The sequence below is a fragment of the Pyrococcus kukulkanii genome, from assembly GCF_041647995.1.
GTDB lineage: Archaea > Methanobacteriota_B > Thermococci > Thermococcales > Thermococcaceae > Pyrococcus.
This window is the reverse complement of record NZ_JARRIB010000004.1, coordinates 1-57671: the sequence shown is the minus strand read 5'-3', so window position 1 is coordinate 57671 and position 57671 is coordinate 1. Positions and strand designations below refer to the sequence as shown.

The following is a 57671-nucleotide window of genomic DNA, read 5'->3' as shown; positions in this document are numbered from 1 at the left end:
AGTTCCCCGAGAGCTACGCTGTGCTAACAGACTATGATAAGTTTACTAGTTACCTAAGGAGCATTAAAGATGTTCTCAAAAGACTGAACGTTAGAGTGGAGGGAATCGAAACTCACAAATAGGGGTTTCGTGAAGGGGATTTCATGCTGTACGAGGAAACCGTGCAGAGTAGGACATTCAACTTATTCTTGGCGATAATATTTGTCCCAATCCTGATAGTCCTCTTTGCCGTTAGAAACAACCCGCCAGCGGTTAGGATAGTGGGGATTGAGGCTATAATAGTGTTCGCGATAATATGGGATGTTTCAGCTCTCAACATCAGGATAACCCAGGAAGAGATAAAGATAAGGGGAAGGCTCGGCCTTCTAGTCAGGAAGACAATCAAAATAGAGGATATAGAGAGCTACTCCGTAAAGGAAGGCTGGGCCAGCTGTTTTGCTTTACTCCACTTCACGCTTCCGGCCAAGGCGTGTGTACTCATAACGAGGAAGAAGGGAATATCGGTATCTTTCTCGACCAACAGGCCGGAGGAGATAGCTTACGTCTTCTCGACCCTTAATATACCCAGGGCACCATAATACCTTGTTATAACAATGTTTTTATAATATAAAACTAAGTTTTTGCAGGGGTGCCTATGCTGAGGGATGTAACTATTAGCAGGGCTATAATCGAGAGTTACTTCAAGGATCTACTCAACAACCTCGAGCTTGACGTTGCCATAGTTGGTGCTGGGCCTTCAGGGATGGTTGCCGCATATTACTTAGCGAAGGGAGGGGCCAAGGTAGCGATCTTCGAGAAGAAGCTCTCAATAGGCGGAGGGATTTGGGGAGGTGCAATGGGCTTCAACAAGATCGTGGTTCAGGAAGAAGCTAAAGAGATCCTTGACGAATTTGGAATAAGGTACGAGAAGTTTGAAGAAGGCTACTACGTGGCTGACGCTATTGAAGTGGCAACAACCATAGCCAGCAAAGTTGTGAAGGCTGGGGTTAAGATATTCAACATGATCGAAGTTGAGGATCTGGTTGTGAAGAACAATAGAGTCTCGGGAATAGTGATTAACTGGACCCCAGTCAACATGACGGGGCTTCACGTCGATCCTTTAACTGTCGAGGCAAAGTACGTAATAGATTCAACTGGACATGGAGCCCAAGTGACTCAGTTCCTCCTCAAGAGGGGATTGATAGAGAGGATCCCTGGGGAAGGCCCAATGTGGGCAGACCAGGGTGAGAGGCTAACGGTGGAGAACACCAGAGAGGTGTACCCAGGACTGTACGTTACCGGAATGGCAGCCAATGCCGTGAGCGGAGCCCCAAGGATGGGTCCAATCTTCGGTGGAATGTTCTTAAGCGGCAGAAAAGCTGCCCAGGAGATACTTTCCAAGCTCTAACCCTCTTCTTTTTAATTTAATTAGTCACCCAAAGTGTTAACGGTAACCCTTATATGCAAGTTTTAACTTGATATAAATTGAAAAGCTTAGACTTGAGGTGATCCGTATGGACAAGCTGAAGGTAATCATGGAGAAGGGAACTGAGAGGCTGAAGAGGGGTTTCGCAAAGATGGTTAAGGGCGGAGTTATCATGGATGTTACAAATGCAGAACAGGCAAGAATAGCTGAGGAGGCTGGTGCCGTTTCAGTCATGGCCCTCCACAAGGTTCCCGCAGATATAAGAAAGGCCGGCGGAGTAGCGAGGATGGCCCCTGTTGAGAAGATTCAGGAGATAATGGATGCCGTGACAATTCCAGTAATGGCCAAGGTCAGGATAGGGCATGAAGCAGAGGCAAGGATCCTTGAAGCGTTGGGAGTTGACATGATTGATGAGAGCGAAGTCTTAACTCCAGCAGACCCGTTCTTCCACATCTACAAGAAGAAGTTCACTGTCCCCTTTGTTTGCGGTGCGAGGAACCTTGGTGAGGCCGTAAGAAGGATTTGGGAAGGAGCTGCGATGATAAGAACCAAGGGAGAGGCGGGAACTGGAAACATAATCGAGGCTGTAAGGCACGTAAGGCTGGTGAACGAGAACATAAGGCTCATTCAGAGGATGACTGATGAAGAAATTTACGGAGTCGCCGAGAAGTTCGCCGAGCCCTACCTGAGGCTTGCGTTTAGCGTCAAGGAGATAAGCGGTCTTCCAAAGAGGGTTCTAGAGAACGAGCCAATTTACGAGGGCTTCACGTACAGGGAGATCGTTGAAGGACTTTATAAGATCCTCCTCGAGATCAAGAAACTTGGCAGGTTACCAGTCGTTAACTTCGCCGCCGGTGGAGTTGCAACTCCAGCGGATGCAGCCTTGATGATGGCAATGGGAATGGACGGAGTGTTCGTAGGTTCAGGAATCTTCAAGAGCTCAAACCCACCGGCGATGGCGAGGGCGATAGTTGAAGCCGTTAACCACTGGGACGAGCCAGATGTCCTTGCGGAGATAAGCAGAGAGATAGGAGAGCCAATGAGAGGTCAGGACATAGCGGAGCTCGAGGTAAGGATGGAGGAGAGGGGCGTTTAATCCCCTTTTTCTTTTAGGAGGTTTTAGAATGAAGGTAGGGGTTATTGGAGTGCAGGGTGATGTCAGCGAGCATATTGATGCCACAAAGAGAGCTATGAAAAACCTCGGGGTGTCCGGAGAGCCAATTTGGCTCAGGAAACCAGAACAGCTTAAAGAGATAAGCGCGATAATAATCCCTGGGGGAGAGAGCACTACAATTTCAAGGCTTATGCAGAGGACAGGATTATTTGAGCCTGTGAAAAAGCTTATTGAGGATGGGCTGCCAGTGATGGGAACATGCGCGGGATTGATAATGTTATCCAAGGAGGTAATTGGAGCAACTCCAGAACAGAAATTTCTAAAGATCCTTGACGTGAAAGTTAATAGGAACGCCTACGGAAGGCAGGTAGACAGCTTTGAGGCACCCGTGAAGCTTTCCTTTGATGATGAGCCATTTATAGGAGTCTTTATAAGGGCTCCCAGGATACTTGAGTTACTTAGTGACAAGGTGAAACCCTTAGCATGGCTCGAGGACAGGGTTGTGGGTGTTGAGCAGGACAATATCATAGGGCTAGAATTCCACCCCGAGCTTACTGACGATACGAGGATCCATGAGTACTTTTTGGAAAAACTTCTCTAATGCTCCCTTCCTCATCTTTAAGTATGAATTTCTGGAACTTCGTAACTCCTACTCACGATTTTCTCCCCTGAAGCCTCGAGACCTCTGTAATATGGGTACATAAAGGGACCGGTCCCCAAAGGATAACACTTTCATCAACCCAATTAACTTCTGTAAGCCCTTTGGGCTCCCCATGCTTCACTATTTCTTCCCAAAAATGCTTATTTATTATACATCCTGGGTCATCTCCTTTCAAGTCAAGAGTGTAATGATAGGCCCTTGCGCAAGAAAACAGGCGGGGGTATCCTCCCAAACAGGAGGTATGTTGATGGAATGGCAAAACTCATTTATTCAACACTTCAGTCAGCAAAAAAGCTTGGGGTGGACATTCAAAAGCTCGAGCTTTCGGACTGGCTTTTATTCCAGTGCGAGGGTGAGAAGGACAAGAAGGGGAATCAAAACATTCGCCTCTACAAGGACAAGGTGGAAGTGCTCACTTTTGATTACTCCAAGAATTCTGAGAGGATAAAGCTTGACGTGAAGTTTTCGAGAGGGTATAGGAAGGTTCTTGATAGGATTGTTGAGCTTTCGGTGAGTGGAAAGTTCGCGTACCCGGCAAGGGTCATTGTGAAAGAAGCGAACTTCTACCCTCACAGCATGCACGTTTTTGGAGAAATTCAAGTCATGACTCGCCTTGACTTTACCATGAAGTTATGAAGCGATTTGAGAGCCCTTTGGGTGATAATATTGGTGGAATTGATGTAAACTCTGACAGGGTAAATCTCGCAATCGTGAACAGGAGTGGTGAACTCCTCGACAAAGTGCTTGGCTACCTGAAGTATTACTGGATCAGGAATGGTGGGAGGTACGGGGGGAATTACAATTACAAGGTTGCCACGTTCAGGAATTCGGTGATTGAGAGAATCGCGTATAAGGCTCCACTTTACGGACTTAGGGTGGTTTTCGTAAACCCCGCCAGAACTTCTACCGGCACGGAAGAACTGCAGAGAAAGTTAGGGTTAGACAGGCATGCAGCATCCGCCTACATAATAGCCCTCAAAGCACTAAAAAGAACAAAATGATACACAAAGACACTAATAACGGAAACAGCCCCCTCCTAACTATCACTATCGCGAAGGATATTGAATATCTTGTTGTTTTCCCATATCTTCATTGAATGATCTATTTCTGACATTTCCAATTGGTAATGGAAGGAAAACACAAGGAACTACGGTTCCATCTGGCTCTATATCAGCGTGATCTGTCCCGCCCTTAAGGGCGGGGCTTCGTGAGACTTCACCGGGAGTACCCTCACTCTCAACGGCTATCCTTCCGGAATCGTCGGCTACCTTCCTCAAAATTATGGTGAGGTATTTAACTTCGATCTTAGAGTGTCTGCATCCCCGCCCTAAACGGCGAAGTTTTCGGGAGAAATAAAGCACGAAAAGCTTGGCGAGCAAGTTTACCTCCCAAACCATGTGTTCTCTGAGGTTTATGGCTTTTGTACTATCTCCTAGCACGGTAATTTTCTTCAGGCCCAAAAGAAGGGGAAGCAGTGAAAACTAAGGATCCATTAATTGAAGGAATAGTGGGTTTCCTTGGCAATCCTCTCGGCGTCAGTAAATGAGGTATAATCAGCCATGCTCTTATAATGCTCGGCTACGAACCAAAAAGGTCGCCGCAATGACGGCATTGCCCGTGTTCTTCCCGTTCCTCAGCGATTTTCTAACCTACTGGAGAGTGAAGACGCTGGATTGGAAACTGTTCCTCTGGGTTTCAATTTACCATAGCTGGGGGCTGGTTTGGAACTCATCTGATGACTTCAAAATAAGTTCAGAACAGGTAAAAAAGATAATAGGGGGTCATAATGGACCTTATAACCCTAGATGATTGTAATTATAGGTTAAAGACCCTTCTACCCAGGTTTTCCATTATTTCCTACCTTAGAGAGCTAGTGATTTGGTAGAGAGAATTCCCCCATTCCCTGTTAACTAGGGCACGATATCCCCTCATCCCTCTGGAGTGCTCTTGATTTCTTCTTCGCTTAGGTGATTCTTGGGCATTATGGAATCAACGATTTCAAAGGCTTTTTTAACCACCTTCGCTTTTGCTACCCATTTCCTCACATAGGCTTTATCGGGGAATTCTATGGCATCACAGGGACAGAGCATGGCGCAGGTGCTACATCCAACCATACAGTTGTAGGGCCTCGCAACAACTGGTTTCCCCTTCTCCTTATCCCAGTCGAATACCCTTCTTCCACATGTTACAAAGCAAAGACCGCATCCCGCACATCTGTCGTAGTTTATCCTCGGATACCACTCTATCTTCTTCCTATCAACTCCCCACCATGGGATAACGCTTAAATCTTTAACTGGCCTCCCAAGTGCATCTTTCCCGATGATGGGAGCCTCCTCACTGGACATTGTTATCACCTCAAGGAAAAGATACCGACATTAATTTAAAATATTTTTCATATGTCATTGTTTTCAACCAAAAGTTTTGGTCAATCCTGGGCAGAAAATTTTAAGTTAATTTCAAATGAAATTCTGGGGATGAAAATGCTCTGCCTAAGGAACGTTGAATACTCAAGGGATGGTAGAAAAATTCTCCACTCAATAAACATGACCTTCAGAGAGGGGATAAGCTACTCAATACTTGGGCCGAATGGCGCAGGGAAATCCACCGTAGCACGCATTTTAATTGGAGAGCTTAGACCCACATCTGGCCATGTTCTCCTCGACGGCGAGGACATAACAGAACTGAGCGTTACAGAAAGGGCAAGACGGGGAATAAGCATGGCCTGGCAGGAGCCGGCTCGGTATGAGGGCATAACCGTGAGGGACTATCTTACCCTCGGTGGGAAGCTCAGAATAGAGGAAGATGAAATACGGGAAGTCCTTGAACTTGTAGGCTTGCCCTACGAGCTTTATGCTCGCCGCTTTGTGGATAAAAGCTTGAGCGGCGGTGAGAGGAAGAGAATAGAGCTCGCATCGCTTCTTCTCCTTAAACCGAGGTATGCAATTCTCGATGAGCCTGACTCGGGCCTCGACATAACGGCCAAAGAACTCATAGAGCGGGTTCTCAACTATTTCCAGAAGTACGGTACCACCGTGATACTCATCACCCACCACGAGGAGATAGCAGCCAAAACAGACTTCTCATACTTCATCTGCGCAGGCAGATTGGTGAAGAAAGGCTTTTCACATGAGGTCGTTGACTACTATCGGAAGACCTGTAGAAGATGCTCCTTCCCGGAGGGCTGAGGATGACGATAAAGATTGATCTCACTAGAGAATACGAGGCGTTAGTTGAGGCCTATCAGCGAGAAGGTCTTGACACCTCCCTTTTTGAGGGCAGAATAGCAGCGATAATCATCAGCGGAGACAAAATCATCGGGCTCAACAATGTTCCAGGGGTTGAGATAAAGGGGGAGGAGATTGAGAACGGGGTTAAAGCTGAAGTTAAAATCGCGGACAACGTTGAGCTTCCCTTTCCCGTTCACCTTTGCACTGGTTATTTGAAAAGCGAGGGGTACCAGAGGGTTGTCTTTGACATAAATGTCGGCAAAAACTCGAAGGTTAAATTCATATCCCATTGCATCTTTCCCTACGCAAAGAACTTCGCCCACGAGGCGGTGACAAGGATAAAAATTGGAGAAGGTTCAAGCGTGCTCTACGACGATGAACACGTGCACGGCGAGGGTGTAAGGATGATCGGCAAGACAGAGGTGGATGTGGGCAGGGGTGCCCGCTACACGGGGAGGTTCTCTCTAACGAAGCACAGGGCAAAGAAGCTGAAGCTTGAGATGATCGCGAGACTCGATGAGAGGGCTGTTCTTGAGCTTGAGTCGAAGGTGAAGGCAGTTAAAGATGATTCAGTTGAGATAAAGGAAGTCGCCTATCTGGAGGGGGCACACTCAAGGGCAAAACTAAGGAGCACGGTTATAGCCTTTGACAGGGCAAGAGCTAACGTCATAAACGAGGCCTACGGCCTCGGTGACTATGCAAAGGGCCACGTTGAGTGCCACGAGATTGTTAAAGGTGATGCTGACGTTCAGACCGTTCCTCTCCTAAGGGTAAAGAACGACAAGGCCGAGCTCACGCACGAGGCATCCATAGGAAGGATAAACGAAGCCCAGCTCATTCAGCTCATGGCTAAGGGTCTAACAGAGGATGAAGCGGCTGAGCTCATTATAAAGGGTCTCTTGGGAGAATGATAGTTTAAATCTAACAATCAATAAAAAGTTAAAAATCATTCGAGAAGCACGTGCTTTACAGTTTTTACACCCGTGATCAGCCACATCGCCAGTAGAAGCCAGTAAAGAACAAAGCCAAAGCTGTCTATAATTCCTATACCAAAGGCTGTACCAACGTTGTGCGTTGCCCCCACGTAGGCTCCGAGTGGGAAGATGAAGGCCCACCAAGCCAGACTATAGGGTAAGTTGAGTTTTCTGATGTAGTAGATGGTCATCATGATGGCCATCACCAGCCACCAGACGCCAAAGCCCCAGAATATTAAACCGAACGCCAGGAAAGGCTCTTTAACTGTTAGGAACTCACTGGCTTTGACGAGTGCGTAGAGAGCTGAAGTTCCTGCTCCAATGGGTCCGAGGTTTATCCATACAGCTGGAGCCATACCACAGGGCATCGGTTCGTGTCTTATGAAGCGGAAAAACACTATCGCGAACAGGCCCAAATAAAGGAAGAAGCCAGCCCCCCAGGCGAAGTAGTTAACCGCATAGGCGATCTCCCGGGCAGTTCCAGAGAAGCTTGAGATTAGGCCCGCACCTCCCATGGGAATCACGATAAGCCCCACGGGGGGAATGAACCAGGCTGGGGTAACGGACTTGAGGTCTATCTCCTTCTCCACGAACATCAAATAGGGTATTAGCAGAGCAAAGAATATCGTTAGAACTGTCCCAGGGATCCAGAATGCCTTCGCGATGGTGGTCTTTTTGAGTATGACCAGATAATCGGCCGAGAGGACGAGCATGGCCACTGCTATCGTCCCGTAAAAGTGGCTCACCATCGGATGTTTTAGGTCTTCTAAGGCGTTTTCCGTGTACTTCACCCATCTGAGAAGCCATGGAATTAGAAGGATGAAGAATAGGAGGGTGTTGAGGTAGACGAGGAACTTCGCAAATCCAGCTAAGGCTGGAAGCCTCGATGAGTACGCTTTGCTCGTCAAAGCTAAAGCTCCTGTTCCCATAACGCTCGCGAACCAGCTAGGAGCAAAGTCCTTTATACTTATCCTCATTTACTTCACCAGAAGATTGCACCATATGAAAAATTTTAAAGATTTTTTGAACCCCTCGTTAGAAACCATCTCACTGCCCGGGCTTTTCGCATCCCTCCCTTTCCTTTTCGCGCTCTATCTTCTCCTTCCAGTGAGGATCTAACTCCAGAACCTGATGTATAAAGGCCTCAACCACGTCTCTTATTCTTCCATAGGCCCCAGTAACGACTTCTATGCCGAGCTCGTTGAAGAATGAAATCGCTTTATGCCCCATTCCATAAGCAAGGACGACTTCTCCTCCGTGCTCCTTGACGAACCTTGGAAGATCCCCTGGTCCATGCTCCTCGAAAGGAACCTCAACGACCTCCGCACCTTTAATTTCGTTGTTCTCAACGTCAACAAATACAAAGTACCTTGCCCTGCCAAAGTGTCTACTCACTTCGCTTTCTAAGCCTTTATCATCAACGGCTGGAACAGCTATCCTCATGTTACATCACCCGTTTAATTGAAATTTTTTTCTCATATAAGCTTTGTGCATAGGCACAAAAGATTGAGATGCTTCTTCTGCCAATATTGAGTGACTCTTTTTCAAGCCTTGTCCGTTAGGGCGGGATCCAACTACCCAATTGGTCTTTAACTGTCGAAGCCCTATTGGAATGTAGGCTTGGGGAGGTTACCAAGGAACTTCAAGTCAAAGGGTAATAGGACCAAAATCGAGCCTGCGGGCTGGAGCTGGAACTAGCAACGGAAGCAAGTGACGAGTCCATAAACCTTCCCGCCTTAGCTTGGGTATTACACAAAAAACTGTTAAAGGTGACTCTCCCACCGTGAAGAGAGCGTTTTCTGGCTAATAATGAAAAGGTCTAACTCATAATGAAAGGTCCTTTGGAGTATTAGTCAAGTTTGCTAAACATTTTGACGTGTGAAAACGAAGGTTAATTTGAGGAAAGCCACGCCAACGGTGATAATTGAGGGATCAAAAGCCGATGTAGAAACTAAGAGGGAGTTAATAAAGAGGGTGGATGGAAAGCTTCTATCAGATATAATACCCATATTCTATTTATTTCACCTCAAAGCTCGTCTTAGTGCCCTTATTCTTACTCTTCCCCAGGTGAAGCCCATAACAGCTGCCACCATGTTCCCGACAACTATCCCCAGCCAAACTCCCCTAAGGCCGAGCCCCAGGTTCACGAAGGTATAAGCGAAGCCAACCTGCATGACCAAAGTTCTGAATATCGTTAAAATCAGAGACTTCTCTCCTTCACCTATGCCTTGGAACATTGCGGAGGTCATCATGCCGAAGGGTGTTAGGAGTAAAAATATTGGAAGGGTTCTGAGGGCGGAGATGAGTTCCTGCTTTATCACCTGTGCTATCTCGGAGTACGTGAAAAGATAGGCCACTTGAGGAGCGAAGGCCATTATGAAGGAGACTACGCCAAGCTCTATCATGAATGCTATCTTTATTGCGTAGAGGTAGGCAGCTTCCAACTTTTCAGTGTTTCTCTCCCCGTAAGCGGCTCCAGTTACTGCAGTTGTTGCAGCAGCCATACCAAGTATTGGTACTATTCCGAGCATCGTAACACGCCAAGCACTGGTAAAGACGGCAACACCATTTTCCCCGCCCGCCATTATCGCAACGCGGTTGAGGAAGAACATCGCTATAGACATGGAGAGCTGAGAGAGTGAGGCAGGAAGACCAACACGCAATATGTCCTTAAGGATTTCCCAGCTCGGCGAGAAGTCTCTGAGGGTAATCTCAACGTAAGTGTCCCTCTTGATGAAGAGCCAGTAAGCAATGAAAAGTGAAGTGATTGTCATGGAGAGCAAGGTTGCGTAAGCGGCACCAACGATTCCAAAGTTTAGGGTATAAATAAATATTGGGTCAAGAACTATGTTGAGTCCTGAACCAAGCACCATTGCAAGCATTGCCCTGTTTGCATCTCCTTCTCCCCTTAGGATACCGTTTCCGACGTTGTTGAAGACGGCCATAAAAGCCCCAATAAGGAGCACCCTCGCGTAGGCTGTGGCCAGCTCAACGACATCCTCTTTGGCGCCCATTAACCTGAAGAACGAATCTATCGTGGGGAGCATGACAACCGGTATAGCTACACCCAAGAGGAGCGAGAGAATGATGGCGTGCACGGCAACGTTGTCGACTCCTTTCTTGTTTCTGGCTCCAATCCTCCTCGCTATCGCGGAGCTCGCGCCCACACCAAGACCTGCGGCGAGTGCTATGATCCCCGTGAAAATCGGGAAGAAAAGTCCAACGGCGGCCAGAGCGTCCGGGCCGAGGCCAGAGACCCATATTCCGTCGGCGAGGTTATATATTGTCTGCACCAACATGCCTATCATCATCGGGATTGAGAGCTTTATTATGGCCTTTTTCGGGTCGCCCCTTAAAATCTGGACACCCTTTGTCATCTTTCCACTCATCTGTTTCCCTCCAGACCATTTATCGCTTTTTTAAGGAGAGACAGAAATTCAGATTTTTCTTTGCGAGCCATCCGGGAGAACATCTTTTCCTCAAGCTCCATTCCAGCCTTCTCGATGGCCTTTAGCATCTCAAGGCCCTTGTCGGTTAGTTCAATAGTATACGCCCTCCCTCTGCGCTCCCTTTTTACAATCCCCTTTCTCTCAAGGGAGGAGAGCACTTTTGAGGCCGTTGATTTGGAAACGCCCATTTCTCTCAGGAGGTCTCCCTGGGTCTCTGTACTCTTCAGGTGCATCAGGGCTTTGAACTCAAGAAAAGTAATCCCCAGTTCCTCAAGCCTATCTTCAAAGATCTTCCTCATGGCCCAGTAAAGCTCCGATATAAGGTCGCATGCCTTTTCTTCTTCTGCGGGCATAGTTTCAATTGAAACTTTTGGGTTTAAAAGCATTCTTGGAAACTCATATTAACCTCAACAGGGAATTTAGTCAGGGATGCCCATGAAAACACTCATTGTCTTCTACTCACGGAGCAGAACTACAAAACGAATCGCCCAGGAGGTGGCTAAGGCCCTTAACGCCGATATTGACGAGATCATTGACAAAAAGCCCAGGAAGGGAATTCTTGGCTTCCTCATAGCCGGTTATGACGCAACGATGGGTAAAACTACAGAGATAGAGTTTGAGAAAGACCCTCTCAGCTATGACCTCGTGGTCATTGGCACACCTGTCTGGAACGGTTGCGTGACTCCTGCCATAAGGACCTACCTACTCCAGAACCGGGGGAAGATTAGGAACGCCGCCTTTTTCTGCACGTGCGCAGGAAGGCCCGGAAAGTGCCTCGAGCAGATGGAGGAAATCCTTGGCAAGAGGCCCGTCCTCAGGAAGATCCTGGTGAGAAAAAGGCTAGAGGAAGGGATAAAGGAATTTGTTGAGGAGTTGAAGACCCTAAGTGGTTCTTGAGCTGTGCTGGAGAGTTTGATAAGGAGTTGAGCTGTAGGAACCCACTAAAATCTTGAAGCTAGTCCCGTCCGACAAGTGGTTTGGAATGGCCAAACTCACGGCTGAGAAGACATAAATATAGGTTCAAATTGGTTTGAAGCTTTCAGAATCCTCTTACGTTTTTAAGGCGAGAATAGACTGGTGAGATGTTATGAGAAAATTGTTTTCTGTGCATTTATAGTTTGACCTCTCGAGAAAGCAGTAAATTCTGAGAGAACCGTTAAAAGACTCCTTGAAATCTCCCACATCAGTGTCTAAGAAGATCCCTCACACCCAGCGAGTTTACTTGTACGCAGTCTGTGAGGAGGATCTTGTGAGGAGGCTATCTTGGTAGTAAAGAAAGCGCAGGGCTAGAAGCTGGCGAGCACAGAGTACTCCCCCGGAAGAGAGCTTATTCTCAAAGCTCACCGGAAAATAGCTTGATACACTGCTCCCGACATACAAGAGTTGCTACTTCGACAATCTAAGGAGGATTACTCTAAGGGAGCTCGCCGGGATACTGAACCTCCAGCCCTTCAACTGTAAAGGAGCATTTAAGAAAGGCACAGAAAAAAATCCTTGGAGAGCTTGTAGGATGTCCTCTCCGAGTGCCATTTGGGTGTTTTATCTTCTGCTAGCCTAATTATATGAGCGAAGGCACCATCTCAGACGAATTGGTTGTTGCTGAACATGTGCAACCGCCCATGTGCGGGGTAAATATAACTGTGTGGAAATGTGCTCGAGTGTTGATGCGTTCAGAATTCTCTTGATTGTTCAAAAGGAGGGTGATTTAGTTGAGAACATGGAAAGGAGAGCCAGGAAAGGAAAGAAGCCCTATTAAGCTTCTTGTGACAGAATTACCAGTTGTAGCATTTAATTTCCGCCCGTGATCCTTTTCCCAAGCTCTACTATTTAAGTGGTAGCTGGTAACGATTATGGTAGCTTCCCCAAGACAGAAAGACAGAGACAATTAGAATGGGTGGGCTCTGAGGTTCCTTTTTTAGACTCATTCCCTGAATATCTCTCCAGTAACGAGATCTATCCCTATTTTTCTGATCTTAAGCTTCCAGAGCTTCTCGGGTGCCCCTCCCCCCTCCTCTCGATAGCCAGCCATCTCAATTATTCCCATATCTTCGAGGGCCGAGAGGTGGTAGTAGAGCGTTGAGCGGGGCATGTTAAAGCCCCTCTCCTGTAGGGCTTGATATATCTCATTAGTCCCCTTAACACCTTCTCCAAGGATTTTTATAATGCTTCGCCTCGGTTCGGCCATCAAAGGTTTGAGCATCATCATCAGGTTCTTAAGACTAGCCATGTTGCCCATCATCCATCTTGGCACTCCCACCACCGTTGATTATTACTCCCCCATCTTTATAAAATTACCGCTTTCGGGCAAGTTTAGCTCGAATATTATAGAAAACTTTATAAAGACTTTTGTGATATTACAAAACAGGAAACATGGAGGGATGAAAAGATGTTGGGAATGGTGGTACTCACCTACATCCTCGCGAGTGTATTCGCGATAGCTGGAATGGGAGCGGCAGGGGTGCTCATACCCAACTACATAGCTATAGGATTGAGCGTTCACGCGGCCATGCTACTCGGGCTGGCCCAAAACACCGCGGAGCTGACCGTTGCAACTGCCATGAACTGGAAGAAGGGCCTCATAGAATGGAGAAATGTTGCAAGGGTATTCGTTCCCGCGGCGCTCTTCGTGCCTTTAGGGGCGTACGTGAATGTCCACACCCCAAGGATCCTCGTACTCGTCGCCCTTGCATTGTTCTTCCTCTTTGCTATCTACCGCATGGTTACCGGTGGAGTAGCAGAGAGCAAAGATGGATGGAAGACATACTTACTGGGAGCCATTCAGGGCTTCACCGCGGGGCTCATAGGTGTGGACGCATCGCCAATAGCAATCATAGCTTTCTCATACCTCTTCAGAAACCCGAAGAAGGTCTCGGCGAACACTGCGGCAACTGCACTCGGAGTTTCGGGCGTTACCCTCCTGACGTACGCTCTCTTGCTCCCAAGGATACCTATAGCCACGGAAACTCTCGTGGCAGTGGCGACTGCGGGCTTCCTCGGTGGGGTAACGGGTACACTCCTGATGCACAGGGTGAAACCACTCTACGTCCGCTATACAACAATGGCATTGCTCTCGCTTGCAACCGTTGAGATAACGGCGAAGATACTCACGGCGAACGTGCCCGAGACACTCCACATACTCAGCGTGGGGGTAGTTGTGAGCGGCTTCCTGGCCTTCCTGTGCGGAATGGGGAGACACATGGCGAGAAGGCCCTTCCCCTCCCCGTGACCCTTTCGTTGTTTGAGCAAAAAGTAGGAGGTAGTTGAGATGCCGTTCGGTGTTCCCGGATGGAAGTGGAAGGTTGGAAGGTTTGGCTACGTGATGGAAAAGGAGCCGAGCTACGAGGAGATTAAGGCAAAGGCGAAGGCACTGCTCGAGAAGGCCACGAAAGGGCCCGCGTGGCACTGCCGCTGCGGAACCTTCCACGTCCCCCTGCTCGTTGAGGGGGAGATAGTTGGAGAGCTCTGGGAGGACGTTGAGCCGAGAGAACTCGAAGTCGGCGCTTACTGGCACGGAAAGTGGGGAACGAAGGTCCAGCTCGTGAAGAATGGAAGGGTGGTGGGCCTTCTCTGGCTCGCCTGAGCTTTTATTTTTCCAATAGAAGGTGGTCGGGATGAAAGTTGTGAAGTTCCTGAAGGATAGGATGATTTACATCGTCTTCACGCTCATAATCTTATCGAGTTACGCTGGCATCTATCACAGGGAGGTGTTTCTATCTCTCAAATGGACGCTGCCAATTGCGCTCTTTATGATGCTCTTCCAGCCGATGGTTTTCATGGACATAAGAAAAGCTTTCACGACGAGAACCGAGATAAAGACGAAGTACCTCGTAGCATTGACAGCCTTCTATGTCCTCCTCTTTCCAGCACTAACGTGGCTCCTCCTCAAGTTCTGGCTTGCGGTAATGCCGAACACTGACCCGAGGTTGCTCGCGGGGATTGTGCTGATAAGCCTCGCTCCACTCCCAAGCTCTGCTCCAGCATTCACGAACCTCGCGGGTGGAAAGTTCCAGCTGACGCTCGTCGGCGTCGTGTGGACGTTCATCCTCTCGCTCTTTGTCATGCCTGTTTACGCCAAGCTGCTCCTCCACACGCTCATAAAAGTCCCCATGTGGCTACTCCTCAAGTCGCTCGTCCTCTACATCATAGTGCCCCTCGTGGCAGGCCAGCTAACGAAGTACGCGGTTGTGAGGTGGAAGGGAAAAGAAACCCTCATGAAGCTCAAGGAACCCCTTGTGGGCCTCTCGCTCCTCGGCATGTACTGGATGATAATCGTGGTCTTCGGCATAAACGGGAAGATGATAGTCGAGAAGCCGGAGGTTATAGTCGTTGGAGCGCTCATAATGAACGCATACTTCCTAACGCGTGCGGCCATAGCTTACTTCACCGGAAAAGCGCTTGGCTTTCCTCTAGAGCACATCATATCTCTCGTATATTCAACCGGCTCCAACATGACCCTCGCGACGGCGATGGCAATAGGGACGTTTGGCTCCCTCGCGGCCGTTGGAACCGCCTTAGGAGGTCCCTTCAGCGACATGATACTCATGATACTCTTCGTAAGGCTCTTCGCCAGCCTGAGGGCGAAGTGGGCGGAAAGTAAGAAGCCAATGTGATTATCGAAGGCTCTAAGGCCTGAGAAGCTTTTCACAGCACCTACTCAGGTTGCATCCTCGATTTATTTTTTCTTTAATACCCACCCCTGGCCAACAAACCTTAAAAGCAGTTAGGGTAGCCTAATATGTGAAAAACGCCTAAAATGAAAGATACGACAGGTGAGATTAATGTTTAGGAAAATACTTTTTCCAACGGATTTCAGCGAGGGAGCGTACAGGGCAGCAAAGCAGTTCGAGAAGGTCAACAACATGCCAGTCGGAGAGGTTGTTCTTCTTCATGTGATAGACGAGGGGACCCTCGAAGAGCTTCTCAACGGATACTCACTCCTCTATAACGATGAGGAGCTGGAAATCGAGGTCATCAAAGAGGAACTGCTCAAGAAGACTATGGAGAGGCTCCAGGCCAAGGTCGAGGACGTGAAGAAGACGTTCGGCATCGAAAACGTGAAACCCCTTGTCAGGTTTGGCCTCCCGTGGGAGGAAATCGTCAAGGTTGCTGAAGAGGAGGACGTGTCGCTCATACTCCTGCCTAGTCACGGAAAGCTCGGCTTCTCGCATGAGTTCCTTGGCTCTACAATGGTCCGCGTGCTTAGAAAAACGAAGAGGCCCGTTCTCGTCATAAAAACGCACCCCGAGTGCGGGGAGGATAAAGGGTGAACTGGCTGAAGCTCAAGAACAATCTCGATAAGTACCTTCCGGTTTACGTCACACTTGCCATGATAACGGGCTTTTACGTCGGGACACGCGCGAACCTCAAACCCTACCATAACACGCTCAAAACCCTGAATATGCTCGTCGTCATCAGCATGATATACCCGATGATGATCAACCTCCGCCTTGGCGAGCTTAAGAACAGTGCCAAGCTCGGGAAGCAGCTTGCCATAGGTCTCACGATGGGGCTCGTGATTTCCCCGCTCATAATGTACGGGGCGATATGGCTGACGAACTTTATCCACCCAATAAATCACACACTCGCCCTCGGGCTTCTTCTGGCCGTCGTCGTGCCCTGCTCCTCGATGAGCATAGCCTACACGGGTTTCACGAAGGGCAACATCGAGCTGGCGACCATAGTAGTCGCGCTGAGCTTCACGCTGGCCATCGTGACGGTTCCGGCCTGGCTCAAGGTCTTCGCGTCGAGCTACCACGTCTCAATATCGGCCTGGCTCCTCGTCAAGACGATTCTCATAGTCGTCATAACACCCATGATACTCGGCGTTCTCACGAGATCCTACCTCATGAGAAAACTCGGCCCTGAGGGCTTCCTGAGAATAAAACCCGCCTTCCCGGCAATCTCGCTCATGGGCATGTACACCATCGTCTTCCTCATATTCATGGAGAAGGCGAAGCTCATAGCCAGCAAGCCAAGCATCGTCGGCATCGCCCTGATTCCCCTGGTCATCTACTATACGACCGCCCTGCTCTTCATGACCCTCGTGGACAGGGCCATTGGGATCCCTTACAGGGACCACATGGCAATAACGTTTACATCCGTTGGAAAGAACGAGGGGACGGCGATGGCCATAGCCCTTGCCGCAGGGACGGGTCTCATGGCGATAGCGCCCGCAGTGACCCCAATAGTCCAGATACCCTTCCTGGTTGGCTACGTTAAAGCCTGGAGAAAAATAGCGAGGCTCTGGAACTGCAAAGTTTTGAAAGAAGAGGAGATCATCCCAGGAGCTTCCTGATTCTTTTTCTTTGATGGCTGGCTTTCAAAAATGTTAAAAAGATGGATTTTCAAAGCTTTCTCCCAACCTCATAGCCTTCCTTTACCGCACTGGCTATGTTTCTCACCGATTTTGCATCACCGATAATATAATACTCAATATCATCTATTATGAAGGGCACGTAGGATTTCATCCCAAACGCTCCAACGATTACATCACACTTTATCATCTCCTTCTCCCCTGTCTCAATGTTCTCTACTATCGCGTACCCTTCACCAGCACTTACAAAGCGCCTACCGGTTAGGATGGATATCCCCTTCTCCTCAAGCTCCCGCAAGAGGTATCCGCGCGTTATCCTCTCAACGTTGGGAAGGATTGCTGGACTGCGCTTGATTATCTTGATCCTGTTGTTGAACTGGGCAAGGTACAGGGCAGTTTCAATTCCAACAAGGCCCCCTCCGCCAATTAGGACGTCTTTGTTCTCGATCCTGATTTCTCCACGTAGAACCTTGTCAAAGGGCGTTATCAAACCACGTTCACCGCTACAGGGCAGGAACGGCTTCGCCCCCGTAGCTATAACGACTGCCTCTGGGTTTATCCTTAATACATCTTCTTTTGTTGCCTCCCCCTCATGGAAGTGGACATTGGGCATCTCGGACAGAACATTGCGGTAATACTCGATAAGCCAGCCGATTTTCTCCTTCCCAGGTGGAACCATCGCCAGAGTAAGCTGACCGCCAAAGACCTCATAGAATAGATGAACCTCATGTCCTCTCACGGCCGCAACCCTTGCAGCCTCAAGACCTGCTGGCCCAGCTCCAATTATCGCTACAACTCGTTTTCTCGGAGCCTTTGGGATCTCCTCCTCATTTCCAACATTGGCATTGATGCCACATCTTATTGGTCCCTTTTCGTCATGAACTGCCTTAATGCATTCACTGCACCCTATGCAACGCCTTATTAGATGCTCCTTTCCTTCTACAACCTTCTTTACCCAATCAGGATCTGCTATCAAGGGTCTTCCGAGGACGACGAGATCCGCTTGCGTCTCGAGAACTTTCTCCGCGACAGCAGGTTCCCTTATCATGCCAACTGCCGCCACCGGAACAGGTAGAGGCCTTATTCTCTCTGCTAAATAAGCACGCCAGGCCTGGGGATAGTACATCGGTTCGAGACGCTTCTCCTTAGGTCCAAGGCCTATATCTGCCTGTATCATGTCATAACCTGCCTTGGCGAGAGTTAATGCTATCTCCCGCCCAGTACTCAAGGTTATACCTCCGTCAAGGAAGTCATCCACGGCCAGCCTTATCGTCACCGGAAAATCCCAGCCACATTTTTTCGCTATGCGCTTCCGCACCTCTATTGCAAACCTCGTCGGTTCACCCCACTTGTCCTCACGATGGTTGGTCAGGGGGGAAAGGAACTGGTTAACCAGTAGCCCATGGGCACCTTGTATCTCGACCATATCAAAGCCTGCATCCATTGCAAGCCTCGCAGAGTATGCGAACTTCTCCACTAGCTCCTCTATCTTCTCAGGTGAGAGGTAGTCTACACCATCCTTTTTCCATCCCTCATGGGCGAGCTCAATTGAGAGTTTAACTCCATCGTACTTGTGAACCTCAAAGGTCAACCATTCCCAATCCTTGAGGACGGCTTTTGAGTCAATCCTCGGCTGGAAAGGCATGTGTTTTCCTTCTGGAAAATCTATGGATGTGTTTTCCACTATTATCAGACCAACACCACCCCTTGCGCGTCTCTCGTAGTGCTTGACGAATCTCTCCGTTAGCCTTCCGTTCTCACGGGCAAAGTTTGTCGATATCGGCGCAAATACTACTCTGTTCATGAGCTCAACGTTACCGATATTTATTGGTTCAAATAACTTAGGATAATCTTCTTTCATTAGGCTCACCTAAAATAGGGCTTTGGCACTTTCTTATAAAGTTTAGTTCGATTGATAGATACTACATGTGAAAAATTTTTAGTAAAACTCACTTTTCCATGTATTCATCTCAGCAGATTCTCTTATAGCTTCTAATTCTCCTATAGCTTCACTCAGTTCCAAAGACTTTTAATCCATGAACCTTAGTTCATTCAGGTGTCAAGGGCATGAAAGCCATAGAAGTCGTGGGACTCACCAAGTACTACGGCTCCTTTCTCGCCGTTGATAACGTGAGCTTTGACGTTAAGAAAGGTGAGATTTTTGGTTTCCTTGGTCCGAATGGAGCTGGAAAGACAACCACAGTTAGAACGATTACCGGCATTTTGAAGCCAAACTCTGGGGAGATAAGGGTCCTCGGCTATGACATGCTTGACGAGAGGGAAAAGATAAAGGCAAGAGAAAGGATGGGCATAGTTCCAGAGATGGCTAACCCCTACGTTGATCTGACGGCGATGCAGAACCTCAGGCTTATGGGCGAGCTCTACGGGATGGAGCGACGGGAGATAGAGAAACGCTCAATTGAACTCCTCAAGCTTTTTGGTCTTTACGAGAAGAGGAACGTGAAGGTGAGGGCCTTTTCCAAGGGAATGAGGCAACGCCTTATTCTTGCGATGGCCATGATAAGCGATCCCGAGCTCCTAATTCTGGATGAGCCGACGAGCGGACTCGATGTTATAAGCGCACGTATGATAAAGGACGTCATCCGCGAGGAGAAGAGGAAGGGGAAGACGATATTCATGACAACCCACAACATGATCGACGCAAACGAGCTGTGCGAGAGGATTGGAATTATAAGGAGAGGAAGGCTTATAGCGATTGACACGCCCGAGAAGCTAAAGCAACTGGTTAAGGGTAGCGTTTCAGTTGAAGTTAGCTTTGAGCCGATGAAACTTGACCCCTCTGAGATAGCCTCGGCAACGAGGGTCGAGCTGATGGGGGACAAGGCGAGGGTTTTCACAGAAGATCCTGATGCAACGGTTAAAGAGCTCGTCCACTACGCCGAAAGAAATAACCTGCGGATAGTGAGCCTAAGAACGCTCTCTCCTTCACTGGAGGATGTCTTCATCAAGCTGGTGGGTGAGGAAAATGATTGAAACGCTCAAACGTTCTTTTGCCATAGCGAAGAAGGACATGCACATCTTCTACCTCAAGGGTCCTGTCGTGATAATGGGCCTCCTCTTCCCCTTCTTCCTGTTCTTAGCTTTCATGATAGGGCGCAACCTCTCCGGGGGCCATCTCTTCGTTGCTCTAACTGCCATGACGGCCTTCTTCACATCCACCGCCGTCGGCCCCACGATAATCCCGTGGGAGTGCAGGGGAAGAACCTTCGAGAGGCTCATAACAGCCCCTGTTTCACTGACCACAGTGCTCCTCGGCGACTTCCAAGCTTCCCTCTACTTCGGGCTTGCGATAACGTTCGCAATAACCGTTCCAGCAATGCTCTACCTCTCAGTCCACCCTGCTATCTGGCTCTTCGTCCTATCCACGCTCTTGGCGGTCGGGTGCTTCTCCGCAATGACGGTGCTCATGTCCTCCTACCCACCCACGGACGTTCCCGCCGACGTCATGATGCTGTCATCACTTGTCAAGTTCTCGCTCCTCTTCATCAGCGGTATCTTCGTCCCCATCGAAAACCTGCCGGCTTATGGCAGGTGGATTTCCCTCATCTCACCGCTGACATACTATGTTGACGCCCTGAGGCATTCACTTGGAAAAGGCTACCTTCCCGTGTGGCTTGACCTTTTAATGCTGGCCCTGTTTGGCCTCGCGTTCTTCCTCACGGGCACTGCAATCCACAGAAAAGTCCTGGAGAGAAGGTTCACCTAGGCCTGACTATCTCCACCTCACCCTTTATCTTCCCCGCCCCAACTGTGTTGAAGACCGTCCCATACTTCTCGGCGAGCTCCTTGACGCGGAGTATCTTTTTCTCGGGCTCGTTCGTCACGATACGGATCTTGTAGGTAATCTCCTTCAATTGAGGCTCTTTCCTGTCCCTCCATCCATAGACTGTTATTTCCATGCTCTCGACCTTCAGACGCATTTTCTTTATAAGCCTGCCCCAGTTCACGGTTAAACAGCCACCTATGGCGGCAAGCAGGTACTCTGTGGGGTTTGGTCCAGAGTTATGACCATCCGTCTTCGTGTCAATCCTGAACGAGAACTCCCTAACCTTAGCCTCACTCCCAACATTGCCATCCCATTCTAATTCAACCTGATATTCAAGGCGCTCCATGTTGATTTCCCCTTCTAGTAATGAAGGTTTAGGCCAAAAATAAATATTTTCTAATGAAATCTGGCCGTCTCCTTGCCCTGAAGGGTAAGGTTTTAAGGGAAAAATAAAAGATTAACATAAATTGGTCAATTTTGGCCAAAAATCTTTATATTTTTGACGTATTCATGTTTATTGGTGGTAGAGTGATAAAGGTAGTCTGTCCCTATTGTGGCTTTGGCTGTAACATCCTTATAGATCCGAAGACCCTCAAGATAATCCCCTACAAGGGAGAGCCCAATAGGGGGAAGCTCTGCCCAAAAGGACTGCATGCCCTAGAGTTCGTGTTCTCTAAGGACAGACTCATGTATCCCTTAAAAAAGGTGGGAGAGGACTTCGTTAGAATTAGCTGGGATAAGGCCATAGAAGAGATTTCTTCAAGGCTCCTTGAAATAAGGGAGAACTATGGAGCAGATGCCGTTGCGTTCATAGCTTCTTCAAAGGTTTCAAATGAGGAAAACTACCTCCTTCAAAAGATAGCTAGGCTTTTTGGAACGAATAACATCGATAATTGTGCCCGTCTATGCCATGAAGCCAGCGTTCACGCTTTGAAGATGACACTTGGAACTGGAGCCCAAACCAATCCATATTCTGACTTGGAGAACGTTAAGGCCATACTAATATGGGGCTACAATCCAGCGGAAACCCACCCCGTTGTCATGGATTACATACTGAAGGCGAAGAAGAAGGGGGCGAAAATAATAGTTGTCGATGTGAGGGAGACCACAACCATGAAGCTTGCAGATTACAAGGTCATAATCAAGCCTGGAACCGACACGACCCTTGCAAATGCCATGATGAACGTCATAATATCTGAGGGCCTGTACGATAAGGACTTCGTTAAGACGAGAACTACAGGGTTCTCGGAGGTTAAGATGGGGGTTAAGAAGTACACCCCGGAGTACGCTGAGAAGGTTACTGGTGTTGATTCTAGGCTAATAAGGGAAGTTGCCAGGGTCTTTGCGAAGGCTGGAAGCGGGGCGATAATGTGGGGGATGGGCTTAACGCAACATGTTTCCGGAGTGGAGAACGTTCTCGCGATAATAGACATAGCCCTCCTTTTGGGATATATAGGGGACAGAGGCGGCCTTTACCCAATGAGAGGCCAGAACAACGTCCAGGGGGCTGCGTATATGGGGGCTCTGAGCGAGTTCCTCCCTGGGTACATTCCCCTAAGCGATGAGAACTTCAGGAAGAGGGTCGCGAGGCTCTGGGGAGTTGAAGACCTCCCAACGGAGAGGGGGCTTTACTTAACCGAGCTCTGGGATGCCATACTTGAAGGAGATGTTAAGGCCCTCTACATAGTCGGAGAGAACCCAGCCGTGAGCGAAGCTAACGTCTTAAAGGTTAGAAAGGCCTTAACGAAGCTTGATCTGCTCGTAGTTCAGGACATATTCCTCACGAGAACTGCTAGATTTGCCCACTACGTTCTTCCAGCTGCTGCATTCTGCGAGAAGGAAGGAAGCTACATGAACAGTGAAAGGAGGATTCAGTGGAGCTTTAAGGTCTGCGATCCCCCAGGAGAGGCCAAGCCTGATTGGGTAATCCTGAGCGAGCTTGGCAAAGCCCTAGGATTGTCAGGCTTCAACTACTCCAAGGTTGAGGAGATAACGGAAGAGTACTTCAAGATGTTTCCAGAGCTCGAGGGGAGAAGCATCGAAGAGCTGAAGAACTCCGAGGGAATAATAATCCCCTACAGGAGGCTTCACACGATCCAGTTCTCCACGCCAGATGGCAAGGCAAGGATGTACGCTGTGGAACAAATAATGCCCTGGGAAACTCCTAACGGAGAGTATCCCCTGATATTAACTACGGTCAGGGTTATAAGTCACTACAACACCGGAGAGATAACCCTGAGAAGTCCATCCCTCGTGAAGCTGATGAGCGAGCCCGTGGTTTACATAAGCAGAGAAGATGCAAAGAAGTACGGGATAAAGGATGGGGATCTAGTTAAGGTTGAAACCAAGAGAGGTAGCTTAACCCTGAAGGCGAAGATAGCCAACGTGAAGGAAGGTGTGATAGTTGTGCCCTCCCACTTCGATGCAAATGTTCTAACTAACGACGCATTAAATAAAGCCGGAACCCCGGAATTGAAGTTCTCGGCTGCGAGGATAGTTAAGCTTCATTAAGAATAACTAAACGACCAAAATTCCTATATATTTGGTTATTTAGATGACCAAAATGGGGGCTATCATGGTACAATTAAGCGACTACCTTATAAGGCTAGCAGCAGAAGTTCCGAGAAGATTAAACTATGCGAGGAGATTGAGGAGAAGGTTCATCTTCAAAGAAGTAAGGAGCAGGCTAGATAAATACCTCGATGAAGATAAAACATCTACAATCCTCCTGCCGGGATTAAGGGGAACCGGCAAAACAACCCTGCTCGGACAACTGTACTTTTATGCTCTCTCAAAAACGCCCGAAGTGATTTATATTCCAGTCGATGAACTCCACCTCCTCGGCTTCAGTCTGTATGAAGCAATCGATAAGTATTTAGAACTCTTCAGACCCAAAAAACCAATAATACTCCTTGATGAAGTTCACTACGATGAGAAGTGGGACTTAACTTTGAAGGTTCTCCACGATAGGATGGAGTATTTCATAGTGGCCACGGGCTCCTCAGCACTCAAATTAAGGGAAAGCCCGGACTTAGCTAGGAGGGCTAAGCATATTGAGGTCAAGCCCTTAACGTTCCTCGAGTACCTTCACCTTAAAGGAGAGAAGGTTAAACCGGTAGGCCTTGAGGCACTTTTTGAGTTCAATGAAAATTTGCTAAGGAAAGCCTTCTCTACAGTAGCCCAACATGGAAAAGAGGTAGAACGCTACCTCCGGCTAGGCTCACTCCCCATAACGCTTGAACTCAGCGAAGAGGAAGCATATGAATACATTTTTACGCTGATTGAGAGGATAATTTATAGGGATCTGAAGGACTTCAGGAACTTCGACTCATCAACGCTGGATTTCGCTATGAAGCTCCTCTTCATCTTGGCCAATCCGAGGGGGGAAAGGTTCAGCTACGAAAGGTTATCAAAAACACTCGGAATTTCAAAGAGCACGGTAATAGAAATCGTTAGGGCACTTGTCAGGAGTGGCCTTCTCGTCGAGATACCTCCCGCAGGAAGCCTGACACGGAAAGTCAGGAAGGGCCCGAAACTGAAGTTCCTCGCTCCAGCGATGAGGGCATCCATACTCCACAAGTTCGAGAGCGTGGATGAGGCAGCATTGCTTGAGGATGCAGTAGCGCTCTACCTTCATGGGGCTGGAAGGCTGGAATACGAACCGGGTAAAGGTGGCGCTGACTTCCTTCTAATTAAGAATGGAGAGCGCTATGTCATTGAAGTTAGTCTAGGTAAGAGTGACATTTCCCAAGTTAGGCGAAGTATGGAAAGGTTAAATGCCGAGAAAGGTATAGTGATCGGCAAAAGATTTGAAATTAAAGGTGATATCCTCATGATTCCGTGGTGGGTCTTCCTTGGACTAATTTAGAAGAGCACTATGTTTCAAGCTCAAAATGTCCTCCTGAAATGAACATTGGGAGAGAAGAGTTATGAGCGTCAAAAGTGTTATGAAACTACACCTCGAAAGGTTAATTATAGGGGGTAGTGAAAGTGATATTTTTCAACAGACAACATGAGTTGGATAAGCTAATAAGGCTCGTCTTTACCGAGCCTAATATGATAACTTTCATCTATGGACCAATCAACTCAGGGAAAACAGCCCTAATGATGGAGCTTACTAGGAGACTATCTGATGAGTATGTTGCATTCTATATAAACCTCAGAAGAACCCCCGTCATGAGCTACGACGATTTTATTGACGTTCTATTTTCTGTCGAATTCAGGAGTAAAGTTAAAACCCTCAAGGAAGCTGTTTCTCTCATCCTCTCCGCTGGAAAGGAAGTTTTGGGCTTCCCAATTCCCACTCCCATTCTAGAAGGAATAATTAGGGAGAAGAAGCCAAAGAATGCGTTCGCATACATTGCAACGCTAATTGAGGAAGTTAAAAAAGCCGGTAAGAAGCCGATTTTAATTCTTGATGAGCTTCAAGTTATAGGAGACTTAAAGATTAACGGCCCACTCATCTATGAGCTCTTCAACTTTTTTGTACACTTAACTAAGGAGAGGCATTTGAGCCACGTATTCGTCGTTACCTCTGACAGCTTATTCATAGATAAGGTTTACAACGAGGCAATGCTCCAGGGCAGGGCAGAGTACTTCCTAGTTGATGACTTCGATAGAGAAACTGCAGTTGAGTTCTTGAAAAATCAAGGGTTTAGTATTAACGAAGCAGAGCTTGTATGGGAGTACTTTGGAGGAAAGCCAGTCTACTTAGTTGAATCTATAAAGCACAAGGACGAGTTGAAAGAGTGGTGCGAAAGCCAGTTAAGGCTTAGGGTACAGGCCGTTAATGCCCTCATCCATGGAAGGAAGAGTTTGGCAAGACTCTTAAAGGAGTTCCAAGACAAAGAAGAGATACCATTTAATGGGGTGATAAGCAGGCCACTTAGAAGGCTGGTTAAGGCTAACATCCTCTTCGTTGACCCTCTAAAGGGTGTCGTAAGACCACAAGGAAAGCTCGAATTGCTAGCTATTAGAAAGGCTTTAAAGCTAAAACCAAATGTTGAAACATGAGAAGGCTCCTCCTAGCACTTCCAGCCTTTGCGTTCCTGCTTACCTTCTTCTACCTTCCCCTGCTCTCGGTCATAGGTTTGGGCTTTGATCCCAAAGCTATAATCCAGATTCTCTCAGATTCTTACCATAAGAGGGTAATATCCTTCACATTCGCCCAAGCCCTGGCCTCAACTCTTCTGACCCTTGCCATAGGTCTTCCTGGGGCCTACATCTTTGGGAAGTACGACTTTCCTGGGAAGAGGATTCTGAAGGCGATAATGACGATTCCTTTCGTGATGCCCAGCGTAATGGTGGCCTTAGGCTTCCTCCTTCTGTTTGGAAAGGGTGGGCCTTTCGGAGGATTAGACATCCTGTACTCATGGAAGGCCATAGTTCTCGCCCACGCATTCTACAACTTTCCGGTGGTAGTTAGGATGGTCTCGGCCCTAATAGAGAGGGTGAACCCAAGTTATGAAGAGGTCGCAATGACTCTCGGAGCTAAAGGCTTCACGCTCTTCAGAAAGGTGATTCTACCTCTTATCATGCCCGGAATCCTTGCCTCGGCCCTTCTAACCTTCACATTCTCCTTCATGAGCTTCTCAATTCCCCTGATCCTCGGAGGCTACAGGTACGCTACGCTCGAAGTTGACATATTCACTTCTGCAATGGTGATGCTCGACTTCAAGACGGCTTCTTCCCTGGCCCTACTCCAAATTCTCCTGAGTTTAGCGTTCATGTACCTCTACCTCAAAGCCCTACAGCTCTACGCGAAGAGGGAGGAGCAGAAGGTCATGAGAAAGCCGGAGAGAATAACCTTAAGAACGGCCCTGTGGGCGGTTCCCTACTTCTTACTGGTATCGATTCTAATCCTCGGACCACTTATTGCAGTGGTTTATGACTCCTTATTCTATACCGGGAGCTTCAGCCTGGAGATGTACAGGAGGGCATTTTCGCAAGAGTACAACCCGATGTTCGGGACTACCGTGCTCAGAACTATCGCAAATTCAATTTTCTTTGGAGTTTTAACCGTCGTGATATCAACTCTGGTGGCACTACCTTTAAGCTACTCCCTCGTTAAATGGAGATTCAAGGGTAAAGTTATCGCGGATGCACTTGCGACCCTGCCCTTAGCGAGTTCTCCAGTAATACTTGGTCTAGGCTACCTCCTAATTTTTAGGAGAACTCCGCTCTACGGAAGCTGGATGATAGTTGCCTTGGCCCACTCGATAGTCGCTTATCCCTTCGTCCTGAGGGCCGTGAGCTCAGCCCTCGTCAAGATAAAGGAGAACCTGTATGAAGCTGCTCTAACCTTGGGGGCGAATGAAGAGAGGGCATTCCTTAAGGTGGAGTTGCCCTTAGCGTCAAAGGGAATAATAGTCGGGGCCATCTTCGCCTTTGCAATGAGCATAGCCGAGCTCGCAACGACGTACATGCTCGCCAGGCCAGAATACACGACCCTCACGTTAGCCATATACAAGTTCATCTCCTCAAGGCAGTTCGGCCCTGCATCAGCCCTAGCCGTTGTTCTCATGGCAATTTCCGGCGTTAGCTTCGCCCTTATAGAGAGGATTGGTGAGGAGGTATGGTGAGCATTGAGCTTAGGGATGTGGTTAAGAGGTACGATGAATTCACGCTGAGCGTTAACCTCAAGGTTAGGGATGGAGAGCTGATGACCCTTCTAGGACCAAGTGGGTGCGGAAAGACCACAACCCTCAGAATCATCGCCGGGCTTGAAAGGCCAGACTCAGGCAGAGTTCTCTTCGATGGGGAGGATGTAACCGAGAGGAAGCCATACGAGAGAAACATAGGGATGGTGTTTCAAGATTATGCCCTCTTCCCGCACCTAACGGTGTTCAAGAACATAGCGTTTGGATTAGAGATGAGGAAGCTCCCCAGGAACGAGATAGAGAAAAGGGTGAGGTGGGCCCTAAAGCTCGTCGGCCTTGAAGGGTTCGAGAACAGGTATCCGGAGCAGCTCTCTGGAGGGCAACAGCAGAGGGTTGCCTTGGCCAGGGCTTTGGTTATAGAGCCGGACGTTTTATTGCTCGACGAACCCTTGAGCAACCTAGATGCCAAGGTGAGGGAGAGGCTCAGGGGAGAGATAAGGAGGATTCAGAGGGATCTAGGGATAACAACCGTGTACGTCACCCACGACCAAGAGGAGGCCATGGCGATAAGCGACAGGATTGCCGTAATGAACCTCGGGAGGATAGAGCAAGTTGGCGAGCCCTTGGAGCTCTACATGAGGCCAAAAACGGAGTTTGTAGCCAAGTTCCTGGGGACTGGAAACATTCTAGAGTTGCACGCCGAGAACGGAAAGGCCTGCTTGGGCGAGCTCTGCTTCAAAACACCAAAAGATGGAAAGGTTAGGGTGTTCTTCAGGCCCGAAAGCGTTGAGATAGGAGATGGTGCTGAAGCTGAAGTCATCGACTACGAGCTACTCCCAGGGAGGGTGAGAATTAGACTCAGGATTCATGGAGTTGAGATTATAGCAGAGGAGAAGCTCTCTAGGTTCGATCCTAAGAAAAAGAAAGTTAAGATAAGGATCGAAAACTACGTCATCCTTTAATTGCCTCCTGGGGACTCTTGCCCTCAACGACGACAGCAGTCCACTGCTTCAGCCACTTATCGAGGTTCTCCATAACGAGCCCAGGATCAAGGGAGATCGGCTTGGTAACGTTGAGGGCGTACTTGTAGACCTCGGGTAGCTTGACGTTCTTGTTTACCGGGTACATCCACTGGGTCGTTGGCAACTTCTCTTGAGCCTTCTCACTTATAAGGAACTCTATGAACTTCTCGGCGAGATCCCTGTTTTTCGTCCCCTTAACTATTCCGGCCCCCTCCACCTGGATGAAATTGCCCCTCCTGAACTGAACTGCCTTAACGTTCGTCTTGTTGTCGTAGTACACAACGGCTGCCGGAGAAGTAGCATAGCTGAGAACTACCGGATACTCACCCTTGCTGAAGGCCTCCCATGCGGCGCTCCAGCCCTTAACTATCTGAACGTTGTTCCTGAGCTTCGCCCAATACTCGAGCCAAGAATTTCCGTAAACGGCTATCGTCCACAGCATGAATGCTAAGCCGGGAGAGCTAGTTCTTGGATCTTCGATTATTATCTTCCCCTTCCACTCAGGCGTTATCAACTCATCGAGGCTCTTCGGTGGCTCTTCTATCATGTCAGTCCTGTAGTTGAAGGCCAGAAAACCGTAGTCGAATGGAGTTAAATAGTCATCCGCGGGGAAGTATTCTAGTATGTCCTTCCTTATTACGTCGAAGTTCCTGAGCCTGAACTTCTCAAGAACTCCGGCGTTTATTGCCTTGGCCATGAACGTGTTGTCGATTCCAACCACAACATCAGCCTGAGGATTGTCCTTCTCAAGGATGAGCCTGTTAACCAACTCCCCCGTACTTCCCACCAAGACGAGGTTGACTTTGACGTTGTACTCCTTCTCGAACTCGGGAATTACCTCCTTGAGCCAGTATTCAAGGCTGTCGTAGGCGTAAACCGTTAGAGTCCTCGGAGTTTGTTGTTCCTGAGAGCTTATGCATCCAAGTCCCAGGAACGTTAGCAGAACCAAAGCTATTGCAACCGCCTTCTTCATCTCCACCACCGAATTTCCCTAAGCACCGAGTTTTTAAATGTAGGTTATCAAACTAAGAGCCATTTCCTCAAGCTTACTATAACGCTGAGATAGCCAGCGCATTCTTGGGAATTTCAATGGGCTCCAACATAACGCTTTTTATGTTCTGTCAGTAGTCCATCTATTTATAAATGGTTGGACTGTCTACAGAACATCATCCGTTGATAAAAACATGTAAAAATAACCTTTAAAAATGCGGTGAATTTTACATAATTTTGGCTAAAGGAAGGTGAAAGGTATGGTGAGGATAGCGACTTACGCATCTCATTCAGCCCTTCAGATCCTGAAGGGAGCCAAGGACGAGGGGTTTGAAACGATAGCATTTGGGAAATCTAGGGTTAAACCCCTGTACACTAAATACTTCCCGGTTGCCGACTACTTCATTGAAGGTACCTACCCAGAGGAAAAGCTGATCGAGTTAAATGCGATAGTAATCCCAACGGGATCCTTCGTTGCACACCTAGGAATCGAGCTAGTTGAGAGGATGAGAGTTCCCTACTTCGGCAACAAGAAAGTCTTAAGGTGGGAGAGCGATAGAAGCTTAGAGAGAAAGTGGCTCGAGAAGGCCAAGCTAAGGCTACCTAAGGTTTACGATGACCCAGATGATATCGATAAGCCAGTTATAGTGAAGCCCCACGGCGCAAAGGGTGGAAAAGATTATTTCCTCGCTAAAGATCCCCAAGACTTCTGGGCTAAGGCCGAGAAGTTCCTTGGAATAAGGAACAAGGAGCAACTTAAGGAGGTTCAAATACAGGAGTACGTGGTTGGAATCCCTGTTTACCCCCACTACTTCTACTCCAAGGTTAGGGAGGAGCTAGAGCTTATGAGCATAGACAGGAGGTACGAGAGCAACGTTGATGCCATAGGCAGGATACCAGCTAAAGACCAGCTCGACCTTAACATCGAGATAACGTACACCGTCATAGGCAACATCCCAATAGTCCTGAGGGAGAGCCTACTCATGGACGTCATCGAGGCCGGAGAGAGAACAGTTAAAGCTGCTGAAGAGCTGATGGGCGGACTGTGGGGCCCGTTCTGCCTTGAAGGGGTTTTTACTCCTGAGATGGAATTTGTCGTGTTTGAGATATCGGCTAGAATAGTTGCCGGAACGAACTCCTTTGTGCACGGTTCCCCGTACACATGGCTCAAATATGATGAGCCAATGAGCACCGGGAGAAGGATAGCGAGGGAAATTAGAGAGGCTATTGAAATTGGTAGGATTGAAGAGATAGTAACTTAAATTTCCCTCGCAGCTTCAAGGTAAGCGAGGCCTTTAAATTTATACTTCCTCCTCCCTTCAACGCTCTTTTCTAAGTACCCCCAGTTAGTTAACTCTTCAAGCATTTCATATATTGTTGATAACGAAGCTCCCGTTCTCCTAGATATTTCCTTAAGTGGAACGTTTTTGGAATAAAGGCTTAATGCCACTGCCAATTTTTCCCAACTTTTTGGAAAGGATGTCCTTAGAATGTTAAGGATTTCCTCCCTAATCTTTGAAAGACTAACTCTTTTAGCGTATTGTAATGCCTTTGAGTGAGATAATCCTTTACATCTCTTTCTTCCGTATGGATTCACTATTCCTGGCAGACCCATTGAGAATTCGTATATCTCCTCGAGCTCAACTAACCGATAGTTAACATTGCATTCTCTTAATCCATTAGCCAAGTATTCAATCGTCGTTTGTCTGCTCAGGGGTTCTAGATTTAAGTTGTCAAACTCTCTGCCTACAAAATGAACCCCGCTAGATAGGGACTCTCCTCCAAATCCTATTTTTGTTGGTTCTATAAAATAACTAAGCACCCTAACTGAGGAGCCAGTGACTATTATGGAAGGCAACTCCTCTATATCATCAACCTCACTCCTCAACTTCCAAAGGGATGCCATCAACTCAGGTATACCGGTTTTTAGTTCTTGAATCTCATCCCATATAACTATTGACTTCTTCCCAAGAAACTGGAGCATGTTAACTAGGGCTTGAACCGGAGGAATTCTGTTTTCTAAAATTGCCTCCCCGTAAATTCCCTCCCCAGTAATCCCCACCTTTATTCCACTGAATAAGGCTGACTCCAGAATTAATTTGAGTTTCACTCTTTTTGGCAATTTAGCGTACGTCATGACAACAAAATCTTTGAAGTCCTTGACACCTGAGACGTTTAAATAAACAACGGTCCAGCCCTCAGTATCTCTTAGATGATAAGCAACAGACTTGGCTAGTGTTGTTTTTCCTACGAGTCTTGGACCCGTTATAGCAGTCCACTCCTTCTCTTTTATATTGTCTATTAAGTAATCAACTTCACTCATCCCCAAATCGCTTCTTGGAACATTTCTCCCAGCCAACTTGTTAAGTGGGAGGATTGTTCCACGTGGAAATTGCTCCATGTGAAAGCCTCCCGTAATGTTTTTCTTTGTCTTGTTTTTTTAAGTTTGTAGAAATGTTTCTCATAAATTTTGAATTTTAGTCAAATATTGCTTTATTTATTGAAAAATAGCCATATTAATTCGGCAAACTCTGTCATATCTTAGCAGAGTTTACTAAATTAAGTTTTAAATACATTCACCCGTTACGCTAGCTAGTCGTTAGTCTTAGTTTTACCAAGGAAATCTTAAAATATTTTTTAAGTAGAAGAGCTCGATACAGAGGTAATAAGTTGCCAAATATATGTCAAAATAAACTTTAAATGTGGCATATTTTAGACAAGATCTTGATAAGGTGAGAGGGATGTGGGAGAAGTTCATAGAGGAGAAAGTTAGAGAGATCAGGGAAACCGTTGGGGATGCTAAGGCGATAATAGCCCTCTCGGGTGGAGTTGACAGCTCAACTGCCGCAGTTCTAGCTCATAAAGCCATCGGAGATAGACTGCATGCGGTCTTCGTTAACACGGGCTTCCTAAGGAAGGGGGAGCCGGAGTTCGTCGTCAAAACTTTCAGGGACGAGTTTGGCATGAACCTCCATTACGTTGACGCCCAGGACAGGTTCTTTGAGGCCTTGAAGGGAGTTACAGACCCAGAGGAGAAGAGGAAGATAATCGGTCGCGTCTTCATAGAGGTATTCGAGGAGGTCGCCAAGGAAATCGGAGCCGAGTACTTAATTCAAGGAACGATCGCCCCGGACTGGATAGAGAGCAAAGGAAAGATAAAGAGCCACCACAACGTTGGGGGCTTACCGGAGAGGCTCAACCTCAAGCTAATCGAACCCTTAAGGGATCTTTACAAGGACGAGGTCAGGCAACTGGCCAAAGAATTGGGCCTCCCTGAAAAGATCTACAACAGGATGCCCTTCCCAGGCCCCGGCCTTGCGGTCAGGGTCATAGGGGAGGTAACCCCTGAAAAGATAGCGATCGTCAGGGAGGCGAATGCTATAGTAGAGGAGGAAGTTGAAAAGGCGGGCCTCAAGCCATGGCAGGCCTTTGCAGTTCTGTTGGGAGTTAAAACAGTTGGAGTTCAAGGTGATATAAGGGCGTACAAGGAGACGATTGCCGTTAGGATAGTCGAGAGCGTAGATGGAATGACGGCCAATGCCATGAACGTCCCCTGGGAAGTCCTGCAGAGGATAGCCTTCAGGATAACCAGCGAGATTCCTCAAGTTGGAAGGGTTCTATATGATATAACCAACAAACCACCTGCAACCATTGAGTTCGAGTGAACTTTTTATCCTAATTTTACCGTAAGAACACTAAGGTGAGAGAGTTGGGAGGACCTTTGACAATTGAGGTAATTTATGAAAATGGAGTACTAAAACCTCTAAAGCCCCTCAACTTAAAAGATGGAGAAGTCTTAGTTGTAAAAATATACAAAAAAGGAATAATAGAGAGAACAGAAAAGTTCAGAAAAATAATAACCCCAGAAAAGTTTAAAGAAAGTCCTGAAGAGTATCTTGCCCGCCTTAGGGAGGAGAGGAGATGAGAGTCGTTATAGACACCTCAGTTATCATTAATTTATTCTCCAATTTTTATCCAGATCGAACTGAAGTTGCCAAGAAAATTGCAATTCTGGCAGAGGAGGGGGAACTGGTCTTATATTCTCCCCGCTTAGGTGAATTTGAATTTATATCAGTTATCTCAAGATTTTTACCCGACGATCTAACCAAAGAAGCTTGGGAGGAGTACAGATCCCTCATAGATGAATTCATTGGAGAGAGTGAGATTATTGACACCATTAGAGGGTTAGCATTTTTAACTTCACACAGAGTTCCCGATCTATATTTTATCGCGACTGCCAAGCATTTAAATGCAATTTTAATAACAAATGACAGGAAAATGGCAATGGTCGCAAAGTCTATTGGAATAAAGACATTTTACCTTCTCGAAGAAGCAGATGAGTTCTTTAGGTTCATTAAAACCAAAAACCGGTGATATTATGGATGATCTCATAGAGCTTGCAAGGAAAATTCGTAAGAAGGTAACCCCCGAAAACTTTGAGGAAGATCCTACCGATTATCTCCTTCGTCTTAGAGGAGGTGAAAGAAATGATAGTTATCATGGATAACGGAGGTCAATACGTGCACAGGATTTGGAGGACACTCCGCTACTTCGGGGTTGAGGCCAAGATAATCCCCAACACCACTCCCCTAGAGGAGATAAAGAATATGAATCCGAAGGGAATAATATTCTCGGGCGGCCCAAGCTTGGAGAACACGGGCAACTGCGAAAAGATCCTTGAGAACTACGAGGAATTCAACGTCCCGATCCTGGGGATCTGCCTGGGGCACCAGCTGATCGCTAAGTTCTTTGGAGGAAAAGTTGGTAGGGGGGAGAAAGCCGAGTACAGCTTAGTTGAGATCGAAATCGTTGATGAGGATGATATCTTCGAAGGATTGCCGAAGAAGCTCAAGGTCTGGGAGAGCCACATGGATGAAGTTAAGGAGCTTCCCCCAGGATTTAAGTTGTTGGCCAAGAGCGAGACGTGCCCGATAGAGGCAATGAAACACGAAAAGTTGCCAATCTATGGGGTTCAGTTCCACCCGGAGGTCGCGCACACGGAGCACGGAGCTGAAGTACTTAGGAACTTCGCCAAGATTTGCGGAGAGATCAGCTAGTCGATCCTGTCATCATCTTTTCCTTCAGCAACGGGTTTAGTCATCATCACGGAATTCTGAAGAATAAACTTTTTAAGGTTTAGCTTTTACTATTAATGGTGATACTTTGGGATACACGATATATTACAGAGTTAGGATAACTAGGTGGAGTGAGTTTGTTAAGTTCATTGAGAGGATTTGCCATGGGTTAGGGATTGAGCTTGAACTTTCTAACGACTCCGTAATGATAAAAGGGGAGAGCGTTGAAAGCTTGCTCATTCCAGCAAAGGGAGAAGGATTCGTAAAGACTTACGGAAAGGAGCCTGTGACTTCAATATATCTCCTCATACTTTACTCGGTCTCAGCCTTTGGCTCGGTTTTGGTTTGGGAGGATTGAGCAACCTCAATAACCCCCTTAGGGATGGCACCTCTTAATGTTTTGTTCTCTATAGCAATCTTAACTAAATCTCCTGGTTTAACTTTAAGGTTACACGTCACCCAGTAATAGCCAGGCTTAACATTGGCACTAATATCATCATGCACAAATACTTTCGCTAGCTCACCCTTTACCTCTTCTACGACACCGTATGTGTAATCTCTCCCAAATCTTACCTTAAAATAACTCCTAAACGCAAGAACGACAACTGTAATGCTCCCAATAAACCCATACAAGTACATCGGGTCATTTTTAATTCTTCTTAGGATCATATATCCAACAAACGCCACAGAGGATATGCCTACAAGACCATAATAAAAAAATCTATATGCGGGGACATTAATGATAAAATTAGCTCCAGCGATCAATATAAACCTAATAGCAAGGTATGCCACAATACATAAGGCAAGAACAGCATGAATTGGCATTTTTGCTATTATCATCAAAACCCCTATGACAAGGTATAGTATGAAAACAAGCTGAAGATATAGGCTGAATGTTTCATGGATTGTATACTTTTTAAGTCTGATTTTTGGAGGCCTATTTAAGGGTTTAGGGAAGAAAAAAAGCTTAAGCACTTTTATCACGTTTTGAGTCCAACATCCTATTCTGTCTAGTATATTTATTATATCCAAGATAAGCCACCTCCTTGTCTCTACTTCTGCAACAATTCAGATGCACCTGTGATACCAAATAGAGACATGGCAGTTGTGTTGTCAATAAAGAAGTAGACTCCCTTCCTATCAGGAGAGTCTGAAATTCCATAAACCCTGTACGTCTGTTGTTTACAAACTGGGCTATTAATGGAAAGCTTCCCTGGGAAATAGTGATCAAGAAAGCAGAAGTCAACACTATTGACATATTCTTCTGGAGGTTTTTGAAGAACTGTCAGAAATAGCCTATTGAGTTTCTCATCAAAATAATAGGTCATACTATCTGTTGGTATCATGAAGCTCACTAATCCTATCGGATAGTAGAGTCCATTTTTGGCAAGGCCAAGCTCTTCCTGCATTCCTTTTGCAAGGGTGATGTATTTCTCATGATTCTCCGTGCTCCCCTCAAGCCTCTCAAAGAAGGACATGCCCCATGAAACGCCGAAGTATCCTATTTCACCCTCTTTATTGCCAACCCTTTCCTGCTCGTTTATGCAGAGCAGAAAAGGCTCAATGTCATAAACCTTCGCAAGATTCTCTGGTGGCTTAGTTTCTTCCTCTAAGAGCCGGGGTGAATACTCTATGTACGATGTTCCCCAGATCACCCAAGAGAAGTATCCAGCATTATTGAGAGTATTGCTGACAACCAGATAGACTGAAATTGGCGATATTACAGCTCCAGAAATGTAAGCTTGGGAAGTTTCGGAAGAGGCTTGAGGTTCATGAGTGTAAGTGAAGTTTAGGCCTAGTGTTGTGTTAATTCTAACCTCATACCTATTGGGGCTTGATATGAACCAAGTGCCAGGTGAGTAGCTGGCTAAGGCATTCCAGTCCTTCAGAATGAAGAGCTTCTCAGTAGTCCAGTTGTCTACGAACTGGAACGTTACTGGGGTTCCAAGCTCAATAATACTTTGAGAGAGTGAGCTTAGGTCTATGTACCTTCTAATGAATATCCAATCAAAGATTGCCCCTCTTGATTGAGATTCACTATCAATGACGAGATATAAGTAAAGGAGCGGATATCTAAAGCTCCAACTACCAGTATTCTCTTGTCTATTTGAAGCGGTTATATCTCTGAACGTGAAATCTCCACGATATCTCCTTCTCCTTCTGTAGTAATTGGTCATCTCAACAGAATATGTATGGAACGAGTAATCCCCCCTTTCATCTGAGCTTGAACTTTCATACCGCCACCATGCACGATGTTGGGCTAGGAAATCTTGTCTATCCCCAATATCATCAGTGAACAGAAGGAGGCGATAGCCCTCATTGCTCACATAATAATCCTCAAGCCCTATCCCAGCATCCCAGTCATCATTATACTCAAAGTTAGGTCTCATCCTAAATCTAACGGCAAACTGGTAGTTGATAGTGAGAGAGTTTCTTGTGCGAAGAGCTAATACACTATTCCCTCCTAATATTGTAAGAGTCCCATTCCCAGTTGGGTCTAGGCCACCTATTTGACCTAATATTACCCACTTCTGTTCTAGCTCATTAATTGAACTCTCATTGAAGTCATCAAAGAACAAGAATACTGAATCTCCATCTCCTCTAGTATATGGGAAAGAGTCGGAGTAGGCTATGTAGACGGTGCTAGGTATATCGGTCTTAACCCAAATAAGTGCCCCGCTATTGTCCCAGTATTCTATCCAGAAAGGGAGCTCTCTGGTAAGTTCACTGTCAGCGTAGACTTTTATCTTTGCTTTAGGTGGTGTGACGGTGTGTGGAATTAGGCCGGCTATAGTGCTGTTTAGGTATATGGGAACTTGAACATCGGTAACAGTCTGAGGATAGTCCAGAGACACTTCCCAAACCCTAACGCCTGAAAATCCTACACCTGTAAACCCTATCTCAATTCCTCCGTTAAAGTCATTGTTCCAAGATGCCGACAAATTATACCTCACAAAGAACTGAGTTGACTGAGTTGAGAACAGAGATATTTTCTCCCCTGCCAAAACCCTAACATCAACAGTATAATTCGCTCCAAAGACAGATGTTATTGAACCCCTCAAGAAGGGAACATCTGCAGATTTTGAGTAGTAGATGTAGTAAGTTGTCACCGTTGGCCTTAGCCAGATAAGCACTTTATCATTGCCCCAGTACTCTATCCAGTAGCTGGCCTCTGCACAGTCAGAGCCATATATTCTTAATGCTCCAAATTCTCCAGAGTGTGGGATTATCCTAAAGGGATACTGGGTAGCGTTAAACTCTAAGAGGACTAATTTTCCAATGTAATCGGAGGGAATCGTGAAAGCAACTCTATACGGATAGGTGTAATTACACCAAGTCACGCTGCTCCCAAACACAAGCACACCCATACCACCTTCCGTGAGCACTTCAGTTGGATCAACTATCTCTCCATCAAGAGTTGTGTTCACTATTATTGGAGATGTTGTTTGAGAGAAATCTCCCTCCTTAAGAACGTAAGCTAAGGCCCCATCCCCAGGGTAACTTTCACCGATATATATTGTGTCCGAAGAAACTGCCGTCGAGAACCTTCCAACCACTGGGGAATAGCTACTAACCCCTGCTCCCTCCAAAAACTTTATCGGCTTGGTGAAGATCTCTGGATAAGCGTACTTGCATGCCCTCAAAACCCTTTGGTATCTACCTCCCGTAATGGCGGAAAACATTGGATCCTCAAGTCCGTTCAAGTCAACCACCGAATATACATAGCCCTTCTCGGGAATGCTGCCCTCATAGATTACTTTACCTGAGACATCTTTAACAACTATCCTGTTTATCCTTCCCTTAATCACAATCCTAAATGAATCCAGAGGAGCAACTAAAATCTCAGTGTTGCTTATTATTTCATCTTCATCCATTCCAAAAACTAAGCCTTGTTTCCTAAGTTGATTTGCCACCTCTTTCAGCCATCCCTCTATGGTCTGATTCCCCATGATTCTTTCTACATCGTATCCAGAAATTGAGGGAGAGCCACCTGATAAAATCAGATCCCTTATCGTGTTGTTGACACCATACGTTGGAGATATGAAGTTTCCAGATACCGCAACGTAGTCTATAACAGCAATAATTGCCCTTTTTCCAGATATCTCCAAAGCTCTCTTAAATTCCAGCTGAAGTGCAGAAATCACCTGATAGACTCTCTCAGAGTAAGTCCTCTCGCTTTGACTGAGGGCTACCTGAGATGACACCTCTTCATAAGTAGCTAAAAGCAAGATTATGGGGATTAAGAGGACGAGGATCGAGGCATTAATTATAAATCCCTTCCTCATCAGGACTCCCTCCATATCCTAAGTGTCACAGTTATTGGAGTAAATAATCCCGGAATATTACCCATGCTTGCCATTTGAATGGTCACCCCTGCTGGGAGGTCAACATCTATTGGATTCTGCTGAGAGCCATCGTACGGTGGAACTTTCCAGTCTCCGGGATTTAGGTCATTCAAATAGTTAAGCTGGTTGAACAGCCTTAGAACCGCATCATCAACTGCATACTTTGTTGGATCTAAATCCTCAACCGAAATAACTTTGTAAGGTGAATCTCCTACGAGTATTGTTCTCTCCTCTGTTGTTCTCCCGTTGTAATAGTAGTAGGTGAGGTTGTAGCCCTTGTATGTGGGATAGCCCTGAAGTAGGTAAGGGAATACATCGCCATAACCAGCGTAACCTTGAATGAAGTATTTAATTATCCCTCTAGTTTCTCCGTTTCTTACATAAGAGTTTCCATTTGTCATTTTAATTTCAAAAACGTTGTTCTGACCTGGTTGCATCATCCAGTCGTAAAGCCTAGTGTAAGCAACCCTTATGGCATACCTTCCGAGAGGCCCAGAATAGAATCTCCTATTGTTTTCGTATAGATTTTGGATTGTGGAGTAATCCCTGAATCTATAACCCACCCACCAGTCTGCATACCATGGCTCAGCGGTAGGAGGTAAATAATACTCGACCCTCAGCCCCTGACCTGGATATGAGACCCTAGAGTCACCGTAAGGGAAGTATATAGAGATTGGGATGCTGTACATTGTTCTCACTGTTCTTGGGATGTACTCTATTTTCACATAAGAGTCAGGGTAACCGTAGATTATTCTTTCCTTTTCCCTTTTCCACTGATTATAGTCGTATCCTTCATAGTACCAGTCTCCATCTTCATAATATGCGTCAAAGCCAATGACGAAATCAAACACCATCCTGCTTATATTTTTCTTGAATTCTTCATAACAGTCATTACCTCCACATAACACTTCATTGACCTTAGTTCTAATCTCATCATCGGTAAACTCCACAATAGCATCTCCGTTGGGGTTTGCATATTTTTCTAGGAGAAGGTACAAATTCCCTCCAAATCCATAATACAGCCTCACAATGTTAACATTTCTTACCTTAAACTTCATATTTATTGAAGTTATATTCCCGGGAACGAACATTTCAAGTAGATACATTATTCCTGTTCTTTCGGATATTACATTATAGATCCTTATCAATCCAGGATCCTCAACTTCCAAGCTGTTACTTTTGTACTTGACATACACCGTAGTACCACTCGCCGAACCTATTTCATCGTATCCATCGTCAAATACTAAAGAAAATACATTATCTCCTCCTTGCAAATATCCCGTTAAATCGTTGATATTTATCTGGTCATATCTCCTACTAACACGCCTTCCATTAATATATAGGGTGACCCTCTCTCCCTGCCTCGTAACGAACTTCCCGTCAGCCTCCAATATCTGAGCATCGGAGGGGAGGTGAATCACTCTGGTTATGTTGAGAACATTATCCCCGCCGCCTGCAAGAACTCTGAACCATCCGTATAAATCCTCTCTTATTACAGTAGCCCTCGTAAGATATGCTCTAGCAACGTATCCTCTAGGAGTTCTGTTATAAGAATATCCGCTAAGAACCATACTAGAAGTTGAAATGTCCTCTGCCGCCTGAGGGTTGGAAGTTCTAATAAATGATTCATTGCTCACTACAAACTCGTACCCATAGCCAGGGAGAAGGCGCTGGAGAACATAGTTAATTACCGTTTTTGCCCTTCTCTTGTAGTCAACAGAAGGGTATAGGGGCTGTATGGCCCAGTAAGTAGCCAAAATGTCTAAAGGAGACATGTCAGGAGATACAAGGGTTGTATTAAGGGTTCCATTCTGAATCCACTCCTTAATAACGTCCCCTGGAACCAACTGATTAAGGGGAACGGTTCTCAAAATAGTTAACACATCTCCCGCACTCTTCATGCTCTGCTCTCTCATGTAGGTTTGATACAGTGATTGGGTGTTTATTTGAGTTGTAACTACTCCCACAACTATTGTGGATACTAGGATGAAAGCTAAGAGAACGTCAAGCGTAAATATAAATCCCCTCCTCATCTCTCATCCCACACCCACAGCTTTACCAACCCCAGCTCATACTTCCTATCGAGCAACAACCCTATGTTGTACTCATCAATAATATATATAGGATCACTAAAGTTCGTTTCGTAAATCCATATCTCAATGGGCTTCCCGGTCTCACTTGAGAACTCAGAGAACACGTCAACCCAACGTATTCTGACTGATGTTTCATTGCCCACATAGGTCTTCTGCAGACTTACGTTTCCAGTAGCATTCGTCCACAGATATGCCTGAACATAAGGGGAAACCCTCGTCTTCACGACACCTAGGAGCTTCATCTCCTCCCCATCCACTATTATGAACAGGGCATAACCAGTCTCATTTGGAACCCTAATCTCGAACCTTGCATAGGCTGGAGGGGTGTACTTAAGAACACCTGAGATAAGTCTCGTGTAGTTTGACGTGACCTCTATCGTTGTATTGTACTTTCTCATGTCAACGGATACAACCCTGCTAGCATATTCAACCCAGCTAGCGTTTTCTGGTATCTCAACGAGATTAACCGTGAAGTCGTTCTTGGAGTAGGCAACCCTGCCCCATGCCTCAGATCTGTTAAGAGCCTGTGGATAAGTGTAATCCAAATTTACCGAAGAGACCTCAATGGGGAGGTTAGCTGTAAAGCATGGGGGTGGAGTTGGAGGACTCCAAGTCTCAGAGAGTGGATAGCCGTTTATGTTCAATGTGGAACTTCCAGTTGTCCTTATAACGGGGGGCTCGCTAACCTTCCTCCACCCCTCTCCACTCCACTCGTACCATTCCCCAGTCTTATTTGAGGCATACCACGTATTTCCAACTTTAAGGTAAAGGTTTCCAGGAAGATAGCCTGAAATTCCTATGTTAATCGTGGCAGAGCCGGATATGTCAATAAGATAAGGATTAGTGGTGTTGTCTCCAAATATCACTAGATCCTTTGCAATGTTTATTGTTCTAGCGCCTTCTCCTCTAACTATTAATGCTCCGCCTATGTAGGCATTTCCCCCTACATTAACGGTTACAGCTCCGGTTATAACCCAGTCCCCATTAATTGCCAAGTAAGGATAAGAACCACCTGCTAGGGGAGGATAATTACCCACTGTTATTGTTAAGGAGCCGTGGGTATCGACACTCCCAAGAATGCAGAGAGGAGCATCGCTCGATATTGAAGCCGAGCCCCTAACATCAAAAGGAGCACACTGGATTATAGTTGGATCAGTAAACGTCAACTCTCTATTCCCCCTAATGGTACACTCGCCAGAGTAAACCTCAAATTCACTTAAAACTCCGCTAGCATTAGGGTTCCATGTAAAGTCTGCTGTGAAATTCCATACACCAAGATAAAACTCAAAGCAGAAGGGCTTTCCTAAACTTAGATTCTTAAGAAAGTCCAAAACTAGAGGATTCTGATTCTCCACAAGATTAAAAAACATTAAAGCCTTCTCGTAGGATATAAAGGGTGAATCCTCTTCCCTGAGCCCAATGCTTTTTAATAAAACTAGATCCTCATTCCAATTAGAGGGCTCTCCAGGAGTTTTTAAAAGAACATCTAACATATTGTCTGGAATATTCGCCCTCTCATACCACGAAACAACGGAAGATATTGCATTCCTTAAGGATTCAGACGTTGCTGATATTGTACCTATAAGTAGGATTGTTAAGGTTAATGCTATAAATGCATCAAGTGAAAATATTTGAGCTCTTTTCATTTTATCACGCTCCATCCATCTTCAACTGTTATATTTAATATGAGATGTTTTTCACCACTGTACATTTTTCCATTATAAGTACTAATAATTGACAAATCTTTTAATGAATCTTCGACAAATTCTCCAATAAGTTTTGCGATTTTAGAGTTTTTATCTTTTGTTAGATTCAAATTATGGGAAAATTTTAGCAGCACTACAATTTCACTAGAGTTTTCCCTTACTATTTTAAGTCCGAGGAATGAAAATTTTACTCCTGAAGATCCTGTGTAATTTTTAATAACACTATTTAATGGGTCGAACTTCTCCTCCCCGATTACAACACCATTTGTAATATAAGAAGCACTAAAACTCGCAGAATCCTTGAGCCGGAGAAGAATTGTGGCCTCCCGAGAATTCTCTAAATAAGGTAGTATAACTATAACAATGGATAATACCACAATACTCATCAAGAGCAGTCCTTCAATGGCCGTCTGGGCTCTTCGCGAGTTTGACATCTACACCACCTTTAGTTTCATTATAATATGCAATAATCCAGAAGTCAGGAGAGTTTTCAGTTATTAATACGGATGTATGAGAGGACACTCTAATTGGCAGTTTCACAGCTGTTGAGTATAAAGTATCACTTATATTTGCATTGATCACCACAGCATCTCCCGTCAGGATAATGTTAACATAATCTCCCTGGGAGAGAGAGATGGGAAACTTAACTCTAATCGAATAGCCTGGCCCTATACTATAAGCCTTTGTTATCAAATCTCGGGTGCTAACTGCAAAGACTTTAATTTTTGACGCTATCGAAAATGCCTCGGTATTCTCACTTTCCTGAATTCCAATTTCAATTATTCCTACAGATAGTACCATAATAAGGGTTATAGCAAACAAGAAATCAATACTTAGCTGGCCTTCACATCTCAACGTCACTCACCTTGGATTTATCTTTATAACCAATTCACCTGAAGTTACATTATAGACCCAACTCTCACTATTATCTGGATTCCATTCGACAACTATTTTCACCATTTTTGGTAAATTGCTAGGGGGTATTTTTATGCAAGCTAAATTAACCATATTTCCATCAAAATTAACATTTGGAATTAGGTCAGGAAAGACTGAAGTATTAGTTAAGATATCCTCTTTATATAGAGAGTTTGCCCAAAATACGTTCTTATAGGGCCCCCTAAGATTTACTAATACAGTTCCACTCCCATTTAAAAGCATTACATAAGTTCCATTTAAGTATGAAATAGCTATCGTCGGGTTATTTAGGGCAAATGCTTTACTAAGGTATTCTTTATCTCGCAGGTATGTTAGCCTATAATTAACTGTTACTTTTGCCCCGGGGCCTTGAGCATAAACCTGACTTATAGCGTTGGATATTGCACTTGCAAATCCCTTAGCTTCGATTCCAATTTGAAGAGCGATGACATCCTGAGATGAGGAGCTTGTAAATGTCACCAATCTTAGGGAGTAAACTAAAATGAGCATGAACACAATCATTAAGAACATCAGTTCGAGTGATATCTGACCCCTCCTCATCGTTATCCCTTCTCAAGTATTTTACACGAGAGCTTATTTAACATTTATCCTTCAAATTTGATCGGCTAAGCCCAAAATACCGCTACTCGACGACTGCTTTACCTCCTTTAATGAATTTAACCCCTTTATAGTCCCTGTTGTATAGCTCAAACTTGTACTTGTTCCTATCAAGGCCGAATTTCCCAATTAATTCTTTTAACTCATATATGAAGAATTGAACCAACTCCTGGTACCTTAGATCGGCATTCGCCTTGAACATCTCATGGAAGTACAGGGCCAAGGGAAGCGTTGCAAGGCCCACTATCACCACGGGAACTAGAATGAGGATCGTCACTATGGCAGTAACTATCGTAAAGAAGAGGATGGTCATCGGGAGATACTTGGACAGTTTAATGTACCTCTTCGCCTCCTTAACCTTTTCCTCCCAAACTTCCAGAAGCTCAGGGTTGTAAAAGTCAAAGGCGGTATGCCTTTTCCCCTTCCTTATCCTCTCCCTAATTAGCTCGTCCCAGTCATCTTCGTAATAAACCTCAATCCCCCTAAGCCTTGCTCTTTCAGCATCTATGGCGGAGATTATCCTTATTATGTCCTCGGCGCTTTCGTGCGCTATGTGGGAGTAAACGCTTTTCTCATCCAACTCCAGCGCAACTTCAACCGAATCCTTAACTTTGATCATTGATCTCACCCGGGTAGATATCATCGAAATCTGGTAGGCCGCTTAAAAGTTGCCTTTTCTTGATCTCCCCTTCTTCCTTGGCCTTCATGAATTCTTGAGCGTACCTCTTTGCTGTAACGACTATATCCTCTATGCTCTTGCTATCGTAGATCCCGCTCAATAGGGTCACAACCTCAACTTCCCTCTCCCTGGGGTCTGGGTAGAAGCCCCTGAATATCTGCTTTCCCCTTATCCTCCCCGTGAGTTCGTTCAGTGCCTCAAATATCTCGTTGGCCTTCAATGCCTCGGGGGGACCGTGGATAGCGACTAGGCCGTATAGGGCGGACTCTATATTAACGTCGAGGTACAAACCCTCGTTCTCGAACGATCTCACTATAAGCCTTGACAAGCTCTTCACCTTGGATGCATCTGCCTTAGCGTAGCCAACGGTGGCAAAGCTTCCCATGGCCCTTAAAACGAACTTTAGGTCACTTGCATCTAAGGTCTGCTCCCCAGGAACGTCTATTAATGCCAAGAGAGAAGCTATCCTCTCAACTATCGCGTAATTTATCCTCTCATAGGCCTGGCTTATATCTTCTCCGCTCTCCTTGAGCTTGTTATTGTCTATGGCGATTATGGAATCAACTATCTTGGAGAGCTTGTCTATGGTTATCGCGGCGTTAATGGTTGGCCTTATCCCCTCCTCCTTTAAGGGGAGGGCCCCTATAGCGACTACGAGGGAGTCTGGATACTCCTCCTTGAGGGCCTCCGCTAAAACTGGAGTACCCCCAGCTCCCGTTCCGCCCCCAAATCCGAAGGTTAAGAAGAAGATATCAACGTCTTCGTAACCTACCAAAGACCTTATTTTCCTCATGACCATCGGAAGATCCCTTTTCATGGCTTCCCTTCCCAGGACTGGGTTGGCGTTAACTCCCTTACCTCCAACTATGCTCTCACCTATCAGGACTCTCCTGTCCTGGGGTATGTGCTTCAGGTACTCCAGGTCTCCTTTAGAGGTGTTAATAGCTAAGGCCTCAAAATCTACAAGGGAGAATATATCAGCAATCTTGGTTCCGCACTGGCCTATCCCTATTATTATAGCCCTCACGTCGCTATCACCTCAGAGAAACTTCACACTCAGCTCTTCTACTTGAACTTTCCCATCCTTGTTCGTGTCCACCCAAGAGGCAATTACGGCCTTTCCATGGAGGTACTTAAGGATCGGGCTGTTGAATATGAGGTTGGCAATGTCCTTGTACCCTTCTCCCCTATAAAGAACGAACAATAACTCTCCGTCCCTGTTTCTTCCCGGAATTATTATGAGGGTACCATCGCCGGACAAGGGCACCCCATTAAGCGTTAGATGCCCCGCTCTGATGTAAATTTTCACATCGCTGTTGTACCTTGAAACATCCACCCTACCCACGGGATATATCAATATGTAGTCCCCAGACTCCGGAATCCTTATGAGCTCCGTTAGCCTAATCGAGGTGTTTGCAGAGAGTACATTCTCCAAACCTTTCGCAACTATAGTGGACAAGCCTGGATCCGTGGATATTATCTTCACGCTTGAGTTCCTGAACTTCGAGATAACGGTGTATATGTTAACCCTCGGGACTTCAGGATTAACCGTGTAGTATTTAACGAGGAAAGAATCGTACAATGGGCTCTTCCCAGGTTCCTGTATTTCAACTTCGATGCTCTGATTAATTCCCATTTCCTTGAGCGTTAAGTATGCACTAAGCAACTCCCAAGCCTGCCTCGGGGGATTATCCTTTACGTACTCAACGACATCTTGAACATCATTCGGCCGAACAAGGTCCTTTATCAAGTACAAGATTACCGTAGTTTCAGGGTACATGGGAGCAAAGTACCAAGATGACAAATCCGTCTCAAATATAAAGCCCCAGCCACCATTTTCCTTCATTTCCATTAGCCAATCTAGGTTCTCTTCTATGACCTTATCTGTCTTAGGGACTCCAAGCATCGTTAATGCCTTAATTGCAAGTGCAGTAATTAATGGTTGCTTGCCAAATTTATCGCCCCAGAATGAAGATAATATAAGGGACTTTGCTTCTTCCCTCTCTGAGTACGTTAGGTTCCTATACTCAAGGAGGGACAATAAAGCGAAGAGATAAGACTGCCTGAGATATTTATCGAACTTAATCTCCTCCATATCTCTCTTGTAAATTCCACGCATGTATTCAAGCCCTCTTTTAACGGCCTCGCTCATAGGATTGCATATCCTTAAGGAATCCAGCACGAAATATGTAACCGAGGCACTTGATGGAGAGCCAACGTACACTCCCCATCCTCCATCGTCATTCTGAGAGGCCTCAAGGATCGTGCAAACTTTTTTCAACTTGTCTTCACTTGGCCCAACGACGTTCTCTGAGACCAAGGAAAACGCCATCGTGGAGTACAAGGGATAGTACTTGTCCGTCCAATTGTGCCTGTACTCCTCAAGTTCTGCCAACAGTAATGCTGTTTGAAAGTCCAATCCCTTTAGGCTCAGGAGGGTATAGGCCTCAAGGGCCATGGCACCCTCTTGGTTACCGAAATGCTTCAGGGATTCTTCTGGAATCTTACCTTCCATGTTGTATGCAACTGTTATCCACAAATGCAGGAGGTAAGGATCGCTTGGGAGTTTCTCCTTAATAATTGGATATGCCCTCCTCACTAAGTCTAAGTCCTCTCCTAAAAGAGTTAAAGCCGCTGAAGCAAGCAGTGTACTTCTATAATCCGGAATCATTCCTGGGAGGTAACCCCAACCATTTCCACTAAAGGCCCTTTCCAGGTATCTTATCCCGTTCAGTATCGCAACCCTTATCTCCTCTCTCTTCTCAGGCTCATTCTTAAATGCCTCGTACGCGTACTTTAACCCTATGAGGGCATAACCCGTATCGGGGACTGAACTAATGCTACCATAAAAATATCCCCATCCCCCATCATCATTCTGCCATGAAATTAACTTCTCAACCTTTCTCCATACATCTTCAGCTGACAAGGAAGGAGTCTTATTTAAGGCCTGGGAGAGAGCCATCACAATTATGCTGAGCCTTTCAGTTCTCTCTTCATCTGGATAGGCCTTAGCAACATTCACCGAAAAGTCGAGCATCTCGACGGCAGATACTGGAGCCAAAAGGATCATCATTAATATTAAGGGACTAATCCACCTCATAATTTTCCCTCCCAAGAAAATTAAAATGTATTGTAAATAAAATTTATGATAAGGGAATTATTGAACAACATTTATTTCTTTGACTTCCTTTTCATCCTCAGACCTCTTTGGGAGACCACCTGGCCTGGGCTTTTTCTTTTTAGCCCGAAGCTTCCTTAGCTCTTCCTTGTACTTTGTCATATAATATCCAGTGCCTATTGCCACCAGACCAAGGACAACGACAAGAGCACCAAGTACTGTTGCTATCGCTTTATAGTTTGGTTCTTTTTTGGGAGTGGTGAACTTTGCAGTCACATTCTGGATCCTTGAAGCCAGGGGAGCTGGATTACTCTGTTGTTTAAGGATATCCTCGACTATAGTTGGAAGTTCTTCTGGTGATGGTAGCTTTTCGATGACTTTGGTTTCGGTTTTGACCAACACCTTCACTTTTGGAGGTACGCTATCAACCAAGACCAAGTTCGGATAATTAACAATATGCCAATTGCCCAAGGGGTCTTGATATTTTAATGCAACGCTAACTGGATAAAGCCCTTGTTTCAATACCAAGTATTGAGCGTCAACTACTTTTTCCTCTCCAGCCTTTATCGTCCCTAAGTATATCTCATCTTCACCATCTAAAAATCCCCCAAGATTAACGGTGAGCTTTGCATTCTTTATAAACTCATATTCGGGGTTTGCCCCAGTCGCCGATACTACAAACCTCAGCTTTATCGTAGAGTTCTCCTCTGTCTTTATGTAATTAGACCATGACGAATTCGAGAACCCAGCGGCCTTTAACTTAATTTGAGGCGTCGAATACACGGTTATCTTCTCTATTATGTTCGACTTAACTGTAACTTTCTTCCCGGCTTCATCGTAATACTCCACTACAACGGGACCAAGGGTATACGTACCCACCGCCTTTGGTTTTAATGTATAAACTAGCACTGGCATCTCGGAGAAGGGCTCAAGTCTACTAAGAATCCACGCTCCAATTCCACTCCTTAATTCAAAGTTATTCGGAACTGGCGCTATCACTTTAACTTGGAAGGCGTTGCCTTTTCCTACGTTCTTAACCTTTATGAACACTATTAACTCGTCTCCTCCCAATAGAAGGGATTTTTCGCTAACACTTAACTCGGCAGTAACTTTCGCTTCCCTTATAATGGGCTTAGCCACTCCTCCTACTGGAGTGTAGACCTTTATATATGTCCTATTGTACGTTAAATCGACTCCATTTGGGGGAATCTCGACTCTTATTGGAGCCTTAGTTGATGTGTAACCAGTCCCTTCTCGTATCGTAAATTCTTCCATGAGGTTACCGTTAGAGTCCAAGAGCTTAAACCTTGAGTAATAACCGACACTGACGAGGTTTATTTTGTATATTGTGCTATTGTATTCCACCGTTAAGCTTTCCCCAACGTACAGAATTCCTTCATAGACGGACTGAACTATATCTGCCTCTTCAACAGGTTGCCCTTCCTCCTCTTCCCCAGGGTTTATGACTTGGGGATTAGTGAAAAACAGTTCGGGGACATAAATATTGACTACGGCTTCATCGTTCTTTTTTGCCTCAACAAGTTCAACCACAACAACTGGGGATTGAGTTAGTTCGCTCGAAACCTTGTATGAGACCTGGATTGGAGTAGTTTTGTCAAGAACTTTGTACACAGAAGTGCCATCAGGATATGTAACTTTAACTTTTACCTTATCATCTTCGGGTATATCGACTACTTTAAACGTGTACCGTGGGAACAGGGAAGGAAGTGTATATGAAGAGCCCTCACTTAGTACAAGCTTCTCTTCAAGGATCTTCATGGGTGTTGAGACTGTAATATAAACAACTCCCTTATCTTCCCATATTCCTGAGATCTTTACTATAATCTTTGCGTCATCCTGGGAAGGATAATATCCTTGCTCTCCCTCTTGCAAGGTTAGAGATTTTACGAGGGTCCCTCCATGATATATATCTATCATCACCTTGTCCCAAGTGCTTGTAACGTCCTTGAACTTTACCTCATAATCCCCAAACTTTAGTACTCCCCCAAGTTTTAGACCTACGGTCGAAAGCTTTGAGTAATACGTTCCTGCCCTAACGGCCGGAATTAATAACATTGATGACATTACCAGGAGTAAAATTAAAGCACTAACCTTTCTCATCGCCCCATCCCCCGTTATTTAATGATCCTTAAGTTTAGGAATTTTACAAAGTATAAAGGTCTTTTGGTATGGATTAGTCCCAGAACTTCCTTGTTTTTATGTAGTTCTTTTCTAGCTTCATTAACTCACGAATTAATTGATTTCTTGGAACATTCCCAAGAACTCTTGATGCTCCCTCAACTCCCACCCCATATGTCGCTAAGGCCAATAGGGCATCCTCCCCGTAAGAAATGAATAAATCAGCAGCTTTTATTCCCCTAAGGTACGCCCGCTCTAATTCTTTATCCACCTGCTCTCTATGCTTTATTTTTTTCAACGCCTTAACAAAGGCTTCCGCATCAATAGGATGTAGAGGAGCAAGCATCATTGAGTCGCATTTGGGGCATCTTAAGTCCTTCCTCTCGATAACCCTTCCAACCTTTGTTTTCCAATACCATCCACAATTGGTGCAGACCATGACTATATCCTTCTCAAGAAGGGATTTGTAAAACATATCTTCAATCTCTTCTTCCGTAAGCGGAAGGGTCAGTAGGAATTCTCCCACAAACTTAACGTACTGTTGAGCAGTTTTGCTCAACTTCTCTCTCATGACCGATCTGATTCTTATTTCCCCGCTTTTTGCCCTGGAAAGCACCAAAGTTGCATTTTTAATGTCAACTTTCTCCTGCAGGATTTCATTGATTGCCTCGAACTCCACTACTGTTCCCTCGAATAACCTTTCAACACGTTTAATCTTTGCATCCCTAGCTATTGCTCCGATTCTTCTTGCGACATTCAACGTCTTCCACCTATATATGGGGCCAAATTTTATCCCCCTAATTATAATTCCCCCTATGTTAGGCCCTATCTGCAAGATCTCCTCAATGTCTTTTGGATTCAAGGTGAATGGAGATCTTATTACTATCGCATGCGCATATGACCTTATTGAAAATATGTTACCATATTTTGAGGACAGTAAAGTCCAAATGAGCTTTGCTAATGCCTCATTTACCTTATTGCCAAAATCGGCGTGTATGACAGTTGTTTTACCAACGACCTCAATCACAATGTCTCTATCCGTTGAATATAGTTCCATTATTTCGTTTCGTACAATTTCCAAATCCTTAACATCAAAATCAACTCCCCTAACGAGTTCCTTAGCTCCCCTTAAATCATAGGCTAAGAGCCTCTTCAACCTCCCTACTTCAACTGCCACTTCATAGGGAACTGGAATTAATTCCCCTTCCCAACTTGGAATTGCTCCTTCAACGTTACTGCTTTCCCTAACTTTTATAAGCCTGTTCTTTTCATCTATCTCAAGGACTAGCCAGCTTCTCCCATGCATAATAAATTCCATTCCCTCCTCAAGATCCATCACAAAGTTCTCGTCAAGCCTCCCTATGAATTTGCCTGAGACTGCATCAATCACACTATAATTGACCTCATCTGGTATCGTTGACAAGTTCTCAAAGTAATACCTATATGCCCCTTTCCTAAGCTTAATCACATTATTTTCTCGCCTTATTATCCTCGCATCTTCAAGAACGCTGATAACAGAGAGATAGTCCTCCCAACTCAAGTCCCTATAAGGATAGGTCCGTTTTGCTATCGTATACGGCTCATGAATGTCAACTTTATTATACTCAATTACTAACCCAACTATAAAATGAGCCAAAACATCTAATGCGTTTTTATAGGGTTTTACAGGCTCTAATTTCCCTTCCAAAGCTCTCTTAGCTATTACAAGGCTTTGAAGATAATCTTCAGGGGTTACCGCTATTATATATGCTTCACTTGTTTCCCCCAATCTATGCTTGCTTCTCCCGGCCCTCTGGATTAGCCTATTAACTTGTCGAGGGCTCATGTATTGGACAACAACGTCAACATCTCCAATGTCAATCCCAAGCTCCATCGAAGATGTACAGACTAATGCCTTGATTTTTCCTTCTTTTAACTTCTTCTCGGCCTCAATTCTAGCCTCTCTCGAAAGGCTACCGTGATGAACTTCCACAGGCTTCCCCCACACCTTTAACCTATGAGATAACACCTCAGCGAATTGCCTAGTATTTACAAATATTAAGGCTCTGTTGGATTTCTCCACTATATTCCAAAGAGCCCTAAGTCTAGCAGCGACTTCTGGAGGGACTTTTAATTGCTCAGAAAGCTTTACATCGTCTTCTTCTACCTTAGGGTAGAGGACGTGGAATTTGTATCTCTTCTTAACTTTTGGCTTTATTATGACGTCAGCCTTTAGCCACTCTCTTATTTCTTCCTCATTCCCAACTGTAGCCGATAACCCTATCCTAATGAAATCCGCTATTAGAGAAAGTCTTTCCAAGTTTAAGGCTAGCTGAACACCTCTCTTATTATCGACCAGCTCAACGACTTCATCCACTACAACGAACTTAACGTTCTTTAAAAACTGCCTGAGGGACTTCATCGTGAGCAATATAGGAAGAGTTTCGGGGGTTATTATTAAGATGTGGGGAGGATTCTTAACTTGTTTAGCCTTTCTTGATTGAGGAGTATCACCGTGCCTAACTTCAACGCTCACTCCTAACTTCTCTCCCCACCATTTTATCCTTTCCAGTAAATCTCTGTTTAAAGCCTTAAGTGGGGCTATATATAGTGCGGATATTGGAGGTAAATTTTCTCTCATTATTATCTCAAAAATCGGAAGTATAGCAGCTTCAGTCTTTCCGCTCCCGGTAGGGGCTACGATAAGAGCACTTTTCTTCTCTCCCGCTATAACCCTGAAAGCCTCTAATTGGAGACTATTAAGCTTCCCAAACTTCTCCTTAATTGCCTTCCTTAGTAATATGTGCATCATAGTGACAAGGGAGAGCAACTTAAAAAGATAGCCCATATAAGGATATTACATGTACAGAAAAGGGGCGAACGCCGAAAGAGAGCTAATAAGGTTATTAGAAAAGTATGGATTTGCAGTTATAAGGTCTGCTGGTAGTAAGAAAGTAGATATAGTTGCCGGCAATGGAAACAGGTACTTATGCATAGAGGTAAAATCTACGAGGAAAGAGAAACTATCAATCAAGAAGGAAGAAGTTGAAAGGGTAAGAGACTTTGCGAGCAAATTTGGTGGTACCCCTATATTAGCTGTCAAGTTCATAGGAAGGGGTTGGAGGTTTGTAGAATTAAAAAAGGATGAGAAGGTAACCCTCCATGTTAACGAAGGTTTACCTATAGATATAATACTCGGAATACAAAAAACATTGGGGGAGAAAGAATGAAGAAAGTTATAATGGTCATCGTTCTATTTGCAACAATACTTCTCCCAGTATATGCTCAACCCGTTTTAATAATTGAAGCAACCCCAAAAGAAATCGAAGGAAAGCCTGGGGACACGCTTACCTTTAACGTTACCATTACGAATGTAGGGAACTCGACTGCAGAAAACGTGACTGTTTTCGTGTTCAATAAGGTCAAGGGCATCTTATTCACTCAGGGATTTATCAGATCAATCCCCCCAAACACAACTGCAAATATAACCCTTAAAGCGTATCTAATAAAACCCGAAGCAGGGGTTTACAAGCTAACAGTTGTAGGAAAACTTGGGAACTACATAGCGGAGGATTATCTCAAATTAAAGGTCAAATCGGTCATAAACTACACCCTCAGGATTCAGGGGCCAGTAATGGTAATCTATGGGCGGAATGTCTCTATGGTTGTTTCAATAAACTCAAACTCAAACGTCCTACTATATGGGAATGCAAAAATAGTGATATTAAAAGATGGCCAAGTATTGAAGGAAGTAAACTACAGACCAATGATAAAACCCTGGGAATCTTGGAGCGAAAATATCATTATTCCAAGGCCTGAAATCGGAAACTACTCTGTAATATTCTCGGCAAACTTCTATAATAGAATCAAGAACACAACCTTTAATTTCACTGTATTTAGAAGGCCCCTAACCTACGAGGCATATTTCGAAAACGGAGAGATTATCGTTAAGGTTACTCAAAAAGGAACGCCCGTTAAGAACATTGAAGTCACAATAGGAAACACCACAATGTACACGGACGAAAATGGCGTTGTAATGTACCCCGTTAACTCCCCAGGCACTTACCTCATAAGGGTGAATTTAGATGGAGTAATCTCGGAGAAGTTGATAACCGTAGAAAGGCCAATAGTGGTCCCCATCGTTAAGAATTCCTCCTTAAAGATCAAAGTTCTAGATTCCACTGGAAAGCCCATCAAAGGTATAACGGTGGAGGTAACTTCAGAAAGGGGAACTTTTTATGGAGTAACGAACGAAGAGGGAATATGCGAGTTTAACTTATCTGAAGTTGGATATGGGAAGATAAAAGTAGAGGCCAATAGCATTAAATATTTACCATCCGCGACCTCGATAACCATTAAACCACCCCTTAAGCAAGAGGTTGAAACGTCTACAACCACAACCACTATAACCACAACTATTTTTAAGACGGAAACTGCAACCCCAGTTGTTAAGGAGGGCAAGAAGATAGATAAGGGACTCATAGGGCTAATTATTGTATTCGTTATTACCTTAGGGATAAGCTCATACCTTGCCTTCTTTAGACCAATCGTTGTGGAGGACAAAATCGGGAGGTACTACTTCATCAAAATTAAAGCGCCACGCTTGGCTCCATTGAAAGAGTTCAAGTATGAAAAACTGGCAACCGTGGAAGAAGCCTGGGCTGAGAAGGGGACAGTAAGGGTTGAAGGGAATATTGTAATATGGCAAATTGACAAATTAGAACCAGGAGAGGAGGCTACTCTCCATCTGATCCTCGCATAGCCAACATGTATATTTCCTCCGCAATATCCGATCTACCCCCCAATTTTTTATATAACCTATAAAGTTCCCTAACCTTAAGCTTGAGTTTTTCAGTCTCTGAAGAGCCCTTAGAATACCCCACTAATAACCTACTTGCAAGAACCCCCAACTCAAGTAAAGCATTGTCAGCTCTGCTTATTGGGGTTGGAATAGCCTTGACCATACCAACATAGACCGGCTCAAAAACACAATCCAGAGCTTTGCTTCTGCCCAAAGAATCAACTACTACTATTTTTTTACATTCCACGTATCCCTCAATCCAAGGATATCCTTTAATTCTTCTAATCCTGACTTCCTGGGAAGGTAAAAACTCTATCCTAGGAAATATGTTAAAAGCTACGGAAACAAGGAATTCCGCATCTGGTATTATTTGGATAACTGCTTCTGTATTCCGTAGTAAATCCCGATAGCTTTTCCCTTCAAAGATCCTAAAGAATAGACAGTTATTTTTCCTACGCACACCAACAGGGGTTAAGTTAGAAGAAGTAACGAGGAGAGTCTCATACACCTTACCTTCCTGAGGAAACAACCGCCTGATCATTTCCTCGCAACTTTTGCCAATTCGTTGGAATCAACAACTATAACTTCTCCAATGCTCTTAACTGCCCTCATGGGGATTACAAGCAATCCATCTTCCGTTACAACGAAGGAGCTTAAGTCTAGATCTTCATCTGGATCCGCAAGAATTGCAAGTATCTCCCCCTTTTCTCCCTGGCTACCATCTTCATCGAAGAGTATGTCATAGATCCACCCAAGTCTTACTCCCGTGTCCGTAATTAGCTCAACATCCCTCAACTTAGAAGCCCTTATCCTAACCATTGCACATCCCTAAAAGTTGTTAAAATAGAAGTATAAAAACATTTCAGTACTTCTTGAGCTCTGGAATAACCTCCTCAAGCTCCTTCTTGAGCTCAGTGGCTATCTTATCAAGGAAGCTCCTGCCCTTTGGGGTAATAACCCTGCCCTTACCTGGGACTTTCTCAACGAAACCGGCAGCTTCCAACTGTTGAAGGGCCTTCCTTATAATGCTACCCCCAGCCTTGTAGAACCTCTCCGGAGCGTGTCCCCTGTTCTTCCTTCCACCGTAGTACGTCCTGAGCCTTTCGATACCAACTGGACCGTCGATGTAAACCCTCCTAAGGATTGAGGCTACCCTGTAGTACCACCAGTCCTCCTGCTCTGGAAGCCTCTCCTTGTGTCTTCCGGTCTTAACGAACGGCGCCCACTCCGGAGGCTTTATCTCGGGGATTTCCTTAAGCCTCTGAGCGACCCTCTCAACCAAAAGATCACCGGGAACATCATAAACTGTCGCCATTCTTCAACCCCTCCCTCTTTTGAATTTCTTCCTGAACTCAAGGATATCAAGCTTGATCTTGCGAACGGGTTCTTCTTTAACCTTCTTCTTTGATTGCTCCTTCATCTGGAGCCTCTTTAAATACCTTTCCCAACCCTCTCTCGGCTTGAATAATATAAACCTTTTGCCCCTAACCTCCAAGAGTTCACTGTCAGTTAGCTCTGCGACCTTTTCGGCTATCTCCTTCCTCGTCATTTTTGTGGCAATTAAAGCTCCTTTTCTAATCTCGACTTTGAGAACTCCAGTCCTCGCTAGTTGTGTCTCTATCTCCTTTATTACGCTCTCCTCTAATCCCCTCTTCCCAATCCATGCTCTAGGTTCAATATCATAATATCTCGCCCTAAGGGCCCGCCTAACTTTCCCAGGAAGTCTCTTAGTGACCATAATCTCTCACCTGAGTTTCATGGAATTCATGGGCTTTTTAAAGGTGTCGCAAGAAGATAGACACTAAAACTTCATTAACAATTTAAATGGCTCCAAAAAGGAAAATTTAAGAAAAGGAGCTTATTGTAGAGTTAAAACCGCCCAAGCACGTAAAATAGCGTCGTTCTCTCCAGGATTTCTGTCGCCTGTTCCGTCTCCTTCTATTGGGACTGGAACATGAACACCACTTGGCGAAACTTTCTCAGTTTGCACGTATACTGCAAGGCTGTAGTATTGCGGGTCAGGGTTAATATCATATAAATCATCCTCATTCCATGTATCTTCATCATAGGCAGCTATAGCAACTATAAACATATCTCCGCTGTAATCATCTGGAACGTCTATATAGTATGGACCTAAACCTGTTAACTTCACTGCATCTATAACTGGCTCTGTTTGGATCCTACCGAGTTCAACATTTCCAGACTCATCATAAACCGCAATGACGAAATATGGATCCCCATATCCACTTATGGCATCAGCCTTAGATACTTCTAAGAATTCCTCAATGTACACTTCAACTACTGCATTACCAGTCGGAGCTAAGTCTTTTCCATCTATCACTCCATCTCTATCAGAATCACGATCATTGGGGTCAGATCCAAAAACTTTTACCTCATCGTAGTCTGATAGTCCATCTCTGTCAGTGTCACTTAGTTTTGGATCAGTATTAAATACTTTCACTTCATCATAATCTGTTAAACCGTCTCCATCCGTGTCCTTGGATTTAGGGCTAGTTTGTAGACTTCTTGCTTCATAGTAATCTGTTAGGCCATCTCCATCTGTATCTTTAGATCTTGGATTGGTGCCGTTTCTCCCTACCGCTTCATTTTGTATAGAGGTGTGTCACTTTGTATCGGCGGTAGGGAGTTCCACCTCAGCCA

59 protein-coding genes (1 of these 59 running past the window's edge) are annotated in these 57671 nt (G+C 45.5%); 31 read left to right on the top strand and 28 right to left on the bottom strand.

The window, feature by feature from the left end; genetic code table 11:
* From P8X24_RS08735 to P8X24_RS08705, 7 genes are all read left to right on the top strand, one after another.
* On the top strand, positions 1-122 hold the 3' portion of the coding sequence (locus P8X24_RS08735; RefSeq protein ID WP_372915781.1) for an SPL family radical SAM protein. It extends 643 nt beyond the left edge of the window; 122 of the gene's 765 nt are visible here — the last part of the coding sequence; the start codon falls outside the window, past its left edge; it ends in the stop codon at positions 120-122.
* Between the two features lie 21 nt (positions 123-143).
* Positions 144-578 (top strand): hypothetical protein, encoded by a 435-nt coding sequence (locus tag P8X24_RS08730; protein WP_372915427.1) that lies wholly within the window; start codon positions 144-146, stop codon positions 576-578.
* 56 nt (positions 579-634) lie between these two features.
* Positions 635-1387, top strand: a complete 753-nt coding sequence (locus P8X24_RS08725; RefSeq protein ID WP_372915425.1) for a sulfide-dependent adenosine diphosphate thiazole synthase — start codon at positions 635-637, stop codon at positions 1385-1387.
* Positions 1388-1493: 106 nt separating this feature from the next.
* Positions 1494-2501, top strand: coding sequence for a pyridoxal 5'-phosphate synthase lyase subunit PdxS (gene pdxS, locus P8X24_RS08720; RefSeq protein ID WP_372915424.1), 1008 nt, complete (start codon positions 1494-1496; stop codon positions 2499-2501).
* Positions 2502-2529: 28 nt separating this feature from the next.
* On the top strand, positions 2530-3120 hold the full coding sequence (gene pdxT / locus P8X24_RS08715; RefSeq protein ID WP_372915423.1) for a pyridoxal 5'-phosphate synthase glutaminase subunit PdxT: 591 nt from the start codon (positions 2530-2532) through the stop codon (positions 3118-3120).
* A gap of 312 nt (positions 3121-3432) precedes the next feature.
* Positions 3433-3816 (top strand): hypothetical protein, encoded by a 384-nt coding sequence (locus P8X24_RS08710; RefSeq protein WP_372915421.1) that lies wholly within the window; start codon positions 3433-3435, stop codon positions 3814-3816.
* Positions 3813-4181: a hypothetical protein gene (locus P8X24_RS08705; RefSeq protein WP_372915420.1), complete on the top strand. Its 369-nt coding sequence runs from the start codon at positions 3813-3815 to the stop codon at positions 4179-4181. The genes P8X24_RS08710 and P8X24_RS08705 overlap by 4 nt, the downstream gene beginning before the upstream one ends.
* 45 nt (positions 4182-4226) lie before the next feature.
* On the opposite strand, the gene P8X24_RS08700 is transcribed toward P8X24_RS08705, so the two are convergent.
* On the bottom strand, positions 4227-4559 hold the full coding sequence (locus tag P8X24_RS08700; protein ID WP_372915418.1) for an SPASM domain-containing protein: 333 nt from the start codon (positions 4557-4559) through the stop codon (positions 4227-4229).
* A gap of 549 nt (positions 4560-5108) precedes the next feature.
* Positions 5109-5525, bottom strand: coding sequence for a 4Fe-4S dicluster domain-containing protein (locus tag P8X24_RS08695; RefSeq protein ID WP_372915417.1), 417 nt, complete (start codon positions 5523-5525; stop codon positions 5109-5111).
* Positions 5526-5660: 135 nt separating this feature from the next.
* Between P8X24_RS08695 and P8X24_RS08690 the strand changes: the two genes are divergently transcribed.
* Both P8X24_RS08690 and P8X24_RS08685 read left to right on the top strand, forming a co-directional pair.
* Positions 5661-6365 (top strand): ATP-binding cassette domain-containing protein, encoded by a 705-nt coding sequence (locus tag P8X24_RS08690; protein WP_372915779.1) that lies wholly within the window; start codon positions 5661-5663, stop codon positions 6363-6365.
* A gap of 2 nt (positions 6366-6367) precedes the next feature.
* Positions 6368-7318, top strand: coding sequence for a SufB/SufD family protein (locus P8X24_RS08685; RefSeq protein WP_372915415.1), 951 nt, complete (start codon positions 6368-6370; stop codon positions 7316-7318).
* Positions 7319-7353: 35 nt separating this feature from the next.
* Here P8X24_RS08685 and tdt read toward each other — a convergent pair whose 3' ends face one another.
* From tdt to P8X24_RS08665, 4 genes are all read right to left on the bottom strand, one after another.
* On the bottom strand, positions 7354-8358 hold the full coding sequence (gene tdt / locus P8X24_RS08680) for a tellurite-resistance/dicarboxylate transporter (RefSeq protein ID WP_372915413.1): 1005 nt from the start codon (positions 8356-8358) through the stop codon (positions 7354-7356).
* Between the two features lie 70 nt (positions 8359-8428).
* On the bottom strand, positions 8429-8824 hold the full coding sequence (locus tag P8X24_RS08675) for a NifB/NifX family molybdenum-iron cluster-binding protein (RefSeq protein ID WP_372915412.1): 396 nt from the start codon (positions 8822-8824) through the stop codon (positions 8429-8431).
* Between the two features lie 578 nt (positions 8825-9402).
* The gene (locus tag P8X24_RS08670; protein ID WP_372915409.1) at positions 9403-10770 is read right to left on the bottom strand and encodes an MATE family efflux transporter; all 1368 of its coding nucleotides are present in this window, start codon (positions 10768-10770) and stop codon (positions 9403-9405) included.
* Positions 10767-11183, bottom strand: a complete 417-nt coding sequence (locus P8X24_RS08665) for a MarR family winged helix-turn-helix transcriptional regulator (RefSeq protein WP_372915408.1) — start codon at positions 11181-11183, stop codon at positions 10767-10769. Before P8X24_RS08665 ends, P8X24_RS08670 begins: the two co-directional genes overlap by 4 nt.
* An 82-nt stretch (positions 11184-11265) precedes the next feature.
* On the opposite strand from P8X24_RS08665, the gene P8X24_RS08660 reads away from it, so the two are divergent.
* On the top strand, positions 11266-11727 hold the full coding sequence (locus P8X24_RS08660; protein ID WP_372915406.1) for a flavodoxin family protein: 462 nt from the start codon (positions 11266-11268) through the stop codon (positions 11725-11727).
* 1024 nt (positions 11728-12751) lie between these two features.
* On the opposite strand, the gene P8X24_RS08655 is transcribed toward P8X24_RS08660, so the two are convergent.
* On the bottom strand, positions 12752-13090 hold the full coding sequence (locus P8X24_RS08655) for an ArsR family transcriptional regulator (protein ID WP_372915405.1): 339 nt from the start codon (positions 13088-13090) through the stop codon (positions 12752-12754).
* Positions 13091-13225: 135 nt separating this feature from the next.
* Between P8X24_RS08655 and P8X24_RS08650 the strand changes: the two genes are divergently transcribed.
* The 5 genes from P8X24_RS08650 (at position 13226) to P8X24_RS08630 (ending at position 17125) form a co-directional block, all read left to right on the top strand.
* On the top strand, positions 13226-14056 hold the full coding sequence (locus P8X24_RS08650) for a sulfite exporter TauE/SafE family protein (protein WP_372915403.1): 831 nt from the start codon (positions 13226-13228) through the stop codon (positions 14054-14056).
* A 39-nt stretch (positions 14057-14095) separates the two neighbouring features.
* The gene (locus P8X24_RS08645) at positions 14096-14410 is read left to right on the top strand and encodes a hypothetical protein (protein WP_068324826.1); all 315 of its coding nucleotides are present in this window, start codon (positions 14096-14098) and stop codon (positions 14408-14410) included.
* A 31-nt stretch (positions 14411-14441) separates the two neighbouring features.
* Positions 14442-15440: an arsenic resistance protein gene (locus tag P8X24_RS08640; protein ID WP_372883870.1), complete on the top strand. Its 999-nt coding sequence runs from the start codon at positions 14442-14444 to the stop codon at positions 15438-15440.
* 168 nt (positions 15441-15608) lie between these two features.
* A complete protein-coding gene (locus P8X24_RS08635; protein WP_372915401.1) occupies positions 15609-16097 on the top strand; it encodes a universal stress protein in 489 nt (162 codons plus the stop codon).
* Positions 16094-17125 carry an arsenic resistance protein gene (locus P8X24_RS08630; protein ID WP_372915399.1) on the top strand — a complete coding sequence of 344 codons (1032 nt, stop codon included), beginning with the start codon at positions 16094-16096 and terminating at the stop codon, positions 17123-17125. The genes P8X24_RS08635 and P8X24_RS08630 overlap by 4 nt, the downstream gene beginning before the upstream one ends.
* A gap of 49 nt (positions 17126-17174) precedes the next feature.
* Here the strand turns inward: P8X24_RS08630 and P8X24_RS08625 are convergent, their stop codons facing one another.
* Positions 17175-19004 (bottom strand): oxidoreductase, encoded by a 1830-nt coding sequence (locus tag P8X24_RS08625; RefSeq protein WP_372915777.1) that lies wholly within the window; start codon positions 19002-19004, stop codon positions 17175-17177.
* A gap of 206 nt (positions 19005-19210) precedes the next feature.
* Between P8X24_RS08625 and P8X24_RS08620 the strand changes: the two genes are divergently transcribed.
* Positions 19211-20137 (top strand): ATP-binding cassette domain-containing protein, encoded by a 927-nt coding sequence (locus P8X24_RS08620; RefSeq protein WP_372915398.1) that lies wholly within the window; start codon positions 19211-19213, stop codon positions 20135-20137.
* Positions 20130-20870 (top strand): ABC transporter permease, encoded by a 741-nt coding sequence (locus P8X24_RS08615; protein ID WP_372915396.1) that lies wholly within the window; start codon positions 20130-20132, stop codon positions 20868-20870. The genes P8X24_RS08620 and P8X24_RS08615 overlap by 8 nt, the downstream gene beginning before the upstream one ends.
* Here P8X24_RS08615 and P8X24_RS08610 read toward each other — a convergent pair.
* Positions 20863-21276, bottom strand: a complete 414-nt coding sequence (locus tag P8X24_RS08610) for an OsmC family protein (protein ID WP_372816249.1) — start codon at positions 21274-21276, stop codon at positions 20863-20865. The two genes, P8X24_RS08615 and P8X24_RS08610, sit on opposite strands and share 8 nt — an antisense overlap.
* Positions 21277-21440: 164 nt before the next feature.
* Between P8X24_RS08610 and fdhF the strand changes: the two genes are divergently transcribed.
* From fdhF to P8X24_RS08585, 5 genes are all read left to right on the top strand, one after another.
* The gene (gene fdhF / locus P8X24_RS08605) at positions 21441-23441 is read left to right on the top strand and encodes a formate dehydrogenase subunit alpha (protein WP_372915394.1); all 2001 of its coding nucleotides are present in this window, start codon (positions 21441-21443) and stop codon (positions 23439-23441) included.
* A 52-nt stretch (positions 23442-23493) separates the two neighbouring features.
* On the top strand, positions 23494-24798 hold the full coding sequence (locus P8X24_RS08600; protein ID WP_372915392.1) for an ATP-binding protein: 1305 nt from the start codon (positions 23494-23496) through the stop codon (positions 24796-24798).
* A 116-nt stretch (positions 24799-24914) separates the two neighbouring features.
* Positions 24915-25943: an ATP-binding protein gene (locus P8X24_RS08595; RefSeq protein WP_372915390.1), complete on the top strand. Its 1029-nt coding sequence runs from the start codon at positions 24915-24917 to the stop codon at positions 25941-25943.
* Entirely contained in the window at positions 25940-27511 is a 1572-nt protein-coding gene (locus tag P8X24_RS08590) for an ABC transporter permease (RefSeq protein WP_372915388.1), read from the top strand. Before P8X24_RS08595 ends, P8X24_RS08590 begins: the two co-directional genes overlap by 4 nt.
* A complete protein-coding gene (locus tag P8X24_RS08585) occupies positions 27505-28491 on the top strand; it encodes an ABC transporter ATP-binding protein (protein ID WP_372915387.1) in 987 nt (328 codons plus the stop codon). The genes P8X24_RS08590 and P8X24_RS08585 overlap by 7 nt, the downstream gene beginning before the upstream one ends.
* On the opposite strand, the gene P8X24_RS08580 is transcribed toward P8X24_RS08585, so the two are convergent.
* On the bottom strand, positions 28481-29524 hold the full coding sequence (locus P8X24_RS08580) for a thiamine ABC transporter substrate-binding protein (RefSeq protein ID WP_372915775.1): 1044 nt from the start codon (positions 29522-29524) through the stop codon (positions 28481-28483). The two genes, P8X24_RS08585 and P8X24_RS08580, sit on opposite strands and share 11 nt — an antisense overlap.
* Positions 29525-29801: 277 nt before the next feature.
* On the opposite strand from P8X24_RS08580, the gene P8X24_RS08575 reads away from it, so the two are divergent.
* A complete protein-coding gene (locus P8X24_RS08575; protein ID WP_372915386.1) occupies positions 29802-30803 on the top strand; it encodes a formate--phosphoribosylaminoimidazolecarboxamide ligase in 1002 nt (333 codons plus the stop codon).
* Here P8X24_RS08575 and P8X24_RS08570 read toward each other — a convergent pair.
* A complete protein-coding gene (locus tag P8X24_RS08570; RefSeq protein ID WP_372915384.1) occupies positions 30800-31864 on the bottom strand; it encodes an AAA family ATPase in 1065 nt (354 codons plus the stop codon). The genes P8X24_RS08575 and P8X24_RS08570 overlap by 4 nt on opposite strands.
* Positions 31865-32282: 418 nt before the next feature.
* Between P8X24_RS08570 and guaA the strand changes: the two genes are divergently transcribed.
* The 6 genes from guaA (at position 32283) to P8X24_RS08540 (ending at position 34974) form a co-directional block, all read left to right on the top strand.
* On the top strand, positions 32283-33206 hold the full coding sequence (gene guaA / locus P8X24_RS08565; RefSeq protein ID WP_372915383.1) for a glutamine-hydrolyzing GMP synthase: 924 nt from the start codon (positions 32283-32285) through the stop codon (positions 33204-33206).
* A gap of 56 nt (positions 33207-33262) precedes the next feature.
* Positions 33263-33466, top strand: a complete 204-nt coding sequence (locus P8X24_RS08560; protein ID WP_068324825.1) for an antitoxin family protein — start codon at positions 33263-33265, stop codon at positions 33464-33466.
* Positions 33463-33915 carry a type II toxin-antitoxin system VapC family toxin gene (locus P8X24_RS08555; RefSeq protein WP_068324340.1) on the top strand — a complete coding sequence of 151 codons (453 nt, stop codon included), beginning with the start codon at positions 33463-33465 and terminating at the stop codon, positions 33913-33915. The genes P8X24_RS08560 and P8X24_RS08555 overlap by 4 nt, the downstream gene beginning before the upstream one ends.
* A gap of 4 nt (positions 33916-33919) precedes the next feature.
* Positions 33920-34048, top strand: coding sequence for a hypothetical protein (locus P8X24_RS08550; protein WP_372823001.1), 129 nt, complete (start codon positions 33920-33922; stop codon positions 34046-34048).
* Positions 34029-34598, top strand: coding sequence for a GMP synthase subunit A (locus P8X24_RS08545; protein WP_372915381.1), 570 nt, complete (start codon positions 34029-34031; stop codon positions 34596-34598). Before P8X24_RS08550 ends, P8X24_RS08545 begins: the two co-directional genes overlap by 20 nt.
* Before the next feature lie 106 nt (positions 34599-34704).
* Positions 34705-34974 (top strand): hypothetical protein, encoded by a 270-nt coding sequence (locus P8X24_RS08540; protein ID WP_068324334.1) that lies wholly within the window; start codon positions 34705-34707, stop codon positions 34972-34974.
* Here P8X24_RS08540 and P8X24_RS08535 read toward each other — a convergent pair.
* From P8X24_RS08535 to P8X24_RS08480, 12 genes are all read right to left on the bottom strand, one after another.
* Positions 34929-35648: a DUF2101 family protein gene (locus P8X24_RS08535; protein WP_372915380.1), complete on the bottom strand. Its 720-nt coding sequence runs from the start codon at positions 35646-35648 to the stop codon at positions 34929-34931. The genes P8X24_RS08540 and P8X24_RS08535 overlap by 46 nt on opposite strands.
* A gap of 20 nt (positions 35649-35668) precedes the next feature.
* Positions 35669-38902 (bottom strand): DUF2341 domain-containing protein, encoded by a 3234-nt coding sequence (locus P8X24_RS08530; RefSeq protein WP_372915379.1) that lies wholly within the window; start codon positions 38900-38902, stop codon positions 35669-35671.
* Complete coding sequence (locus P8X24_RS08525; RefSeq protein WP_372915377.1) at positions 38902-40995, bottom strand: TPM domain-containing protein; 2094 nt, start codon at positions 40993-40995, stop codon at positions 38902-38904. Before P8X24_RS08525 ends, P8X24_RS08530 begins: the two co-directional genes overlap by 1 nt.
* Complete coding sequence (locus tag P8X24_RS08520) at positions 40992-42716, bottom strand: hypothetical protein (RefSeq protein WP_372915376.1); 1725 nt, start codon at positions 42714-42716, stop codon at positions 40992-40994. The genes P8X24_RS08525 and P8X24_RS08520 overlap by 4 nt, the downstream gene beginning before the upstream one ends.
* A complete protein-coding gene (locus P8X24_RS08515; RefSeq protein WP_372915375.1) occupies positions 42698-43195 on the bottom strand; it encodes a hypothetical protein in 498 nt (165 codons plus the stop codon). Before P8X24_RS08515 ends, P8X24_RS08520 begins: the two co-directional genes overlap by 19 nt.
* Positions 43161-43616 (bottom strand): hypothetical protein, encoded by a 456-nt coding sequence (locus P8X24_RS08510; protein ID WP_068324317.1) that lies wholly within the window; start codon positions 43614-43616, stop codon positions 43161-43163. Before P8X24_RS08510 ends, P8X24_RS08515 begins: the two co-directional genes overlap by 35 nt.
* 6 nt (positions 43617-43622) lie before the next feature.
* Complete coding sequence (locus P8X24_RS08505; RefSeq protein ID WP_372915374.1) at positions 43623-44237, bottom strand: hypothetical protein; 615 nt, start codon at positions 44235-44237, stop codon at positions 43623-43625.
* Between the two features lie 82 nt (positions 44238-44319).
* Positions 44320-44913, bottom strand: coding sequence for a hypothetical protein (locus P8X24_RS08500; protein WP_372915372.1), 594 nt, complete (start codon positions 44911-44913; stop codon positions 44320-44322).
* Positions 44900-46000 (bottom strand): cell division protein FtsZ, encoded by a 1101-nt coding sequence (locus P8X24_RS08495; RefSeq protein ID WP_372915371.1) that lies wholly within the window; start codon positions 45998-46000, stop codon positions 44900-44902. Before P8X24_RS08495 ends, P8X24_RS08500 begins: the two co-directional genes overlap by 14 nt.
* 12 nt (positions 46001-46012) lie before the next feature.
* The gene (locus tag P8X24_RS08490) at positions 46013-48073 is read right to left on the bottom strand and encodes a prenyltransferase/squalene oxidase repeat-containing protein (protein ID WP_372915370.1); all 2061 of its coding nucleotides are present in this window, start codon (positions 48071-48073) and stop codon (positions 46013-46015) included.
* Positions 48074-48130: 57 nt separating this feature from the next.
* Positions 48131-50212, bottom strand: a complete 2082-nt coding sequence (locus tag P8X24_RS08485; RefSeq protein WP_372915368.1) for a DNA cytosine methyltransferase — start codon at positions 50210-50212, stop codon at positions 48131-48133.
* A 73-nt stretch (positions 50213-50285) separates the two neighbouring features.
* The gene (locus P8X24_RS08480; protein ID WP_372915367.1) at positions 50286-53018 is read right to left on the bottom strand and encodes a DEAD/DEAH box helicase; all 2733 of its coding nucleotides are present in this window, start codon (positions 53016-53018) and stop codon (positions 50286-50288) included.
* Positions 53019-53070: 52 nt separating this feature from the next.
* Here P8X24_RS08480 and hjc point away from each other — a divergent pair, with 52 nt between their 5' ends.
* Positions 53071-53439 carry a Holliday junction resolvase Hjc gene (hjc, locus tag P8X24_RS08475; protein ID WP_372915366.1) on the top strand — a complete coding sequence of 123 codons (369 nt, stop codon included), beginning with the start codon at positions 53071-53073 and terminating at the stop codon, positions 53437-53439.
* Positions 53436-54971 carry a CARDB domain-containing protein gene (locus P8X24_RS08470; RefSeq protein WP_372915364.1) on the top strand — a complete coding sequence of 512 codons (1536 nt, stop codon included), beginning with the start codon at positions 53436-53438 and terminating at the stop codon, positions 54969-54971. The genes hjc and P8X24_RS08470 overlap by 4 nt, the downstream gene beginning before the upstream one ends.
* On the opposite strand, the gene P8X24_RS08465 is transcribed toward P8X24_RS08470, so the two are convergent.
* The 5 genes from P8X24_RS08465 to P8X24_RS08445 all read right to left on the bottom strand — a co-directional run bounded on the left by P8X24_RS08465 (position 54946) and on the right by P8X24_RS08445 (position 57624).
* The gene (locus tag P8X24_RS08465) at positions 54946-55551 is read right to left on the bottom strand and encodes a DUF447 domain-containing protein (protein WP_372915363.1); all 606 of its coding nucleotides are present in this window, start codon (positions 55549-55551) and stop codon (positions 54946-54948) included. The two genes, P8X24_RS08470 and P8X24_RS08465, sit on opposite strands and share 26 nt — an antisense overlap.
* Positions 55548-55829: a PRC-barrel domain-containing protein gene (locus P8X24_RS08460; RefSeq protein ID WP_372915362.1), complete on the bottom strand. Its 282-nt coding sequence runs from the start codon at positions 55827-55829 to the stop codon at positions 55548-55550. Before P8X24_RS08460 ends, P8X24_RS08465 begins: the two co-directional genes overlap by 4 nt.
* A gap of 43 nt (positions 55830-55872) precedes the next feature.
* Positions 55873-56325, bottom strand: a complete 453-nt coding sequence (locus tag P8X24_RS08455) for a 30S ribosomal protein S19e (protein WP_068324287.1) — start codon at positions 56323-56325, stop codon at positions 55873-55875.
* Between the two features lie 3 nt (positions 56326-56328).
* Complete coding sequence (locus tag P8X24_RS08450) at positions 56329-56748, bottom strand: YhbY family RNA-binding protein (RefSeq protein ID WP_372915360.1); 420 nt, start codon at positions 56746-56748, stop codon at positions 56329-56331.
* 120 nt (positions 56749-56868) lie between these two features.
* Positions 56869-57624, bottom strand: coding sequence for a hypothetical protein (locus P8X24_RS08445; protein WP_372915773.1), 756 nt, complete (start codon positions 57622-57624; stop codon positions 56869-56871).
* Positions 57625-57671: the final 47 nt, after the last annotated feature.

Bases quoted from the DNA above. Each gene is read 5' to 3' on its own strand.
- P8X24_RS08730 (WP_372915427.1), top strand. From the start codon at position 144: ATGCTGTACGAGGAAACCGTGCAGAGTAGGACATTCAACTTATTCTTG.
- P8X24_RS08725 (WP_372915425.1), top strand. From the start codon at position 635: ATGCTGAGGGATGTAACTATTAGCAGGGCTATAATCGAGAGTTACTTC.
- pdxS (WP_372915424.1), top strand. From the start codon at position 1,494: ATGGACAAGCTGAAGGTAATCATGGAGAAGGGAACTGAGAGGCTGAAG.
- pdxT (WP_372915423.1), top strand. From the start codon at position 2,530: ATGAAGGTAGGGGTTATTGGAGTGCAGGGTGATGTCAGCGAGCATATT.
- P8X24_RS08710 (WP_372915421.1), top strand. From the start codon at position 3,433: ATGGCAAAACTCATTTATTCAACACTTCAGTCAGCAAAAAAGCTTGGG.
- P8X24_RS08705 (WP_372915420.1), top strand. From the start codon at position 3,813: ATGAAGCGATTTGAGAGCCCTTTGGGTGATAATATTGGTGGAATTGAT.
- P8X24_RS08695 (WP_372915417.1), bottom strand. From the start codon at position 5,525: ATGTCCAGTGAGGAGGCTCCCATCATCGGGAAAGATGCACTTGGGAGG.
- P8X24_RS08690 (WP_372915779.1), top strand. From the start codon at position 5,661: ATGCTCTGCCTAAGGAACGTTGAATACTCAAGGGATGGTAGAAAAATT.
- P8X24_RS08685 (WP_372915415.1), top strand. From the start codon at position 6,368: ATGACGATAAAGATTGATCTCACTAGAGAATACGAGGCGTTAGTTGAG.
- tdt (WP_372915413.1), bottom strand. From the start codon at position 8,358: ATGAGGATAAGTATAAAGGACTTTGCTCCTAGCTGGTTCGCGAGCGTT.
- P8X24_RS08675 (WP_372915412.1), bottom strand. From the start codon at position 8,824: ATGAGGATAGCTGTTCCAGCCGTTGATGATAAAGGCTTAGAAAGCGAA.
- P8X24_RS08670 (WP_372915409.1), bottom strand. From the start codon at position 10,770: ATGAGTGGAAAGATGACAAAGGGTGTCCAGATTTTAAGGGGCGACCCG.
- P8X24_RS08665 (WP_372915408.1), bottom strand. From the start codon at position 11,183: ATGCCCGCAGAAGAAGAAAAGGCATGCGACCTTATATCGGAGCTTTAC.
- P8X24_RS08660 (WP_372915406.1), top strand. From the start codon at position 11,266: ATGAAAACACTCATTGTCTTCTACTCACGGAGCAGAACTACAAAACGA.
- P8X24_RS08650 (WP_372915403.1), top strand. From the start codon at position 13,226: ATGGTGGTACTCACCTACATCCTCGCGAGTGTATTCGCGATAGCTGGA.
- P8X24_RS08645 (WP_068324826.1), top strand. From the start codon at position 14,096: ATGCCGTTCGGTGTTCCCGGATGGAAGTGGAAGGTTGGAAGGTTTGGC.
- P8X24_RS08640 (WP_372883870.1), top strand. From the start codon at position 14,442: ATGAAAGTTGTGAAGTTCCTGAAGGATAGGATGATTTACATCGTCTTC.
- P8X24_RS08635 (WP_372915401.1), top strand. From the start codon at position 15,609: ATGTTTAGGAAAATACTTTTTCCAACGGATTTCAGCGAGGGAGCGTAC.
- P8X24_RS08625 (WP_372915777.1), bottom strand. From the start codon at position 19,004: ATGAAAGAAGATTATCCTAAGTTATTTGAACCAATAAATATCGGTAAC.
- P8X24_RS08620 (WP_372915398.1), top strand. From the start codon at position 19,211: ATGAAAGCCATAGAAGTCGTGGGACTCACCAAGTACTACGGCTCCTTT.
- P8X24_RS08615 (WP_372915396.1), top strand. From the start codon at position 20,130: ATGATTGAAACGCTCAAACGTTCTTTTGCCATAGCGAAGAAGGACATG.
- P8X24_RS08610 (WP_372816249.1), bottom strand. From the start codon at position 21,276: ATGGAGCGCCTTGAATATCAGGTTGAATTAGAATGGGATGGCAATGTT.
- fdhF (WP_372915394.1), top strand. From the start codon at position 21,441: ATGTTTATTGGTGGTAGAGTGATAAAGGTAGTCTGTCCCTATTGTGGC.
- P8X24_RS08600 (WP_372915392.1), top strand. From the start codon at position 23,494: ATGGGGGCTATCATGGTACAATTAAGCGACTACCTTATAAGGCTAGCA.
- P8X24_RS08590 (WP_372915388.1), top strand. From the start codon at position 25,940: ATGAGAAGGCTCCTCCTAGCACTTCCAGCCTTTGCGTTCCTGCTTACC.
- P8X24_RS08585 (WP_372915387.1), top strand. From the start codon at position 27,505: ATGGTGAGCATTGAGCTTAGGGATGTGGTTAAGAGGTACGATGAATTC.
- P8X24_RS08580 (WP_372915775.1), bottom strand. From the start codon at position 29,524: ATGAAGAAGGCGGTTGCAATAGCTTTGGTTCTGCTAACGTTCCTGGGA.
- P8X24_RS08575 (WP_372915386.1), top strand. From the start codon at position 29,802: ATGGTGAGGATAGCGACTTACGCATCTCATTCAGCCCTTCAGATCCTG.
- P8X24_RS08570 (WP_372915384.1), bottom strand. From the start codon at position 31,864: ATGAGTGAAGTTGATTACTTAATAGACAATATAAAAGAGAAGGAGTGG.
- guaA (WP_372915383.1), top strand. From the start codon at position 32,283: ATGTGGGAGAAGTTCATAGAGGAGAAAGTTAGAGAGATCAGGGAAACC.
- P8X24_RS08555 (WP_068324340.1), top strand. From the start codon at position 33,463: ATGAGAGTCGTTATAGACACCTCAGTTATCATTAATTTATTCTCCAAT.
- P8X24_RS08550 (WP_372823001.1), top strand. From the start codon at position 33,920: ATGGATGATCTCATAGAGCTTGCAAGGAAAATTCGTAAGAAGGTAACC.
- P8X24_RS08545 (WP_372915381.1), top strand. From the start codon at position 34,029: ATGATAGTTATCATGGATAACGGAGGTCAATACGTGCACAGGATTTGG.
- P8X24_RS08530 (WP_372915379.1), bottom strand. From the start codon at position 38,902: ATGAGGAAGGGATTTATAATTAATGCCTCGATCCTCGTCCTCTTAATC.
- P8X24_RS08525 (WP_372915377.1), bottom strand. From the start codon at position 40,995: ATGAGGAGGGGATTTATATTTACGCTTGACGTTCTCTTAGCTTTCATC.
- P8X24_RS08520 (WP_372915376.1), bottom strand. From the start codon at position 42,716: ATGGAGCGTGATAAAATGAAAAGAGCTCAAATATTTTCACTTGATGCA.
- P8X24_RS08515 (WP_372915375.1), bottom strand. From the start codon at position 43,195: ATGTCAAACTCGCGAAGAGCCCAGACGGCCATTGAAGGACTGCTCTTG.
- P8X24_RS08505 (WP_372915374.1), bottom strand. From the start codon at position 44,237: ATGAGGAGGGGTCAGATATCACTCGAACTGATGTTCTTAATGATTGTG.
- P8X24_RS08500 (WP_372915372.1), bottom strand. From the start codon at position 44,913: ATGATCAAAGTTAAGGATTCGGTTGAAGTTGCGCTGGAGTTGGATGAG.
- P8X24_RS08490 (WP_372915370.1), bottom strand. From the start codon at position 48,073: ATGAGGTGGATTAGTCCCTTAATATTAATGATGATCCTTTTGGCTCCA.
- P8X24_RS08485 (WP_372915368.1), bottom strand. From the start codon at position 50,212: ATGAGAAAGGTTAGTGCTTTAATTTTACTCCTGGTAATGTCATCAATG.
- P8X24_RS08480 (WP_372915367.1), bottom strand. From the start codon at position 53,018: ATGCACATATTACTAAGGAAGGCAATTAAGGAGAAGTTTGGGAAGCTT.
- hjc (WP_372915366.1), top strand. From the start codon at position 53,071: ATGTACAGAAAAGGGGCGAACGCCGAAAGAGAGCTAATAAGGTTATTA.
- P8X24_RS08470 (WP_372915364.1), top strand. From the start codon at position 53,436: ATGAAGAAAGTTATAATGGTCATCGTTCTATTTGCAACAATACTTCTC.
- P8X24_RS08465 (WP_372915363.1), bottom strand. From the start codon at position 55,551: ATGATCAGGCGGTTGTTTCCTCAGGAAGGTAAGGTGTATGAGACTCTC.
- P8X24_RS08460 (WP_372915362.1), bottom strand. From the start codon at position 55,829: ATGGTTAGGATAAGGGCTTCTAAGTTGAGGGATGTTGAGCTAATTACG.
- P8X24_RS08455 (WP_068324287.1), bottom strand. From the start codon at position 56,325: ATGGCGACAGTTTATGATGTTCCCGGTGATCTTTTGGTTGAGAGGGTC.
- P8X24_RS08450 (WP_372915360.1), bottom strand. From the start codon at position 56,748: ATGGTCACTAAGAGACTTCCTGGGAAAGTTAGGCGGGCCCTTAGGGCG.